This window comes from Streptomyces araujoniae, from assembly GCF_050871195.1.
GTDB lineage: Bacteria > Actinomycetota > Actinomycetes > Streptomycetales > Streptomycetaceae > Streptomyces > Streptomyces bacillaris.
Genome location: NZ_CP194070.1, coordinates 7,062,355 through 7,119,192, shown reverse-complemented (window position 1 = coordinate 7,119,192; position 56,838 = coordinate 7,062,355). Strand labels below are relative to the sequence as shown.

The window sequence follows — 56,838 nt, the reverse complement described above, 5'->3', positions numbered from 1 at the left end:
CGCCAGCAGGGCCTGCGCCTCGATCGGGTCACCCAGCCTGGTCCCCGTACCGTGCGCCTCCACCACGTCCACATCCGACGCCACCAACCCCGCGTCCGCCAACGCAGCCCGGATCACCCGCTGCTGGGAGGGGCCGCTCGGCGCCGTCAGGCCGTTGCTCGCGCCGTCCTGGTTGGTGGCCGAACCACGGATGACGGCCAGCACCGGATGCCCGTTGCGCCGCGCGTCCGACAGCCGCTCCACCAACAGCATCCCCACGCCCTCGGCCAGGCCGAAGCCGTCGGCCGCCGCCGCGAAGGCCTTGCAGCGGCCGTCCGGGGCCAGGCCGCCCTGACGGCTGAACTCCACGAGCATGCCGACCGTGGACATCACGGTCGCTCCGCCGGCCAGGGCGAGCGAGCACTCGCCCGACCGGAGCGCCCGGACCGCGAGATGCAGGGCCACCAGCGAGGACGAGCACGCCGTGTCCACCGTGACCGCCGCTCCCTCCAGCCCGAGGGTGTAGGCCAGCCGGCCCGATGCGACGCTTCCGGTGTTGCCGGTCAGCAGGTGGCCGCCCTCGTCGGCGCCCTGTTCGAGGGAGGGGCCGTAATCCATGGTCATCGCCCCGACGTAGACGCCCGTCGGGGTCCGCCGCAGAGTGACCGGGTCGATCCCGGCCCGCTCCAGCACCTCCCAGGCCGTCTCCAGCAGCAGCCGCTGCTGCGGGTCCATCGCCGCCGCCTCGCGCGGCGAGATGCCGAAGAACTCCGCGTCGAACTCGGCCGCACCGGCGAGCGAACCCGCCTCCCGCTGGTAGTAGCGGCCCGGCGTCCCCGGTGCGGGGTCGTACCGTCCGGCGGTGTCCCAGCCCCGGTCGGCGGGGAGCGCCGAGACGGCGTCGGCGCCCGAGGACACCAGCTCCCAGAGTTCGTCGGGGCTGCCGACACCTCCGGGGTAGCGGCAGCCCATGCCGACGATCACCACGGGGTCGTCGTCCACGGGACGCCGCACCGGCACGGCCGTGACCGTGTCCGTGTCCGTGGCCGCGTCCGTGCCGGACCGGTCGCCGCTGATCGCGGTGCTGAGGTACGCGGTCAGGGCCGCCGGGGTCGGGCAGTCGAAGACGACCGTCGCCGGGATGCGCAGCGCCGTCGCCGCGCCCAGCCGGTTGCGCAGCTCCACGGCGGTGACGGAGTCGAATCCCAGGTCGAGAAAGGCCAGTTCGGCGGGGACGGGATCGGACCGCCCGGTCAGCGCGGCGATCTCCTCGCCCACGAGGCGTGCCAGCGCGGCGCGCCGCTCCCGTACGTCCATGGCGGCCAGCTCCGCACGGAAGGCGGTGGCGCCGCCCTCCTCACCGTCCGTACCCTCCGTCGCGTTCACGTCCGCCGGGCCGGTGTCCGCGAGGGCGGTCAGGACCGCCGTCGGCAACTCCCGTACCCGGGCGTGCTCCACGGCGGAGGGAGCCTCCCGGTGCGCGGGCACTCCGCGTACGTACAGGTCACCGAGCGAGGTCAGGAACCGGCCCGGACCGTCCTGGTCGCGGCGCAGCGTCCCCAGGACGGCGGCCTCGGCACCCTGTTCCTCCACGCAGTCCGTGAGGGCGGAGGTCAGCACGGTGTGCGGGCTGACCTCCAGCAGGACACCGTGCCCGTCCCGCAGCAGGGACCCGGCCGCCTGATGGAACCTGACCGTGTTGCGCAGGTTGCGGCACCAGTAGTCGGCGTCCAGTACCGGCGCGTCCAGTCGTCCGCCGGTCAGGCCGGAGTAGTAGGGCAGCCGCGGTGTACGGGGGCGGATCGGGGCGAGGTCGGCGCGCATCCGGGGGATGATCGCGTCGATGTGCGGGGAATGGGCGGCCAGGCCCACGGCGATCCGCCGGGCGTGCACCGCGTCCGCGGCCAGGGCGTCGAGGAGTTCGGCCGCGGCGTCGCGGTCGCCGGAGACGATCACGGACCGGGGGCCGTTGTGCGCGGCGACGACGAGGCGGCCCTCCCAGCGGCGCAGCCTGGGCTCGACCTCGTCGGCCGGGGCCATGACGGAGACCATGTCGCCCTGACCTGCCAGGGTCGCCTGGGCCTGGCTCCACAGGGCCACCACCCGCGCGGAGTCGTCCAGGGAGAGCGCGCCGGAGACCGCGGCTGCCGTGACCTCTCCGACGCTGTGGCCGAGCACGGCGGCCGGTTCCACCCCGTGCGAGCGCCACAGCGCGGCGAGCGACACCGTCACGGCGAACAGCAGGGGCTGCACCACGTCGGCGCGGTACCCGGCGGGTGCGCCCGGCGCGTCCGGGTCGCGGAGCACGTCGAGGGGCGACCAGTCGACGAACGGTTCCAGGGCCTGCGCGCACGCGTCCATCCGGTCGCGGAACACCGGGGAGGTGTCCAGCAGGTCCACCGCCATGCGGGGCCACTGCGCGCCCTGCCCGGGAAACACGAAGGCGACCCGGCCGCCGGCCCCGGCGGGGCCCTCCAGCAGGCCGGGCGTGCTCCTGCCGTCGGCGAGCGCGTCCAGCCGCCGCAGGAACCCGTCCCGGCCGTCCGCCACCAGTGCCGCCCGCCGGCTTCCCTCCGAAGCGGTGCGCGCGAGGGTGAGCGCGATGTCCTGGGGACTCCAGTCGTCACGGCCGGCCAGGTACGTGTGCAGACCGCGCGCACCGGCCGCCAGCGCCTGCTTGCCGTTGCCGGCCAGCGTCCACAGCAGCGGTGCTTCCGTACCGTCGGGGTGCGCCATCGTGTTCTCGGACTCCTTCGCGGCGAGCAGGACCATCAGTCACCGGACCGTGGCGGGGTGCCCGCCGCCACGGGTCGTGCGTCGGCCGGGACGTCTTCGTCATGGCCGATGTGTACCGCCGCTGGTCCCGCCGACGTCGATCTTGCCGAGGGCGCATAGCGGCCCGATATCGCAGGCCGCGACAGGACGCCCCACGCTGCCGAAGCGGCACACCGGCCGCATCGGGGACGGGGAGCGGCACACCAGCCGCATCGGGGACGGGAAGCGGCACACCGGCCGCTACGCGTACGGGGAGCGGGCAGTTCGTGGAGCGGAGAAGCGGAGGAGGCACCGCCTCACGCACGGGCGGCGGAGGGGCATCTCGCCGCGCGGGAAGGGCACCTCACCGCGGGGAAAGTGCAGCGCACCGCGTGAAAGGGACAACTCACCGCGTGGGAAGGGCAGCACACCGCGTGGGAGGGTCAGCCTTCCGTTCCGGAGGACATGTGCGGGCCCTGAGCCCGCGTCACCCCCAGTTCCCGCCAGATGCCGTCCAGCGCCGTGACGAACCCCTCGATCTCCGCCGGCTCGTGGACGGCGCCGGGTGCGCTCCTGAGGATCTCCTGCCCCACGCGCACGCTCGGTGCGTTGACCGCCTGGACGTAGATGCCGTGGCGGGCCAGCAGCAGCGCGGAGATCCGCCGGGCGAGTGCGTCGTCCCCGACGAAGATCGAGACGATGTGGGACCCGTCGGAGAGGAAGGGGATGGCACGTTCCCTCAGCAGGCGGTGCGTCAGCCGCGCGTTCTCGCGGAGCCGGTCGCGTTCCTCCTCCGAGGTGCGCAGGTGCCGGACCGCGGCGAGCGCGCCCGCCGCGACCGCCGGGGGCAGGGCGGTGGTGAAGATGAAGGGGCGGGAGAGGCCGCGCACCGCGTCGACCAGCTCGGCGGGCCCGGCGATGTACCCCCCGGTGGTGCCGAATCCCTTGGCGAGCGTCCCCATGATGACGGTGAACTCGTCCGCGATGCCGAGGCCCGCGGCGATACCGGCTCCCTCCGGCCCGTACATTCCGACCGCGTGCACCTCGTCGAGGAAGGTCATCGCACCGTGCTCGCGGGCGATCCGGGCGATCTCGGCGAGCGGGGCGACATCTCCCCCCATCGAATAGACCGACTCCATGACGATCATCTTCGGCCGGTCGGGATCGGTGGCCGATATCAGCTCTTCGAGATGGGCCGTGTCGTTGTGCCGGAAAATGCGTTTCTCGGCGCCGCTGTGGCGGAGTCCGTCGATGATCGAGGCGTGGTTCATCTCGTCGGAGAAGACGACGCATTTCTCCGGCAGTCCCGCGAGGACCGTGAGGGCTCCGTCGTTGGCGGTGTAACCGGAGGTGAAGAGAAGGGCGTCCGCCTTTCCGTGCAGATCCGCGAGTTCCTTCTCCAGCAGTACGTGGTAGTGGTTGGTCCCGGCGATGTTCCGGGAGCCGCCCGAGCCCGCACCGTACTCGTCGAGGGCTTCGCGGGTCGCCGCCAGAACCAGTGGGTGCTGGCCCATTCCCAGGTAGTCGTTGCTGCACCACACGCTGATCTCGGAGGTGACCCCGTCCCGCAGGCTCCGGGCCGCCGGGAATTTTCCGGCGAGCCGGCCCAGTTCGAGGAACTCCCGTTTCGCATCCGGCGCCCCGCCTTCGCCCATGTTCCGCGAGAAGAGCTCCAGGTAATGGTTCATGACGACCCTTTTCTCCGAAGACCGAACCGATGCGGGGGCCGAATCGGTAGAGGGTATTGTCTCAGGGGCGCATATCACTTCGATGGCGCGGCCTGCGACAATTCGTTTCCGCCCGCGCACCCGCTTCTCCCCTTCGTACTCCTGGTACACCGCATTCCCTTGTTGTAGGCTCTGCGGAAATTCCTCGCCACGGCACCACTGGAGTTTCCTATGCCGTCGAACGAAACGTATGTCAGCCAGATCCTTCAGGTGATCTCCGCGGAACCGGAGAAAGTCGTCCTGTCCTGGCGCGGCAGGACGCTCACCGCGGCGGAGCTGACCACCCTGGTCCGGTCGGCCGCGCGGACCCTGCACCAGCACGCCGGCGGGACCGACGGCGGGGCGGTGGTCGCCATCCTGACCGTCACCAACACCGCCCCGACCCTGGTCCTGCGGTACGCCGCGAATCTGGCCGGGGCCACGGTGGTGCATCTGCACACCACCAACGCGGTGGACCCGGCGGACCACCTGGCCGCCGACGCCCGGCTCAAGGTCCTCCGGGAGACCGGCGCGACGTATCTGGCCGTCGACGCGGAGAACCTCGCGTCCGCGCGTGAGCTGCGCGAGCGGCTGGGCACTCCCCTCACCCTCGCCTCCCTCGACGACCTCGGCCCCGATGTCCTGGATCTGACGGCGGGGGACCCGGACGCACTGGACCTGGACACCCTCGCGATCCCGCCCGACCGGCCCGCGGTGGTGACCTACACCAGCGGGACGACCGGTGAGCCGAAGGGCATCGCCTTCGACTTCCGGGCCCGCAACGGGTTCATCTCCGCCGGATTGCAGATGGGCTGGCGGTCGGTCTACCTGGCCTGCCTCCCGCTGAGCCACTCCAGCGGCGCCACGGCGGACGACTCGCTCGCGTCCGGCGGTTCGGTGGTCCTGCGGGACGGCTTCGACCCGGGTGACGTGCTGCACCGCATCGAACGGCACGGGATCACCAGGATGCTGCTCTCCCCTCCCCAGCTGTATCTGCTCATGGACCATCCGGAGGTGGACTCGACCGACCTCTCCAGCCTCACGATGGTCACGTACGTGGGCTGCCCCGCCTCCCCCGAGCGGCTGGGCGAGGCGGTCAAGGTCTTCGGGGACGTACTGATCCAGGTGTACGCGACCAGCGAGGCGGGCTTCGTCAGCATGCTCTCGCCCGCCGAGCACCTCGATCCCCGGCTGCGGGTCACGGTCGGCCGGCCGATGCCCGGCTGGGTCCGGATCACCGACCCGGAGGACCACCGCGATCTGCCGCCCGGCGAGACCGGCGAGGTCTGCGTACGGTCGCCGTTCACGATGAGCGCGTACGTGGCCGAGCCCGAGCTCACCGCCCGGACCGTACGGGACGGCTGGGTGCACACCGGCGACCTCGGCTTCGTCGACGGCGACGGCTACCTCCATCTGCGTGGCCGGATCGGTGAGGTGGTCAAGACCAACGGCATCAAGATCCATCCGGTGACCGTGGAGAACGCGTTCCTGGCGCATCCCGATGTCGTCCAGGCCGCCGTCTTCTGCGTCCGGGACCGGGACCGGGTCGAGCACCTGCACGCCGCCGTGGTGCTGCGCGAGGCGGCCGCGGCCACCCCCGACACACTGGCGGAACACATCCGGGCCGCCATCTCGCCCAAGCACGTCCCCGCGCGGATCCACATCCGCCCCGCTCTGCCCCTCACCGGCGTCGGCAAACCGGACAAGGCGCGGCTGGCCGCGGAAGCGAGCGGGTGAGACACCCGTGATCCTCTCCCTGGCGTCCGTCCTCGCCGAGTCCGCGCTGCGGCGACCGGAGCACCCGGCGGTCGTGGCCGGTACGCGGAAGATCACCTACCGCGAACTGTGGGACGAGGCACGGAGGTACGCGGCGGCGCTGGGCGCGCGGGGCATCGGCCCCGGCGACAAGGTGGCGCTGCTGCTGCCCAGCACGCCGCACTTCCCGTCGGCGTACTTCGGTGTGCTCGCGCTCGGCGCGATCGCGGCCCCGGTCCACGCGCTGCTCCGGGCCGACGAGATCGCGTACGTCCTGAAGGACTCCGGGGCGGCGGCGCTGATCTGCGCCGCCCCGCTGCTGGCCGAGGGCGGCAGGGCGGCGGAGACGACCGGCACGCCCGTACTGACCGTCATGGCGGAAGAGGGTGGCGCGGAAGGGGAGTTCGCCCACGCCCCGAGGCTGGACGCGCTCGCGGCGCGGACCGCCCCGATCGACCGTCAGGTGGCGCGTGCGCCCGAGGACATCGCCGTGATCCTCTACACCTCCGGCACCACGGGCAGGCCCAAGGGCGCCCTGCTCACCCATCTCAACGTGGTGATGAACGTCGACACGACCATGCTGTCGCCGTTCGACTTCACCGCGGACGACGTCCTGCTCGGCTGTCTGCCCCTCTTCCACACCTTCGGTCAGATCTGCGGCATGAACACCTGCTTCCGGGCGGGGGCGACCCTGGTGCTGATGCCCCGGTTCGACGGGCCGGGCGCGCTGGACCTCATGGTGCGGGAGCGCTGCACCGTGTTCATGGGGGTGCCGACGATGTACACCGCCCTCCTCGAAGCGGCCCGCGCCGACCCGCGCCGACCCGCGCTCGACCGTGCGTTCTCCGGTGGCGCCGCGCTGCCGGTGGCGGTCCTGGACGCGTTCCGGGAGACGTTCGGCTGCCCGGTCCTCGAAGGGTACGGACTGACCGAGACCTCCCCGGTGGTGGCCTACAACCAGAAGGCGTGGCCGCTCCGACCGGGCACGGTGGGCCGGCCGATCTGGGGCGTCGAGGTCGAGATCGCCAGAGCCGAGGTGGAGGACAGGATCGAACTGCTGCCCGCAGGCGAGACCGGGGAGATCGTCATCCGGGGGCACAACGTGATGGCCGGCTACCTGAACCGGCCGGAGGCGACCGCCGAGGCCATCGTGGACGGCTGGTTCCGCTCGGGTGACCTGGGCGTCAAGGACGACGAGGGCTATCTGTCCGTCGTCGACCGCAAGAAGGACGTGGTCCTGCGCGGCGGGTACAACGTCTACCCGCGCGAGGTGGAGGACGTCCTGGCCCGCCACCCGGCGATCGCCCAGGCGGCCGTCGTCGGACTCCCCCACCCCGTCCACGGCGAGGAGGTGTGCGCGGTGGTGAGGCCCCGCCCCGGCACGGTGCCGGGCCCGGCCCTGGGCGCCGAGATCGTCGCCTGGAGCAAGGAGCGCATGGCACCGTACAAGTACCCGCGCCGCGTGGAGTTCGTGGACGCCTTCCCCCTCGGCCCCAGCGGCAAGGTGCTCAAACGGGAGCTGGTCGCCCAATTGACCGCGGGGGCCCGCCGACTCCGTACCGAGGCGCAGGAGACGACGTGATGTCCGGCGGTCCGGTCATCCGGGCCGGACCGGACCTGGACGGCCGTCGGGACCGCACCGGACTGGACGGCCGTCAAGACCGGACCGGACCTGTACGACCGTCGGGGCTTCCTGCCGCGTTCCGCCCACGGGTCCGCCGTCGCCGCGGAGGACGGCCCGTCCGCGCTGACCGCGGGTCCACTTCGATGGGCCGGGACCGTGCGCGCGCCTCCGACGCTAGGCTGGCCGAATGGGTGATGCTGCGCCGTCGTGGGACGCGCTGGTCGGGCAGGTCGCCGAGGTCTCTCGGCGGATCTCCGAGCTTGAGGAGCGAGTCCGGGGGTCCACGCCCGAGCCTGGTGCCGGCGTCGCGCCGATCGAAGCCCAGGGGGCGTTGCCGGGACTTCGGGAGCGCCTGGAGGAAGCGGCACGAAGGGGAGTGGTCTTCGCCGGGTCTGTGGTCGGTCCGGACGGTGAGCCGGTGGAGTGGGAACGGTCCGAAGCCACGGAGTCGGTGTTGGGTTCCGACTGGTCCGAGACGGCCGAGACGCTCGGAGCCCTGGGGCACCCCGTGCGGCTGCGCCTGATCCAGGCCTTGGCCGAGGGACGGACCGCGGTGACCGAGCTCATGGAGCTGGAGGGGCTCGGTACGACCGGGCAGATCTACCACCACCTGCGGCAACTCGTCTCCGCCGGCTGGCTGGAGACGGCCGGACGTGGGCGCTATCGGATCCCTCCCTCCCGGCTCGTTCCGCTGCTGGTCGTGGTCGCCGGAGCCCGCCGCTGACCGGGGCGTTCCTCCCGGCCGCCGCTCATGGGACGCTCCGTTCCGCCGCGAGTCCGTCGCCCACCCGGTCCAGGCCGTACCGGAGCCGCCGGAAGTAGGTGGCCCGGCTGATGTGGAGCTGCTGGGCGAGCCGCTGATGGGTCCGCGGCCGTCCGAGGTAGTAGTGCTGGAGGATCCACCCGGCCTCGGCCTCCTCCTGCACCTCGCTGTCCGCCAGCCGTCGGACCGCCTCCCCCAGGTCCGCGCGCAGTTCCGCCACCGTCCGGGTGCGTGGCGAGAGGAGCAGCGGGCTCTCCGCGAGCCGGGCCGGGTCGGCGATGGCGGCGAGGGCACGGGCCACCTCCTGGCCGGTCGGACGCGGGCCGCGGCGCACCCCCGAGGCGCGGGCGAGCCGCTCCGTCCAGTCGGGCAGCGCGGCGGATCCGAAGTCCTGGCTGAAGATCTCGGGCTTGCGGCCGCAGCGGTAGACGTCGTCGGTGGTGGTGCCGTGACGCTGGAAACGCAGCCCGCGCAGCAGCCGCTGGTAGTCCGGGTTCGGAGTGGACACCGTCAGCAGCAGGCCGCCCATGATGACCTGGCGCAACAGGCCGCGCAGCAGGTGTGCGTGGGCGCCCCGGTCGGGGCAGTAGGCCGCGCCGAGCAGCCATCCGCCGGTTCCGCGCGGGCGGTCGAGCAGCCGGTCCGTGTGCTGCTGGAGCAGGGGTTCCACACAGTTCACGGTGCGTTCGGTGACCTGCTGGGTGTTGGTCAGGCCGATGATCCGGTCGCCGCCGTCACGGATCAGCTGAAAGCTGGCGGGGTCATCGACGAGCCAGCGTTCCACCAGGCGGTCGGTCCACCGCGTGTCCAGGCCGCCCTGCCGGGCCCACTGGCGCATCAGGGTGCCGATGGCGTCGGCGTCGTCCGGGGTGGCGGTGTGGATCACGTCCCGGGTCACGCTGATGGGGAACATGGTCTCGCGGACCGCGTCGTCGTCGGCCAGGGCGATGATCCCCTCGGTGAGACGGCTGCGGCGGTCGGCGGAGGGTTCGTCGGCCAGCAGCTTCTTGCGGTGGGCCAGCGCGCGGGCCCACGTACCGCGGTGGGCGGCGGGCCGCCGCCAGCGATGGGCCAGTTCGATCACCCCGCGGAAGGGTTCCGTGAGGGTCAACCCGAGTTCGGTGGGGACGACCGGGCTGAGCCCGGCCAGGGTGTCGAACAACTCCGTTTCGGCGTCGAGCAGTTCCTCGTCCGCCGACCAGACGGTGGCCAGCCGGACGAGGGCCTGTTGCCACGGCCCGGTGGGCCGCTCCCGGGAGAGCCGCTCCACGATCTCCCGGGCGGCACCGTCGGCCACCGCCCCGGCGGCGGTCGGCGGCGCACCCGCGTGCACGGCCCGGCAGGCCGCGTCGGCGATCAGCGGGTTGCCCGCGGCGAGCCGGACGATGAGTTCCCGGCACCGCGCGTCGGTCACCCGCGCCTCCGTGGCCAGACGCCCGATGCGCGCGTCCGGCCATGGGCCGGTCTCCATGACCGCGACCCCCGTGTCGGCCCACCCCGGCCGGGCCAGCAGGGAGCGCCTGCTGATCACGAGGACGGGCCGGCCGCTTCCCGGCGGGCGCAGCCGCAGCGGCTCCAGCGCGGCCAGGGCGTGGTCGCCGTCGGCGCTGTCCACGACCAGCGGGGCCGAGGTGGGCTCGACGAGCGCGGCCGGCAGCCGCTCCAGGGCGCCGGGCCGGTCGAGGTCGAGGAGGGAGACGGAGCCGAGCCCGGCGACTAACCGGGACTTCCCGCTGCCGAGCGGGCCGGTGAGATTGGCCAGATCACGGCTTGCCACCACCTCCCGCAGGGAGTGCGGCGTGGCCTGTACCGGCGGGGCGGCTGCGGGTGCATCGGCCATCGAACCTCCAGGATCACTTCGGTGCACGGCCTCCTGTCATAGCGATCGGAGCCCGTTCCTTCAAGTGGTCACGCATACGGAACTTCCCTGGTGCCAGGGAGGCTTGAGACTTCGCTGAGACCTCACCTCCCGCCTCCCCGGGCAGACTTGTGATCCGTTGTCCCGCCGGACGTGTTCGAGGGAAGGGCCATGGGGACCTACACGATGTCGCCACTCGGTCTGAGCAGCACCGAGGAGAGGGTGTACCGCTTCTTCCTGCGGAATCCCGGCGCCGCCGTCGGTGACGCGCGCACCGCCGCGCCGATGGACGAGGAGGGCGTGCGGCTGGCCGCGGCGCGGCTGCGCGACCGGGGGCTGCTGCACGGGAGCGAGGCGCGGACCTGGGCCACGGACCCGGGGGTCGTCGTGGCCCGGCTGGCGGAGGAGCAGTTGGACGCCGCCTACCGGACGCTGCGCCGCCTCGCCGACCCGCGGCCGATCCTGCGCTCCCTGTGGCGGGACGTGCCCGCCCGCTCCTTCGCGGGCGGCGGGGGCGTCTACGCGGGGTCCGCGATCGCCCTGGACCGCCTGGAGGATCTGGGGCAGGCCCTCGCCCGGATCGACCGGGCGGCCTTCCACGCCGACGCCGAGATCCTGGCGGCGATCCCCAACCGGGCCCTGGTACCGCTGAACACGGCCCACACCCTCTCACTCGGACTGAACTGCCTACGGCGCGGAGTCCGGGTGCGGACCCTGCTGGAGAGCGGGGCTCCGGCACCCGGAACCGGCTCGGAACACCTCCGGCAACTGCGCTCCCACGGCGCGGAGGTCAGGGTCGTGGAGGGGCTGTCGGAGCTGGTGCTGGTCTACGACCGGCGCACCGCGCTGGTCCCCGTCGACGCGCACGACATCGACCGGGGCGTGCTCTGCATCGAGGAGAGCGGCCTGGTGGGCAGTCTCGTCACGCTCTTCGAGGGGTTGTGGGCGACAGCGACGGACCTCGTCGACCTCCCCCCGTCGAAGGCGGGCACCGGCACCCTCACCGGGGCCCAGCGCACGGTACTGCTCCTCATGTGCACCACCACCAAGGACGAGACGGGCGCCCGGGCGGCGGGCATGTCGCTGCGCACCTACCGGCGCCATGTCTCCGATCTGCTGGCCCTGCTGGGCGCGTGCAGCAGGGCCCAGGCGGCGCTGCTGGCCCGCGAGCGCGGCTGGGTGTGACCCTCCCCGGGCCCGGGTCGTCATGCGGCCGGGGTTCCCGCGCCGGAGCGGGCCGAGCACGGGCAGCGTGTCGCACACGCTGCCCGTGCGGGAGAGGGCGTACGCCCGCACCGGAGGGCACCCGGCCACCTCGCGCCCCGGGTCGGTCACACCGGGACCGGGGACCGGGGCGCGCGGTGAACCTCTAGTACGGGGCCGGTCCGGGGCCCGTGGCGCGGCCGTGGTGGGCGCGAGCCGGGGTGACCGCGGCGGCCGGCTTGTCCGGGCCGCTGCCCACGGCCGTGGTGTCCACGGTGCTCACCGGACGGCTCCCGGGCCCGGCAGGGCGGCCGGGACCGGCTCGGGCACCGGATCGGAGCCCGGCTGCGCGCTCTTGGCGATGTCCGGTACGGGGTCCGGCGCGGGGCGTCCGCCGAGGGGGCCGTCGGCGAACTGGGTGGCGGCCAGCCTCCGGTAGAGGGCGTCGTCGCGCAGGAGTTCGGTGTGCGTACCCACGGCGCGTACCCGGCCCTCGTCCAGGACCACGATCCGGTCGGCCTCGGCCACCGTGGAGATCCGGTGGGCGATGGCGACGACGGCGCACCGCTCCGCGATGCCGCGCAGGCTGTCGCGCAGCACCGCCTCGGTGTCGGAGTCCAGGTGGGCGGTGGCCTCGTCGAGCAGCATCACGTCCGGCTTCTGGAGCAACGCCCTGGCCACGCAGAGCCGTTGCCGCTGACCGCCGGAGAGCCCGGTGCCCTGGTCGCCGAGGAGGGTTTCGAGGCCGTCCGGGAGTTCCGCCACCACCTCGGTGAGACCGGCGAGTTCGACGGCCTCGGCGATCTCGGCCTCGGTGGCGTCGGGCGCCGCGTACACGATGTTCTCGCGGAGGGTTCCGCGCATCGCGGCGTTGTCCTGCTGGACGTAGCCGACGCGGCCGCGGACCTCGGCGGTCGGGAGGTGGGCGATGTCCCGGCCGGCGAGGAGGATCGCGCCGCCCCCGGGCCGGTAGAACCGCTCGATGAGCTGGAAGACCGTGGTCTTGCCCGCGCCGGAGGCGCCCACCACGGCGGTGAGCCCGTGGGCGGGGACGGTGAACGACACACCTTCCAGCACCGGCCGGTCGCCGTAGCCGAAGGAGACGTCGCGGAACTCCACTGCGGGGTGGCCGCCCTGCGGGGCCGGACGGACGGACGGCTCGTCGGCGGGGGCACCGCTCCGGCCGGCGGCCGCGTCCGCATCGCCGGAGGGGTGTTCGTCCTCCTGCGGCAGGGTGTCGAGTTCGTCCACGCGCTGGACGGCCGCCCGGCCCTGGAGGTAGGTGCCGATCGAGAGGAAGACCAGGACCAGCGGCGACACCAGGTAGAACAGGTACATCGCGAACGCCGAGAAGTCGGCCAGGCTGATGGAGCCGCTGACGACGCGGGCCATGCCGATGCCCATCACGGCGGCGAGCGACGCCTGGAGACCGACGTTCAGCGCGGGCGTGAACAGGGCGTTGAGCACGGTGACCCGGTTGCCGGAGACGCGGGCCCGGTCGGCGGACTCCGCCAGGCGGCTCTGCTCGCGGCCCTCGGCGTTGGCGGCCTTCACCGTCGTCAGGGCGGTGAGCACGCGCTGGAGGTCGGCGCCGAAGTCGCCGATGTCCTCCCGGTTGGCCAGGGCGGCCCGGCGCAGCCTGCGGGCCAGCCACACCGACCCGGTCCCGGCGACAGCGAGGCATCCGACGGCGATCAGAAGCAGCCAGATGTCGGTGAACGCCATCATCACCACGGCGCCGACCACGATCAGCCCGTTGAGGACGATCTGGGCGAGGCTCTGGGTGAGCGCGATCTTCATCAGGGAGGTGTCGGCGACCAGCCGGGTGTGCAGGTCGCCCTGGCGCCGGGTGTCGAGGTGCGCGCGGTCCGCCCGGAGCACCTTGCCCGAGAGCAGGACCCGGGCGTCACGGACGATGTTCTCCCCCGCCCGGCCGATGAGACAGCCCTGGGCGGCGGAGAGCGCGGCGTCCAGCAGGAAGAGCACCACCAGCGCCACGACGACCCCGACCACCGGGCGGTGGTCCCCGGCGGCCCTGATCAGGTCGGCCAGCAGCACCGGCTGTGCCAGGGTGCACACCACGCCCAGCAGCCCGAGGGCGGTGCCCCCGAGCAGCAGCCGCCACTGCCCGCGCGTCAGGTTCCGAACGGCGCCGCCGGACGCCGCCGCGGTGGCCGTCATGACCGCTCCTCACCGGAGGCGGGGCGGCGGTAGCGGCTGATGTGGACACCGCTCCCCTCCGGCAGGAACGGGCCGCCCGCCCAGTCGCCGTGCCGGGACACCAGGACGAGACCGGCGTCGGCCGCGTAGGAGTCGACGTCCTCGGCGGTGGTGAGCCGGGTGACCTCGGTGCCGATGCTCACCCGGCCGCCCCCGTGCACCAGGTGCGAGGCGTGCCAGAGCCCGCCGGGGATCAGGGTGGAGTAGGTCTGCACGCCGGCGCCCGGTTCGGCGTACGGAATGAAGAAGGAGGTGCGGGCGCGCCCCTCGTGCAGGGCGGTCACGAAGCCGGGGTTGTGGGTCTCCACGACGAGGGTGCCGCCGGGCGCCAGTTGCCGGGCCGCGCGGGCGACGGCCGTCCGCTGCTCCGCCGGGTCGCAGACCAGTGAGAGGGTCGCGCAGACGCAGTAGACCAGCCCGTACCGGGAGTCGTCGGCGTAGGTGCGGATGTCGCCGTGCACGGGGGTGACCGGGGCGCCGGTGGCGTCGACGGTTTCGCAGAGCCGCCGGAGCATCTCCGGCGAGGAGTCCACGCCGACGACCTCGCCGACGAGCCGGGCCAGCGGGACGGCGACGCGTCCGGTGCCCACGCCGAGTTCGAGGGTGGCGCCGCCGGGATGCCAGGAGGCGAGGACACCGGCGGTCTGTTCGGCGGAACCGTCGTGGGGCAGCAGGCGGTCGTAGAAGTCGGCGAACACCCTTCCGTAGCCGATGTCCTGGACCTCGGGAGAGGTCGCCACGGAGGTTCCGGAGGGAGTGGCGGTGCTCATACGGTCTCGCTTTCTCGCGCCGGTGCCGCGGTCTCGCGCATCGGTGTGTAGGGGGAGAGGAAGATGATCTCGGGCTCCTCGGTCTTGTCGTAGCCCGAGTCCTGGACCAGGGCGAACTGGAAGCCCTTGACGTCCGGCGTGCCGGACCGCTCGATCTCCTCGCGGAAGAAGTTGCGCAGGATACGGAAGGCGGGCAGGGTCACGGCCACCTCGAACCCGCGGTCGAGGACGCGCAGGATCTCGCTGCCGAGGTCGTACACGGCCTTCTCGGCCCGCCGTTCGGGGAACCAGACGATCTGGCGGGGGCGGCGGCCCTGGATGACCTCCAGCGCGGACCAGTCGGAGGTCTCCCCCGCCACGTCGAGGGTGCGGTAGTAGAACTGGAAGTCGTGCTGGGCCGGAGTCGGGGCGAAGAAGCGCCAGTTGGGGAAGACGCTGGAGAGCGGGTCGAGCCGCTGGACCCGGTCGAAGGACGGGTGCGGGTGCTGGCAGCAGATGGCGCCGAGGAAGACGACGCCGGCGGCGAGGCGGACCTTGCCGTCCGCGCCGCCGAAGGCGCGGGTCAGCAGCGAGCCGGTGGCGGACGGGAGACGGGGAGTGCTCATCGGTTCTCCTCGGACGCGGCGGTCAGGCCGGACGGCTCCGTCCCGGCCGGGAGTCCGGGCCGTGCCTCCGGTTCCCGCGCGGCGGTGTCGGCCAGGAAGGCCAGCAGGTGGCGGAGTGTCGCGGCGGCGTACTGGGGGTCGGTGAGGATGCCGTCGTGGTCGGCGCCCTCGATGACGGCGCTTCGGACGGTCCGGTCCCCGTGGTGGGCGTCGGCGAGGTCCTTGTGCATCAGCAGGTGGTCGGGGTCGCGGTCCACGGTCCGCTGGGCGGAGAGCACCAGAGCGTGGGTGTCCAGGGCGTCGAGCGGCCCGGTGAAGGAGGGGAAGTCCTGCTCGACGGCCTTCCACTCACGCACCGCGGCGGTCCACACGCGGGAGTCCGCGAACTCCATCCTGACCTTGTCCCGCACCTGTTCGGGGAGGTTGGCGACCGGATCGGGCGTCCGCATCAGCGACCCGAACCCCAGCCGCAGACTGATGGCCATGGTGCGCAGGCCCTCTCCGATCCGCGGCGCGGTCGCGCCCTGCTGCGCCGACCGGGTGAGCTGTCCGGGGTGCGAACTGTCCACGTAGACGACGGAGTTCACCCGGGATCCCAGCCTGACCGCAGCGCGGCGGGAGATCTCGCCGCCCAGGGAGTGGCCCATCAGCGCCACCTGGCGCCCCTCGGGGACCGCCGCTTCGACCAGGTCGACCAGGTCGTCGACCGACTCCTCCAGCGTGAACTCCCCGTCCGCGCGGCGTCGGCTGGGGCCGTAGCCGGCCCTGTTGTACATCAGCCACGGCCGGTCCGCGCCGAAGGCGCGGGCGATCCAGGCGAAGTACGCGGGACAGGCGCCCAGCCCGTGGACGAAGACCACCACCGGGTCCGTACTCCGGCCGTCGAGGGTGCCCTGCACGCTCAGTTCGTTGCCGTGCCGGGTGGTGACGGCAGTGCCGCCGTGCGGGGTGTCGGTGACGCGCAGCCGCCGGGCCGCCGCGACCGTCCCCAGCACGGCCGCGCCGCCCGCAGCCAGCAGGGCCACCGCGGCCGGCATGGTGTCGTCGCGGCCCGCCACCGCGGGGTGGCTGCGCGGCGTGCTGGTGTAGGCGACCATCGGGTGCATCGCGGCGAAGGCCGGGAGGAACCTGCCGAGGCCCATGACGTAGCCGTTGGCCAGGTGGAAGAGGACGGCACCGCCCAGCACCGGGCGGGTCAGCCGGCCGCCCCTCAGATAGAGGACCGGGAACAGGCACTCCAGGCCGAGCACGCCGTAGACGAGGGCGCGGGTCGTGCGCGGGTGGCGGTGGGCCAGCTTCCATACCCCCTCGTGCCCGTACGTCCTGGTCCGCATCACCCCCGCCAGCGCGGCCCCCGACCGCCAGTCGGGACCGAGCAGCTTGACCCAGCCGGAGATCAGGTAGGACAGGTTCCCCTGGAGCGCGACGTACCAGATCAAGGCGTCCTGGGTGCGGGACGAGGGGGCGAGTCTGGCCAGCCCGGTGACGGTCTGCACCATGGTGGACGCCTGGTCGGAGCCGTCGGTGCCGTAGCGCTCGCCCGGGTAGAGCAACGCTCCGCTGACGCCGAGGTAGAGGGTGGCGGCCCCGCGCCACCGCCCGTTGCCGGGCAGCATGAGGGCCGCGCTCGCGGCCACCCGCCCGGCGTGCAGCGCCCGGTGGGTCCGCTCGTCGGAGGCCAGGTCGAGCAGTTTGCGGAAGGGCCTGTTGTAACGGGCGTACGCGTCGCGGGAGATGGCCCATTCGTTCATCCGGCTCGACCGGTGCTCCCGGCGGCGCGCGAGGTGCTCGACGCTGGACAGCAGGGACGTCGTGGCCGCCAGCCGCTCGGTGGCGCCCATGGCTTGCTCGCGGGAGAGCGGGACGGGGCCTTGCAGGGCGGACAGGACCGCGCGCAGCGTCGGCCGCAGCCTGCTGGATCCACTCGGTCTGGTGGGGCGTGAGGGCATGGACAGGCCTTCCGTGCTGGGGACGAAGGAGGCGGGGGGCGTCTGGGTGACGGGGCGGAGGGTGGCGGGCAGCTCTGGAGCCGGTACCGGGTCCTACGGGCCGGGCGGAACGCTGTCCGGGGGATCGGGTCGTACGGGACGCTGTCCCCGGGGGGATCGGATCGTGCGGAACGCTGTCCGGGGGGTATCGGATCGTGCGGGACGTTCCTGCCGGGCCGGGGACCCGGGCCGGGCGGAGTCCGTTCGTGCCGGGGCCGGGCCGTGAGTGCGGGCGTGGTGGTGGCACGGGCGGGCGACCGCCCTGGAGGCGCTCGTCCTCCCGTCACCGACGCACCGTCGCTCCCGGCCGGCCCCGGCACGGTGGCCGCGGCTCCCCGTGCCGGGGCCGGGGGCGACGGGCCTACCGCTCGGCGCCCGTGCCGCCGGGGCGGCCCACCGTCCCCCGGTACGTCGCCGTGTTCACTGCGTTCCCCCACCGGGGGCGGCGACGGGGACGGTGTGATGGGCTCACATCGGCAGCTCGACGTTGCCGCCGCAGTGGTTGTAACCGGCGACGAAGGCGTTCACCAGGGCGACGCCGACGGCCACGCCGGCCACGACCGCGGGGGTCGCGGCGACCGGCGCGAGGGTCGGCAGCGCCCGGCCGGGGTCGGACTCGGACAGACCACCGGCGCCGCGCAGGGCGGCCGGTGTCGGAGACATGTTCACGGGGTTCTCCTCACTGGAGTGATGGAACGGAACGGTCCGGTGTCGCGGGAAGTGCGACTACATGGGGAGTTCGACGTTGCCGGCCGCGCGGCCGGCCGCGTAGCCGGCGACGAACCCGGCTCCCAGGGCGGCGACGATGACCACCGGAGTCGCGGTGACCGGCGCGATGGCCGGCAGCGTCGCACCGGGATCGGACTCGGTCAGGGCACCGGTCGCGGTCAGGACGGCCGGAGTCGAGGACGTGTTCATGGGACTCTCCTACTGGTGAGGTGTGGGTAGGGCTGAGGAGCAGGGGCCACCCGCCACGGGCGGCCCGTCGGGCCTACTGCGGGAGTTCGATGGTGCTGCCGGTGAGGCAGACCGAGATGCCGACGCAGGCCGTCATGGTGACCGTGACGGAGGTGACCGGAACGGTGTCGAGCGGCGCCCGGCCGCGGTCGGACTCGGTCAGGGCACCGGTCCCGGACAGGACGGCCGGTATCGAAGCAGTGCTCAAGGACTTCTCCTCGCTGGTGGGTGGCAGGGTGGATGTCACGGGCGGGTGGCAACGGAAGAACAGACCCACAGGTCGCGGTGCCGAGTGCCGTCGACCGTGTGCCCGGCCGATGGACGGACTTCGCGTCGGGTAGCCGTCATGGGTGCGGCGACCGACACGGGCGGCCCCTGACGGGACACGGTTCCGACGGGAAGGGGTCGGGACGGGCCGCCCCGGTGGGAGCGGCGGGTGTCCGGGCCGTGCGCCGGGCGTCTTCCCCGGCGGATACGGGTGGCGGGGTGCCGCCACCTACATCGGCAGCTCGACGTTGCCGCCGTTGGCGAGATGGCGTGCGGCCACGCCGGCCGCGAAGGCGACGACCACGGCACCCGCGGTGGCCACGACGGCCGGGGTCGCGGCGACCGGCGACGCGCCCCCGAACACCTGACCGCCGGCGCCTTCGTCGAGCGGGGCGATGCCCCGGGTCCAACCGGGTTGTCTGAATTCGGGCATGTCTCTCCTTCATGGGTGGGCCGTCACCGGGGCCCGTCCAGGCGCGCGCAAGCGCACCCGGGAGCCGGCCCCCGCGTGAACAGACGTTCTGTGATGCGCTCCACACGATGCCGAGAGCCCGACGGAAAGGGAAGACAACTCCGCTGGCATGAGGATGCGGACTCCGCAGCAGCATCCTGCGGGTTCGGACGCGGGGGTATACGGCGCGTACTCTCTCCGTCAATCCGGCCTGGAACGCGAGACGTTGAGAGCGGGCGACCGGCTCTGCGGGCTCCGTCCGTCCCGACGCGCGACGGCGTCACCGGCGCAAGGGCGCGAGCACCCCGCACTCTCCGAGATCGCCGCCGGGCCATGGACCGGCGAGTCCGCCGCCCGTGCCGGCGCCGTCGTCGGCCTCTCCGCCGAACGCGCACCGGGTCTGACCAAGGCGCTGCGCACTCCGGCGCGACCGGCACCACGGCCTGCGGGGGCCCGAGGAGGTCCGACGGATGTCTCCCCGCCCGATCAACGAGGCGTTCGCGACGGCACACCCGGACGCCGGGAGCTCCGGCTGGTCCCGACCGGTTCCGGCCTGGTCCCCAAATGGCCCCCAGAAATGATCAAGGGCCGGTCTCGGATTGCTCCGAAACCGGCCCTGATCTGCGACTGTCTCCAGTCGGGACGACAGGATTTGAACCTGCGACCCCTTGACCCCCAGGAGTGAGGGTCAAGGATATTTTCTGCATATAGCAGACTTAATCCGGGCACAAGCTGTGCATGGAAGCATGCATCGTGCACCACCGCGCGTACCGTGTGGTCCCCAACTGGTCCCCAGGATCGCAGTCCTGGCGGTGAGGATCGCTCTGGCATCTCTGGTCACCGCGAGGTGGAGAGGGCAGACTGACCGACGGACTGTCAGTGCCCGCGCATAGCCTCCCGGCATGTCCTCGACTCGCGATGAGCTTCACCATGTCATGCAGTGCCCAGAATCCGGATGCCCCACGGATCCTGACCACGCTGGCGGCCGGCGCTGGCGGGAGCCACGGCCAGATCGACTGCCGGGCCCACGCCGTCATCCGAGCCGCGCAGGACGCCGTCGACACCTCCGACCCCGGGGCTGAGGGCCGGGCCGACCTCGGAGAGGCCCTTGGCCAAAACGCCAACGACGTTGAACGTGCCACAGCCTGGTAGCGACCACCACCTGCGGCGGGCAGCGGTCAGCAGCCCGCCGCGGGGTACCAGGCATCGCAGCCATGCGCTGGGGGCGATGCCGCACCTGGGTCCGCTCGCTCGTCCCGCATCGCGGCATGAAACACCCCCGTACACCTCAGTGAGCCTCAGCAGCATGGTGGTGGCGGGCGCAGTCGCAGTCCTCGGCCAGCACGGTGACGCGGGGGCTACTCAGGGGGGCTGTCGAACTGGTGGCCGCCGGTCGTGAGGTTGGCCTCGGCGAGGAACCTGGCAGCTAGAGGATGCTCCATCGAAGTTGCTCGTCACGCCTCCTCAGCCCGTCAACCCGGCGCTGGATCTCACTTAGAGATTCCGGGGCATACCGAACCTTCCGGGTATTTGTCGTAACCATGCGCAGTTCACGGATGCCGCGCAGAACCGAGTAGCCAGCGCTTTCCCTGATGTCCAACCCGTAGGCATCCACGAACGCTTGGTAGTGTGCTTCGCCGTACCCGAACCGTCGGCAGTGGACTTCGATGGTTACGAGGTCCCACTCCGGCTGGCCTTGGGCGATCGTGTCCCAGTCGCACAGCACCGCAGTTCCATCGGCAGTGTGCAGCGCGTTTCGGTGTTGCGGGTCACCCTGAATCAGTCCTGGATCCAGGGCAAACGGGACTCCCTCCAGCGCCTCTTCGAGCCGGTCTGCCTCATGTTCCAGATAGCGGACTTGAGCAACAGGGAGGCAGGTGATCGCGCTCAGCGAGCGGCGGATCGCGCGGATGTTGTTGTGCTCGGCTAGGGCGATCGGGTCATCGCCCACTCCTCCACATCCGTCGGACCCCGGGCAGAGCCAGGAGCCCGAGTACCGAGGTGATGCCCAGCGGCCCCGGACCACACGCTCCCTCAGTACCGCGCGTGAAGGCACGGTGCATCGACCGCGTGCACCCGATGCACCCGGAACTCCGGGAAGGCCGGGAACTGCAGGGCGGTGCCGTACGACCGTTCAGTTGTCGGCGAGGCGGCTCTCGGGCGGCAGCGCAGAGCACGGAACGCGCCAAAGTGGCCCCGGTATAGAGGTGTGGGCGGGGCAGTGCCAGGATCGGGAACCATGTCGGTGGGATGGCGGTTTCGCGCCACACGGTCCGCGCTCTTCGCGATCGTGTGCGTATCGCTGGCTGCCCTGGGCCACGCCCTCATGTCCGACGCCCCGCTCCCTTGGTGGTCTCTGGGGCTGAGCCTCACCGGCGTGGGCACGCTGACCTGGCTCGTCGCGGGAGAGGAAAGAGGCCAGGCCGGCGTCATCACGTTTACCGTCGCCATGCAGGTGGCCCTGCACGCAGCCTTCACGCTCGCCCAGACCGCCCAGTGGACAGCTGTGGGGGCCGACGGCGAGTCCGCCCTCGCAGCCAGATGGGCGGACGCCCTGCTGTGCGGCCTCCACAGCGACACCGCCGCAGCAGCCCGCGCCTACGAGGTGGCCGCACAGGCCGGGCTGACCGACAGTATGCCGCTGCCCAGTCTGAAAGGCGGCTCCTCCGCCATAGCGGATCTGGGTCACGCCCACGGAGCTCACACTGCAGGAGCTCAAGCGGCTCAGTCCGGACACGACATGGCGGCGATGACCGGCACCGCGTCCTGGGGCATGCTCGCCGCGCACGTGGTGGCGGCACTGCTCTGCGGTCTATGGCTGGCGCGCGGCGAGCGTGCCGCCTTCCAGATCCTCCGCGCCCTCGCGGAACGCGTCGCCCTTCCCTTCTTCCTGCTCGACGCGCTCCGCCCCCTGCCGTCCGCGCCCCCGACCTCCGCCGACGACCGCTCCGCCTCACGCCCGCAGTCGCGTCTGCTCGTCCACACCCGCGTCACCCGGGGACCGCCCAGGGAGATCGCTGTCCGCTGACAGCCGGATCACGTCGGCCGCTCGACCGCCGCCGACGTGCACCCGTGCGCCCACGCACCGGTGCGATCTCCCCCTCTCCGGACCGGGTACGCCCATGGGCTGCGCCCCGTCCGGACACCCGGAAGGAACCGCAGTCCATGCTTCCTGCCCAGAACCGGACCGGGGCGACGGAGGACGAAGTGACCGCCTGGGCTCTCGGCGCCGCAGCAGGCGACGCCGACGCCTTCGAGCACGTCTTCCGAGCCCTCCACCGCGACGTACGCCGCTATGTCACCGCCCTGGCCGACGACTCCCAGATCGCCGAGGACCTGGTCCAGGAGACGTTCCTGCGCGCCGTCTCCACCGTGCACCTCTTCCAGGGGCGCGGCTCGGCCCGCTCCTGGCTGCTGACGATCGCCCGCCGCACGGTGGTCGACAATCTGCGGCGCGCCGCCTCCCGGCCCCGCCTGGCCGACACCCCGGACTGGCAGTTCGTCGCGGAGTGCAGCCAGCCGCGGGACCTGCCCGGCTTCGACGAGGGCATCGCCCTGATGGCCCTGGTCGAGGCGCTGCCCGACGAACGCCGCGAGGCGTTCGTCCTGACCCAGCTCCTGGACATGCCCTACGACGACGCCGCCCGGACCAGCGCGTGCCCCGTGGGCACCATCAGATCCCGGGTCTCCCGAGCCCGTACGGCGCTCTGCGCGATGCTCGACGACAGGACTCCGGCTCTGGCCGGCTGACCCACGGCCGGATCACGTCATCCCGGCCGTCCGGGGCGCCCTCGCCTCGGACGGCCGGGATGTTCGGAATCCCTTCACTACAGCGATGGCCTCGCCGCGGAGGCAGTACGGGGTCTCTTCTCTCCAAGGCCCGATGGCCAGGTACTCAGCGGTCCGCACGATCCGCGATCGGCGAAGGAGGCCATGGCGTCGTGTCCAGCGCCGCTGTCGCCGTCGCGGTTGATGGCTCCAAGGGTGCTTCGGACGGACGTGATCACGGCACGCCGGAGGTCGGGGGAACGATGAGTTCGGCCCCGCAGCCCGCAGTAAGCACTCGACTTCTGCCACCCCGGCCCGGGGCCTGCGGCCCGGACACCCATCGTGGGCTTGACAAGGCGTTCTCCGGGGGTCTGTCCGCCCAAGACGCACGAGCAACCAGAACGACTCAGCTCTGGCCGGCTGCGGCAGCACACCGAAGAACGTGCCACCGCAGCGGGCAACCCAGAGAGGTGTCGCGCCGGTGCGCTGCGGTCGTCCGGACGGTGCCCCAGGTCGGATCCACACCCTGGGCAGAAGCAGCCCGCGCACATGAGCAGAGCCCCGTCCGCAGTTTCTCCGCGGCAGCGGCGACTGTATTCGTTCGTCGGCGGTGTCAGCGGGCGTCGGTGGGCTGGTCCTCGCCATCCACTGGTCCGGTCCGGTCGGCGCCCTTCGACAAGGACCACGCGATCGCGAAGCCGAGGGTCGCCACGAAGGCGTAGGAGAGGGACGCGCCCCAAGCGCTCATCATGCCGTCCGAGCCCTTGGTGGGGAACCAGAACTCGGCCGTCGGGCCGTCGGCGACGAACGCCACCAGCGCCGCGACCGCGAGCCCCGCAACCCCGAGCGCGGGGACGCTGAGGACCAGCATCCATATCCATCGTCGCTTCACGACACCCCCCTGTTGGATAGGGCTGTATGGTACGGGCCAGGATAGGTCGGCCGGACTGCCGGAGGAACTCCCGGATACCTGGCCCGCGACCGGGACTTGGTGGCACAGCCTTCCGAGCAACTCGGAGCCCCGCGCGCCGAACTGCCCGACCGCATCGCCGCCCTTTCTCAACCACCTCAAGGCCCCTGACCGGGGCGACGACCGCATCAGGCCACTTCCCCATCCTGCAGTCAAGCCGATCGGGCAGTGCTCGTGTCCAAGAGGCGTGCGTCTCGTTGCCCGGGCATGACCAAGATCTTCAATCGAGCGTTCGGTGTCGCTGCCGTTACCGCAATCGCCTCCCTCACGGCGGCCAGCCCTGCCGTTGCCGACCCCACGCCTGGTGGCCTCATCGGGAGCCAACTCGGAGTGATTGACCTTGCCAGTCAGAACAGCGCCGTGAACAACGGGAACACGGGAGAGGCTGTCAGTCACTCGGAGAACACCCAAAACTCCGCGCAACAGGTTGTCACCGATGCCCAGTCCATCGACCTCCTCAAAGACGTGGACGTGCTGGAGAAGCCGCTCATCCTGGTCTGAGGCGAGGGGCGAGGTCACCAACTCCTCAAGGGGCTCGGCCGAGGGCTGGGGCTGCTTGGAAGGGGGTCTGGTCGCGGACCACGGCCCAGAGGACGTTGACGCGTCGGCGGGCGAGGGCGATGACGACTCCAAGAAGCACCGCAGCGGCGTTCCCTCCGCCGGAAGTCGTAGTGCCACGAGCCCGGGTCCGCCTTTCGGCAGATCCGCGGCAGTCCCCGGCCCCGAAAGGATCGACTCACAACGATCCGCCCGTGCCCCGCCGGGGCACCGAGCCGCAGGCCCCCTCATGGACTTCCAGACCAAGATCCCCACCCTCGCCGTCCTCGGACCGGCGCTCATCGCCTTCGCCGTGGTGGCCCTGGTACGCCACCGCCGCGGCACCCCGGGCTGGAGCGGCGGCCCGCTCGCGGTACGGGCCGCCACCGCGCTCTACGCGACGGCCGCCGCCTCGATCACCCTGTTCCCTCTATGGATCGTCGGCGGCGCCTACCGCAACCAGGCCGAGTGGTACACGCAGGGCCTGTCGGCCCCTGATCATTGCCGACATCACCATGATCCCCAACATCATCATGTTCCTGCCGCTCGGCTGCCTGCTACCGCTGCTGCGCCCGCGCATCAGCCCGCGCCCCACCGTGCTGGCCTCAGCGATCGCCAGCCTCAGCATCGAATCCCTCCAGATGCTCCAGTACGTCGCCTTCGGCAACGGCCGTGCCGTAGACATCAACGACGTCATCGCCAACACCCTCGGCGGCTTCCTCGGATACGCGCCCCTGCGCACCGCCAAGCGCGCCACCTCCACCCGCGCGCTGGACCGGCTCACCACGCCGACGCGCACCACCGCGTGAACAATCAAGCCCAGGGCCCACGTTCGCCCGCTCCCGATTGAACACGCTGCTGCCTCGCCAAGCCCAGGGTGACGGCATGTCAGCTTGGGGGAGCCCTCGTCCTTCGTGCTGGACCTGCCGGTCCGAACCGGTCAGTCCCCGAGATGGGCCGGAGCGAGGTGCGGGGTGTTCAGAGTATTGCGGAGGCCGACAACACCCGAGGTGGCGAAGCGGGAATTCCCAGACTTGCCCTCGATGAGGACCGGCGTGAGCACCGGAGCGGTACTTGCGCAGTTCGCGTGGCCGAGGCGGCGCTGGGAGGGGTGCCCCTCAGGCGGCATCCCGGTGCCGGCGACCTGCCCTCCTGCTGATCGAAGCCCGCCCCGGCCGCTCTCCTCCGGTGGCCATCGGCCTGGACCGCTCGGCGCAGCGAACTCATCGAGGGACCGCAGGTCAAGCCGCTCTCCAGACGTTCTCCGAACGGAAGACGCAGGTGAGCGAGACGGCAGGGAGAACGGGAAGAGGGCCGGGCGCCGGTAGTCCTGGTCGGTGCGGCTCGCACAGCCGGAATCGCTGCCGGCGGCTGCTTCGGCACGGATCTTCGCGAGGGCCTGCCGGCCGTCGGCAGCTCAGTGCCAGGTGTTGTCGTTTCCGGAGGTCTGGGTCGGGAGTCGGTAGCCGAATTCCTCACGGAGCTTCGGGGCGGCCACGTCCGAGCGCATCGACAGAGCGAGGAGTGCGACCAAGCCGAACACCCATATGCCCGCGACGATGCTCACCGGCGCCACAGCAGCGGTCCGCGGGACCATGGTGCCGAGTGCTCCCGCGCCGAGCAGCGCCCAGAGCGCCGCAGCCGCGTGCAGCTCGGATGCCTGAGTCGTGGTCACGGTGATCGCGTGCGCGCGGTCAATGACGGTCACATCCGCGCCGCCGCGGCGTACCCGCACAAGGCTGCGTCGGAGTTGCCACGCCCGGAGCACCGCGACGCAAGGGACGAGGAACAGCCACAGCACAGCGAGTCCGGCGCCAACCAGCTGCACCTGCTTCCAAAGGACGGTGGTGGGCGAGAGGGAAGGGCTCATCATGGCGAGCACGGCGATGACGAAGGTCGCGAGCACCGGGATGTTCGCGCGGTCGAGGCGGGTGGCCTCGGCGCGGTTGCGGGCCTTGACCTGTTGCCGCAGCTTCGTGTCCGCGTCTCCGATGAGGAGCCGCGCGGGCCCCTGTTCACCGAGGGCCTGCGCGGGAAGGCGCTCGCCCGCCGAGCGGACCCACCGCCGCCCGGCGGCGATCAGAGCGAGGACCAACGCGACGCACAGCACCCCCAGGACGAGCAAAGTCGCCGCGATCGCCGGCCAGGCGGACGCGGCGAGCAGGACGCCGGCCGTGGCGAGGAGAAGGGAGCCGATGACGGCGCTGGTCACGACCGCCGGGAAGAACGGCGTGCGGCTGACGGGGCCACGGACCTCGACCGCGTTCCTCAGCGACGGCGCGTCCGCTGCCTCGGCGTACATGTCCGCGAGCGCGAGTTGGTGGAAGGTAAGAGCGTAACCGAGCACCATCAGGAAGACGGCGATACCAAGGCTCGCAGCGAGGAGAGGACCTCCGAACACCGGCACGAAGGCCGGTGGGTCGTCGGGCAAGCCGAATCTGCCGATCAGCGCGAGGACGGGGAGCAGGCCGAACAGCGCCCCGCAGCCCGCGGCGGCCGCGCCCGACACACGTACCAGACCGCCGGTGATCAGGACGCCGCGGGTAGGTGGGAGTTCGAGGCCGCGGTCGCGTCGCTCATCGCCCAGCAGCCCGCGGTTCGCTTTCATGGCGCCAGGCTCTCATGCCCTCCGATCCGGCCGGGCCCTGCCGGATCCTGCCCCCGACAGCACCGTCACGTCGGCGGGTCCTGGGGCCCTTGGACGTGGCGCCGCCTGCCTACGACGACCGGTATCTCACCCGATGCCCGCCTAGCCTCCATCCGCCCGGTCCTGCACCACGACACGAAGGCGGCGCTGCGCTTTCCGGTCGGCGTCCCGGAGTTGAGCAGGCAGTTGCTTCGCAGGACGAGCACGGCTGGATCGGCCACACGGAGCTGCGGCGGCCCGGCCGTAGTGCGCTCGTGTTCGGCCCGACGTGGCACACGAATCGCGCGCACGGGCGGGTACCAGCGCGGTCCATGTGGTGAGCGCCGAGGTGGACGCGGTGCACCGGGAAACGATAGACGCCACCGGCGAGGTCCTCGAAGGACCGTACGAAGCGGGTCTGGGCTGCGGGTGCGTGTACGCGATGCGGGCCCCAGAGGGAGACCTGTGGGCCTTCGACACCTATCGGGGCCCTGCCTCCGGAGTGGGGCGCCGGGAAGAGACGAGCGGACTCCGGCTCGTGGGGCCCGTGCTGTGAGTCTGCGGCCGGGGGTCAGTGGCCGCCGGTGAGTTCGCCGGTGAGCTTGCCGTGGAGGTCGGCGCTCAGGTCGTTCAGCCCGGTGATGTCCACGGTCTTGCCGCGCTGGGCGTACTTGCTCTCGATCGCGTCCAGGGCGGCGACGGAGGAGGCGTCCCAGACGTGGGCCTCGGAGAGGTCGATGACGATCTTGTCGGGGTCGCCGGCGTAGTCGAACTGGCCGACGAGGTCGTTGGAGGAGGCGAAGAACAGCTCGCCGGTGACCCGGTAGACGACCCTGGTGCCGTCCGGGTCGAGGATGCTGCGTACGCGGGCGAGGTGGGCGACCCGCTTGGCGAAGATGACCATCGCGGTGACGGAGCCGACGACGACGCCGATGGCGAGGTTGTCGGTGGCGACCACCACGATCACCGTGATGGCCATGACGGCGATCTCACCGGCCGGCATCCGCTTGAGGGTGTTGGGCGCGATGGAGTGCCAGTCGAATGTCGCGAACGACACCATCACCATCACCGCGACGAGGGCGGCCATGGGGATGTCGGAGACGACCGGGCCGAACACGATGCACAGCACCATCAGGAACGCGCCCGCCAGGAACGTGGAGAGACGGGTGCGGGCGCCGGAGACCTTCACGTTGATCATTGTCTGGCCGATCATGGCGCAGCCGCCCATGCCGCCGAAGAAGCCGGTGACGATGTTGGCGATGCCCTGGCCGATGGACTCGCGGGTCTTGGAGGAGTGGCTGTCGGTGATGTCGTCGACCAGCTTCGCTGTCATCAGCGACTCCATCAGGCCGACCAATGCCATCGCGAAGGCGTACGGGGTGATCGTGGTCAGGGTGTCCATGGTGAAGGGCACGTCGGGCAGGCCCGGCACCGGCAGCGAGGAGGGCAGTTCGCCCTTGTCACCGACGGTGGGCACCGCGAGGCCGGCCGCAACCGTGATGACGGTCAGGATGACGATCGCCACCAGCGGGGCCGGGATCACCTTGGTGACCTTCGGGAAGAACGCCATGAGCGCGAGCCCGCCGATGATCAGTGGGTACACCGCCCAGGGCACGTCGTGCATCTCGGGCACCTGGGCCATGAAGATCAGGATGGCGAGGGCGTTGACGAAGCCGACCATCACCGAGCGCGGCACGAACCGCATCAGCTTCGCCACCCCGAGCGCGCCCAGGGCAACCTGGATGACACCGGCCAGGATGACGGCGGCGATCAGGTAGCCCAGACCATGCTCACGGTTGAGCGGGGCGATGACCAGGGCGACGGCTCCGGTGGCGGCGGAGATCATCGCGCGGCGGCCGCCGACGATCGAGATGACCACGGCCATGGTGAAAGAGGCGAACAGGCCGACCGCCGGATCGACCCCGGCGATGATCGAGAACGAGATCGCCTCGGGGACCAGGGCCAGGGCGACGACCAGGCCGGCCAGAACCTCGGTGCGCCAGACCTTGGGGCTGTGCAGCCAGTCGGGCTTGAGGCTGCGCAGCCGCGCGGCGGGAGTCACAGCAGCAGAAGACAAGGAGATGCGTACCTGTCGTGCTCGGACACACGGCCGGATGGGCCGGGGTGTGCGGGAAGGGGCGCGGGAGACCGGCCGGCATCCCGCGGGCGGCCCGAGAAGGGGCCGGGAAGTCGTGGAGGACGCGAGCCGGGGCCTGGGCGGTGCCCGGCCGGGTGGGTCACGTCCGAGGGCGAACGATCACGGCGGGCAGGCGGCGGCAGTCGGCGTGATGGGCTCGCGCACGCTCTCTCCTGCAAGAATCGGATCTTCGCCGGGGCCACCATCGGCCCCGGAACGGCAGAAGCGGGGCAGCCTGGCCGCCCTCGCCATCATCTACTCTACCCTAACGTTAGAGTAGAGGGCGGTGGGGTCGCACGGGACGCGGCCCGCCACGACGGGAAGGGCCAGGGACACAGGTTGTGGACGACCAGCACATGCAGATCGGCGAAGTCGCCGCACGGACGGAGCTGTCCCTGCGCACCATCCGTCACTACGAGGAGACCGGCCTGGTCACCCCCTCCGCCCGCTCCCAGGGCGGCTTCCGCCTCTACACCGAGACCGACGTCGCCCGGCTCATGGTCATCCGCCGCATGAAGCCGCTCGGCTTCACCCTGGACCAGATGCGCGACCTCCTGAACGCCACCGACCGCCTCGACGGCGACGACGCTCTCGACGACGGCGAGCGCGAGGCGCTGCTGGAGCGCGTGCGGACCTACCGGCAGGCCGCCGCCGAGCAAGTGGAGAAGCTGCGCATCCAGCTGGAACGTGCCGAGGACTTCGCCGACACGCTGGGCACCCGCCTGGAGCAGAACGCTCCTGCCGCCCGCGGCGTCTAGAACCGCACCGCAGCCTCTCCTCCAGTCGGCACCACCTCCCTCTGCGGGCTGCGCGGGCCGGGCACGGCCCGGGCTTGTCCGCCCTGGCCAGATCCCCGTCCATGCCCTGGAAGAGGTCCTTGTTCGCGCTGTTCCAGTCCTCCACGACTTGCAAGCCCTCATGGATCTCCTGCCGAAGTTCGACATCGGCGAGGTAGTCGCAGACGAACGCCGTGCGCACCGCCCGCCCGAGTTCCTCGATCGCCTGATCGGTGGGGTGCATGGGTCCGCCGCGGGTGAAACGTGTTAGCTCCCGCCCGGGCCGATCCGGGTGGGCAGGACCAGTCGGCTGAATGCACCCGAGTCGCCGCGGCCCCGAACAGCAGTGGCAGAGCCCGCCCACCCCGGGGGCTCGCCCCCGGCTGGCAGATGTGAAGAACGAAAAGGGACATGGTTATGACTACCCATGTGGCGGAGACCGGTGGACGGCATCGTCTGGATCGTCAGCAAATCAACCACCGCACCGGGCGCTCCGGCAAGTCCAGGAGATCCGATACCGCCACGTCACCGGACCGCGGACCCACAGCACCGAGGGAGGCGGCAGCAACGCCTGATCGCCCGCAGTTCCTCGAATCCGGCCCTACCTACCGCACGCTGGACAGGCCCTGCCGGATGCCCACCGGACAGGCCCTACGGGGTGAGGCCAGCGGCCAGGTTGGGAAGGAGGGTGAAGAGGGTGGCGGCACCGGTGACGTGGAAGCGGCGCTGGACGGGGCCGGCGAGAGGGCCGACGAGCTGGAGGCCGGAGGTCTGGTGGGCGTGGAGGAGGTGGCTGAGGAGTTCCTCGTCGGCGAAGTCGAGCGCGGCGAGGTCGACGATCAGGGGCAGTCCTGATGCGGCTGCGCGGCGGAAAGCGGCATCCAGCTGGTGGCCCGCGGCGGGTCCGGTAGCTCCCCGCAGCACTATGACGTGCGCCGTCGGGTATTGCGTGTGCTGGATCAGCAGCCCGGTCTCGTCCTTGTCCGGTTTCCTGTACACGGGTCTCTTTCACCGTTCGGCCGGGCAGGCAGGAGGCGAGCCTGCCGGACTGGGATCTCCTCAACGCTCCGAACGCCGGGCGGGTGTGGGGTTGCAGGCGGGTTCTAGAGTAGCGACGAAGTACTGGGCGCGGGCCGGCCGCACGTTGGCTTCGCCGCCTACTCGGCGGCGGCCTGCCGGCAGCTCCGTACGCGCTCCAGGAGGGCTTCGCTCTCTTCGGCATCAAGGCCCACCCGGTGGGAAGCCGGTGCAAGGACTCCTCGGAATCCGGCCGACACCCGAGGCGCTTGAGGACAGCCTGGAGAAAATGCGCGACGGCCCGGGTTCACGCGGTCTGCCCCCTGCCGCCGGAAGCGGGAGCCGGGGTCCCTACCGCGTGGTGAGGATTCCGGCCGCAGGGGCGCCGAGCATCGCGGATGCCTGCTGCAACGGGGTGAGAACCTGGGTGGGTGCCGGGGCCGGAGTCGGGTTGCGGCAGGTGAAACCGAGCTGGGTCATGGCCCGCAGGATTTCGCCGGCGCTGAAGTCGCGGCGGTCCTGGCGGGTGATGACCTGTCCGACCTGCTTGAGGGGGTAGGTGCGTCGGCCGATGATCACCGATTGTCCGGAGGCGTGCTCGGGTTTGATGCCCTTCATCGATTCCAGGACGCTGCTCCTGGTCAGGTCGAAGGGGAAGCGGGCGATGACGAAGCGCATGATGCCTCACAGGGAGAGAAGCGACGATGGAGTGGTCCTGCCGCGGACGGGGCGGCTCAGCGGGCGAGGGCGAGTACGCCCAGGGCGCTGCCGTGTTCGTCGACCACGGGCAGGGCATTGATGTCGCTGTGGCGCATCATGTGCCCGGCTTCGGCCATGGTGGCCCATGGTGAGGTGAACGGTCCTCGGTCGCCGAGGATGTCCCGCAGCTGGACCCTGTCCGAGTACGCCGCGCTCTTACGGACTGCTGCGAGCCGGGCGTGGGTGACCAGGCCGATACACAGACTGCTGTCGTCGCAGACCAGCAGATGCCCGGTACGGGCACTGGCCATGACGGACAGGGCCACCTCGACGGTCATGTCGCCGTACACCTGTGGTCCGGCGGTGTCCATGGCGTCGGCCACCGTCCTGCCCACGGCTTTGGCCTCGGTCGAGCGGGGCTGCATCTGAACCAGCGTCAAAAGGTGCCTCCTGCACAAGTGAGTCAGCTTCCGGATCACGAAGTCTCAGGCCGCCGGGTTGACGGCGGACTGACGGGCGCTCGCACGCCGGGTCGCGGAGGCGGGACTGCGCCGGCCGCGTGAGGATGTGCTGCGCTGACGCCGCTCGGCCACCGGTGCGGTGATCGTCACGGGAATACCGGAGGGGGTCTGGGCGCCGGTGATGCGGCCGAGTGCCTCTTCGCCGGAGCGGATCTGAGTGGTCTGGGGCACGATCCCGGCGGCGGTCATGAGGCGGGTCATATCGCGGCGCTGGTTGGGGGTGACCAGGGTGACGACGCTGCCGGACTCCCCTGCCCGGGCGGTCCTGCCGCCGCGGTGGAGGTAGTCCTTGTGGTCGGTCGGCGGGTCGACGTTGACGACGAGGTCGAGGTTGTCGACGTGGATGCCGCGGGCGGCGACGTTCGTGGCCACGAGCACGGTGACGTGCCCGGTCTTGAACTGGGTCAGGGTCCGGGTGCGCTGCGACTGCGCCTTCCCGCCGTGCAGGGCGGCGGCCCGCACCCCGCTGGCCAGCAGGTGGTCGGTGAGCTTGTCCACGGCCCGCTTGGTGTCCAGGAACATGATGACCCGGCCGTCGCGGGCCGCGATCTCGGTCGTCGTACGGTGCTTGTCGGTGCCGTGGACGTGCAGCACGTGGTGCTCCATCGTCGTGACCGCACCGGCGGAGGGGTCGACGGAGTGGACGACCGGGTCGCTGAGGTAGCGGCGGACCAGGCGGTCGACGTTGCGGTCCAAAGTGGCGGAGAACAGCATCCGCTGCCCCTCGGGGCGGACCTGGTCCAGAAGTTCGGTGACCTGCGGCATGAACCCCATGTCAGCCATCTGGTCCGCCTCGTCGAGGACGGTGATCGCGACCTGGCCGAGCCGGCAGTCGCCGCGGTCGATGAGATCCTTGAGCCGGCCCGGCGTCGCGACGACGACCTCGGCACCGCCGCGCAGCGCACTCGCCTGCCGGCCGATCGACATACCGCCGACCACGGTGGCCATGCGCAGCTTGACCGAGCGGGCGTAGGGGGCCAGGGCATCGGTCACCTGCTGGGCCAGCTCGCGCGTCGGCACGAGGACCAGGGCGAGCGGCTGGCGCGGCTCGGCACGCTGACCGGCGGTACGGGCCAGCAGAGCCAGACCGAAGGCGAGGGTCTTGCCGGATCCGGTACGCCCCCGGCCCAGGGCATCACGGCCTGCCAGGGTGTTGGGCAGGGTCGCCCCCTGGATCGGGAACGGAACGCTCACGCCCTGGGCGGTCAGCGCCGCCAGCAGCTGTCCCGGCATGCCGAGTTCGGCGAACGCCTCGACGGGGGGCAGCGCGGGAGTGAGCGTGACCGGCAGAGCGAACTCGCCCTGGACCGCGGCGGGAACCCGCCGCCGGCCACCCGAGCGGCCCGAACCGCCGGAGCGGGCCGGGGCGGTCGAGTTGAAGCGGCTGCCGCCACGACCGGAGTCGGCGGTACGGCTGCGTGCGCGGGAGATGCGGCTGTTCGTACGGGTGGGGTTCATTCAGAACCTTCCTTGATACGGCACGTACCAAGGAATTCCCGCAGCGGAAGAACAGCGCAAGGAATCACAAGAACGGGCCGAGCGAAACGCGGAAATTAAATGCGGCCGGCGGTTTATCCCGGACCGGGATGCAGGCAATGAAACGAGTGAAGCCATAGGGGCGAGGAATCCAGACCACCGGCGAGCGGAACCCCGAAGGGGCGGGCAGCGATCTGCGGGCGAAGGTTCTTCCGCCCGGCACCACGGAGGCGGGAGGATGTCCGCAGCTGGGTCCCGCACCCCGAAGGATGGGGGGCCCAGCTACGAAGTGTGCGTCAGCGTCGGGCGAGAACGATGTTCTCGGCGGTCGGGCCCTTCGGGCTCGGTGCGATGTCGAAGGTGACCTTCTGGCCTTCGATCAGCTCACGAAGGCCCTCGGCAGCGATGTTCGAGAAGTGGGCGAACACGTCAGTACCGCCGCCGTCCTGCTCGATGAAGCCGAAACCCTTGGCCGCGTTGAACCACTTCACAGTGCCTGACGCCATGCCACATCTCCTTCGGGTGCAGGTACTCCGGGACCCGTGAGGCACGGGTCCCGTATCGCCGCGATGATGCCCCGACCGGAGAAACCGGAAATATAATGAAGCTTCCGCGGGCCGAAAATACCCAAGCAGAAGCCTGAAGCTCTGGGAACCACAACTGCAACCAAGACAGACAGTAGCACGCGCGGACGGCGAACACCCGATTACGGAAAGCGACCTGCTCGCGGCAGGAGAAACACTCTCCACCCAGCACGCCAAAAACTCGTTCGGCCGCGACAGGTACCTTAAATTTCCGGGCGCGTTTTTCGCAGATTTCGGCAAGCATGGCGGTCGCCGGGAAGACTGCTACGTAGTGCGCGGCGAACCCGGCGATGCTGAGCGCCGGGAAGACCTCGTGGAACCCGAACCAGCCAGGCCAGGGGCCCGGGTGCTTGAGGCCATAAACGGCAGCTCCCGGAGTGCAGAGGAGGCCGCAGGCGACAACGAGCACGGCCACCGGTGTCTGCGAAGGCGGGCAGGAGGAAGACCCAGGCCACACCGTTGATCCTGAGCCGGCACGGATACAGACCCCCGCCGCTTCGTACGGCCGATGGCGGTGGGTGGCCGTACCGGCACTCTGGCGTGCGGACCTGGCCCGGCAGGTGGCCGAGACCGCCGCCCTGGGCGTCGAGGCCGTTCGGCTGCGTAGCCCCCGCGAGGTCCGGCGCTGGAGGCGGCGGACAGCGAGAGGGCCGACGGTGAGCGGCTGACCGTACCGTACCGCCGACCCGAATTGCGGGCTCGGCGGTACGGGGCAACGGTGGATGAGGACCACATACCGACACCGTCGACCCCAAAAGGGAAAGCCATGGTCGTCAAGCTGCTGCACGAAAAGGGCCTGAAGGCCGAGCACGCCTACACGGCGGCGTTCGCCTCGATCGGTCTGTCCGTCGTCTCCTGGTACGGGTCGCTCAAGGGGGAGCCCGCCGGTACGGCGCGGGCCGACCGGTGGGGCATCTTCGTCGGTGAATGGGCACCGACCTTCTTCGCGCTCGGCCTGGCCCTGGCCAACTACGAACGCGACCATGACCGCCACCACTCCACCGCCCACTGACGGGTCAGGGCTGAGCCGTCCACGAGGTGACCGCCTCGAAGACGGCGTCTCCGCCGCCCCACGGCGTCGGAGCGCCCGCCGGGCCCAGCTCGGGCTCGGTGCCGTACCGGAGTTCATGAGCGCAGATCGGCGCGACCTCCCGGGTGGGCATAGCCACCGGCATCCCTGCCCAGAGGGGACTCGTCAGCCAGGCCACCGTCGCCCGGCTCGTACAGGGCCCAGCCGCGATCCTGGTCCCAGCCCCAGATACACGCCCCCCGGCCAGGCGTCCCCGCTCACGGAGTCCCGGGCGAACGCGAACACAGCCTCCAGCACGTCCTCTCCGACCTCCGTCCACCACTGCCGGGGCGCCACACCGGCGTTCTCCAGCTCGTCCCGGACCAGGATCGCCGCGCTGGAAGCGAGGTCGTTCGACGCACCCGTGCTGTACAGAGCCGAAAGACACCCGTCAGCGGTGGGAATGCCCTGGGACTTTTCTGGGACCTCCGGCCCCATCAAGCCGTACGAACGTGACATATCCGAAAGGTCATTCGCGCAGGTCAGCGACCATTGACCGCTCATCACGGCAGGTCACCGCACTCGCTGGTCTCTTCCGGGACATCTGATCTGCACGATCCGGCGGGCCCGCATTGAGCGTCACCAGCCCTGGGCGTCACATCGCCGCTCGCAGCTTTGACGCCACCTGACCTGCCCAACGCTCATCTGACACCCCATCAGAACGAGCGTCAGATGAGCGTCAAGATATCGCCCGTAACGCCCACACCGCACATAACGCGCATGCGCAATGCCGCAGGTCAGGCGCCCTTCGCCGCCGGTTCAAGGATCGCCACGCACTCCACATGATGCGTCATCGAGAAGCATTCAATCGGCACAGCACCTGACACTCGCCGCGTCGCGAGCGAGGGCAATGTAGCCGCCCATCGCCGGTTAGCCAAACCGGCGTATCTGCGGACGATTGTTGTCCATCGTTTGCCCCGAGCACCACTGCGGATCAGTCCACCAGAAGGGATTCACCGCTTCTGGCGCACGCAGAATCCCCCGACTTTCGACCTGCGGGCTGCGTCGCCCGTCGCCGACCGCTTTCCGCTGTATCCCTCCGGTGCTCTCCATACCCCCGGAGATCCACCACCCTTGCCCATCGGACCGATAGCAGCCTCCACAGACCGTCAGACGCACATAAAGAATGAGAAAGATGCCCAATTCATCCGAGATGACAGCCGGTCGTCTCTCCTGGCCAACGCCTGGTATTCGACACGCGACCTCGCCGCCTGCCTGCGCGTAGACACCTCGACGCTGCGCCGTTGGCGCACCGCCCGGCCGCCCCAGGGCCCGCCGTTCGTCGCCGTTTCGGAACGCGTCGTCATGTACAGCGCGGTCGACGTTGAGGAATGGCTACGTGGCCGCCGGACCGTCCCGAGCCGAGACGCATGATGGGCGAGAAGGCCGTTGTGCCGGTCGGTGTCCGGCTCACGACCGACATCGAGTACCGGCCTGATCGCCCCAACCCTTACCGAGCGCGGGTCCGCTGGTTCGACCCGGCTACGAAGCGGCGTCTGTCCCTGTCGGAGGGGAAGGCGGACGAGGACGAAGCGCAGGAGTGGCTCCAGTCGATCATCGAAGCGGCTGAGGCAGGGCTGTCCCCGTCGCTGGCCACCATGAAGCTCGCCGAGTACGGCAATGCGAACATGGACCTAGCGTTGCGAGGGCTGGAGTTGAAGACTCTCGACCCCTATCTCGCCGGCTGGCGGATGCGCGTCGTACCCGCCCTGGGCCACCTCGCAGTCCGGATGATCACCAACGGTGCCGTCGACCGCACCGTGCAGAACTGGATCGCCGACGAGCTCAGCCGCTCAACGGTCAAGAACACCATCGCCGTCCTGGTCCGCGTCATGGAGCAGGCAGTGCGCGACGGCATCATCAAGGTAAACCCCGCCCGAGTGACCGGCTGGCAGAAGCTCTACAAGCAGACCGAGGACGAACTCCTCGACCCACGCGCGCTCGCCCTGCCCGACTGGGAAACACTCCTCGCACTGGCCGACGCACTCGTGGCCGCCTCCCACGACGAGTACCGCGGCTGGGGAGACGTGGTCATCTTCGCCGCGTGCACCGCCGCACGAATCGGGGAGATCTCCGGCTGCCGCATCGGAGACATCGACACCACCCAGTGGATCTGGACCGTGCGCCGTCAGACCACACCCGCCCCCGGCGGACTGACCGACAAAGGCACCAAGGGCAAGCGGGCCCGCAAGGTTCCCATCGTCGAGGAGATCCGCCCCCTCGTCGCCCAGCGCATCCTGTCCGCCGGCCCCAACCCGGACGCCCGCCTGTTCACCGGCCCGCGAGGCGGACGCATCTCCACAGCCGTCCTGCGCGACGCCACGCACTGGGACGACGTGGTCACCAAGCTCGGCTATGAACATCTGCGCCGCCACGACCTCCGGCACACCGCGCTCACCTGGTTCGCCGACGCCGGGGTCCCAGTACACGTGCTCCGCAGGATCGCCGGCCACGGTTCCCTGACCACCACCCAGCGCTACCTGCACCCGGACGTCCGCAAGATCACGGCAGCCGGAGCGGCGCTCTCCGCCCACTTCAGCGCGCTGCGCGCACCACGCTCGCTACCGGGCCCCGTCGTCATGACCCGCTGACCCGGTCAAGGACGCCGGACCCCCGCCTGGTCCCCAACTGGTCCCCAAAAGTGATCAAGGGCCGGTCTCGGATTGCTCCGAAACCGGCCCTGATCTGCGACTGTCTCCAGTCGGGACGACAGGATTTGAACCTGCGACCCCTTGACCCCCAGTCAAGTGCGCTACCAAGCTGCGCCACGTCCCGCTGCGGTTCCTCCCGGTGGTCCGGGTGGCCGCGCAGGACAAACATTACCTCACTCCGAGGACCGGATCGACGTCCGTGCGTGCTGGGCGCGGGCCGCCAGTCCCTCGGCGCCGCAGGCCATGGCCTGCTTCTGGGCCCGGGCCAGTTCCCGGTGGGAGCCGATCGCGATGCCGTAGTCGACACGCGCCAGTGCGTGTTCGTAGGCGGAGGAGGACCTCTCCAGGTGGCGGACGGCCTCCGCGAGGAGTCGCTCGGCCTCCTCCGGCGGTGCGAAGAGGGCCATGCAGCGCAGGGATTCGCCGATGGCGGTGTCCGTACCGAACCGTTCGGCGTGCACCCGGGCCCGGGCCGCGAGGTGGGCGGCGCGCCCGGGGTCGTCGTCGGCCAGGGCGCGGGCGAGGTCGCCGGCCCAGGGTGCCCAGATGCCGTTGAACCGCTCGCGCGGCTCCAGGGCGGCACCGGCCGCCTCCAATTCCGCGATCGCCTCCTCCTTGCGGCCCTCGGCAAGCAGCAGGCGGCCCAGGATGCAGGGGCCGTCCGGCAGCACCATGGCGCTGGGGTAGGGCGGGCCGAAGCGGTAGCGATCGGCGATCTTGCGGGCCTCCGCCGTACGGCCCCGGGCCAGCAGTGTGTCGATGAGCAGGCATGCCGCGTCCCAGTGGACGGGCAGGCCGGAGCCGACGCGGTCGGCCAGGCGGAGCCCCTCGCGCAAGAAGCCCTCGGCCTCCGCGAGGCGGCCGCGACGGCGGTGCACCATGCCGAGCAGGGTGTGCGCGAAGGCCAGGTGGGCCCCGCTCCAGCCGGAGATCTCAAAGGCCCGCACGGCTTCGCCGAAGAGGCTGTCGGCCCGGTCGAGCTGGTCGGTGAAGGCGTAGGTGATCCCGACCATGGTGGGGAGTTCGAAGCCCCACTCGGAGTCGGTCCAGCCGAGGCCGCGGGCCGGGCTGCCGTCGACCAGGGCGCGTTCGCAGAGGTCGACGATGAGCTGGGCGTTCTCGCCGCGCAGCATGGCGTCGAAGGCGCGCAGGGTGAGCAGCGCCCGCTCGGCGTTGTCGCGGCCCTTGAGGTGGTCGGCGTTGCGGGTGAGGCGGCGGGAGCGGGCCGGACCGTCGTCCTCGGTGGCCTGCATGCCCTCCCACATGAAGTGCGCGGCCTGCAGTCGCATCAGGCCGGGGCCCGGTGCCGTACGGGCCGCTTCGGCGGCCAGGGCGAGCGCGGCGGCGAGCCGGAACGTCGCGTCGACCCGCAGGCCGTCGTCGAGGCCGGGCATGTCCAGGGCGGCGCGCAGGTGCTGCACGGTGGTGGGCGGGGAGCTGAGCAGGGTGGCGCAGCCCAGTTCGTACAGCAGCACCGCGCGGTCCTTCGGGCGGGGCGGCTCCTCCAGGGCCCGTTCCAGACAGCGCCTGGCCGCCTCCGGGGCGCCGACGGCGAGGTGCTGGCCGGCGGCTTCGCGGAGCTGGGCGACCAGTTCCTGGTCGTCGTCGGGGTGGACCTCCAGCAGGTGCCGGGAGGCCGCCGCGGCGCCGAGGCCGGCCCGGGTGATGGCCCAGGCGGCGCGGCCGTGCATCGCGGTGCGGGTGGCGGGCGGGATGGAGCGGTAGACGGCGGTCGCGATCAGCGGGTGGACGAACTCCAGCGGGTCGAAGCCGCTGACGATACGGGCGTCGCGCAGCCGGGCCGTGCAGTCGGCGGCCTCCGCCGAACTCATCCCGGCGAGGGTGGCGGCCAGTTCCTGGGAGATGTCGGTGCCGAGCACGGCGGCGGCCCAGGCGAACCGGTTGGCGTTGGTGCCGAGCCGCTCCAGTCGGGCGACGAGCCCGCTGCCCCGGGCGGAGGCGCCCAGCTCCCGCAGCTGCCCGGCCGACTCCTCGACCGGTGCCAGCTCCTGGTCCTGCACCTTGGCGACCAGCTCAACCGCCTCGTACGGGTTGCCGCCGGTGACCGCCCACACCTCGCGGCAGAACGGGTCGTCGGCGTGTTCGCCCAGGGCGGCGCGGGCCAGCTCGGCGGTGGCGTCCGGGGTCAGCGCCCGCAGGGCGACCCGGGTGACGTTGCTGTCCCCCTCCGCGTCGCGCTCGGCCGCGCGGTCGGCGACGTAACTGGCGTTGCGCTCGGCCATCTCCTGCGGCCGGTACGACTGGACGACGAGCAGCGGGAGTTCACCGAGCCGGGCCGTGAACGAGGAGAGCCAGGTGAGGGATTCGCCGTCCGCCCAGTGGGCGTCGTCCACCAGAAGCAGTAACGGCCGGTGGCTGAGGCGCGAGGCGAGCCGGGCGACGACGAAGTCGAGGCCGTCACGGACACCCTGCGGGTCGGGCTGCGGGCCGCTGGGCTCGGCCAGCCCGAGAGCGGGTGCGGTGGTGTCGTACCAGTCACCGAAGAGCGCCCGGGTCTCGTCGGGCGGGAACTGGTCGAGTGCGGGCTGCAGCAACTGCCGTACGACGTGGAACGGCACGGACGTGACGGTCTCGCCGCCCCGGGCGGACCAGATCGTGCAGCGGTCGGCGGCCATCGCCCGGATCTCCGCCAGCAGGGCGGTCTTGCCGAGCCCCGCCTCCCCGCTGAAGACCAGGAGCCCGCCGACGGCCTGCGCTCCGCACAGATCGTCCACCGCCCTCGCGGCAGCGGCGAGTTCCGGTTCACGTTCGTACAACGGCCGGGACGGCTTCATGCCCACCCTTCCCACATGGCATGCAGTGACGACGGTCGAGCCTAGTCGTGCGCGGGTGCCCATCGACAGGGTTCGGCCGATTCCCTGCAGGTACGAGGCACAATCGGGTAGTGGACGAGACGAGCAGGGACCGTGACACCGAGGGCCGGGCGCGCAACGCGCGCCCCCGGGACGGACTGGGGCGCCCCCTGCCGTACGGGAGCCCCGGGGTCGAGCGGCAGCCCGAGGGCGTCGTCCGTACGCCGGACGAGACGCTCCGGGAGGCGCAGCGGCTGCTGGACGCGGGGATGCCGTTCCATGCCCACGAGGTGTTCGAGGACGCCTGGAAGTCGGGGCCGCGGGCCGAACGCGAGCTGTGGCGGGGGCTCGCACAGCTGGCCGTGGGACTGACGCACGGAGCGCGTGGCAACCGGGCGGGAGGCGCGCGGCTGCTGCGCCGGGGCGCCGGGGCGCTCTCCTCGTACGGTGAGGCGTGGCCGTACGGGATCCGGGGCGGCGGACTGGTGGACTGGGCGCACGAGTTGGCCGACCGGGTGGAGGCGGGGCGTCCGGTCGATGCGGAGGCCGAGGCTCCGCGATTGCTGGGGTAGGCGGCCCGCAGGCTCGGAGCGGGCGGCGGCAGAACCCGGCGGTCCGGGAACGGGGCCGCCGCGCAGCCGTTACGATCCGGCCCCATGAGCACTTCTGACCAGGACCGGGTCCGGACCCAGCGCGAGGGGCGGGACCGGGGCACCGACACCCCGATAGCCGAGGGCACGACGGCGCGGGCTCCCGAGGACACCGCGGGCGACACCCGTACCGAAGCCGCCGGCACGGGGGCGGACGCGCCCGACAGCGCGGATTCCGCCGACGGCACAGAGACCGAAGGCGACGACCGGGACGGCACGGAGATCGCAGGCGACGACCGGGACGGCGAGGGTGACGGCGAGCGGAGGCTGACCCCGCGTCAGGCGCGGCGGCTGCGGATCGTCCTCTCCTCCGTGGGCATGATCGCCATGGGCGTGGTCCTCGCCCTGCGGATCGCGAGCCGGTCGTCGGTGCTGGTCGTCGGGGTGTACGGGCTCGCGCTGATCCTGTGCGGTGTGGTCATCGAGCTCAGCCGGAACGGCCGTACCCGGCTGGGCAGCTGGCTGCTCGGGGCCGGTCTGGTGGCGGCGGTCGGGGCGGACTGGCTGCTGCTTCCCTGAGGGGCGGGCTCTGGCGGGGAGGCACCGGGCTCCTTCTGGGCGATGTGATCGTTTGATCATTTCTGGTGGATTCCGTTGAATCTCTTGACCGTTTCCGATCACTCGATCAGGCTTCCCTGTGCCGACCGTGACCCGCGTCCATCGCCAGGCCGGCTTCCGTGTCCACCGGTCCACCGGTCACCACGAAGGGCCCGGCCTTCCCCCATGACGACCTTCCGCTCCCGCCCGCTCCCTTTCGGACTTCCCCCGGAGGACCGGGCGTCGAGCCCGTACACCGGGTACACCCGAGCGCACTGGGAGGCCGCCGCCGACGGGCTGGTGCACGCCGCCTGGCGGTGGGCCACCCCCGGCGGGGCACTGCTCGACCTGCCGGGGCCTCCGTCCCGTTCCGGGGTGCGCTCCGACGGGCTCGAAGGGTATGCGCGGACCTTCCTCGCGGCCGCCTTCCGGGTCGCCGGGGCCGGGGGGAGGGACCCGCACGATTGGCTGGATCGGTACGCGCGGGGCCTGGCGGCAGGCACCCGTACGCCGGGGCGGGAGGACGCGGAGTCCTGGCCCGTCGTCCTGGACCACCATGTGCAGGGGCAGCCCATGGTGGAATCGGCCTCCGTCGCGCTCGGGCTGCGGCTGACCCGGCCCTGGCTCTGGGACCGGCTGAAGCCCGGGGTCCGGGACCGGGCCGAGCAGTGGCTGCGGGGCGCGCTGCGGCACCTCCCGGCAGGCAACAACTGGTACCTCTTCCCGTACACGGTCGCCGGCTTCCTGGAGTCGGTGGGGCGGGGCGACGCGGAGACGGCCCGCGCGCGGGAGCGGGCGCTGGAGCTGCTGGAGGGCTGGTACCGGGGCGACGGCTGGTACGCCGACGGGGACGGGCGCGCCTTCGACCACTACAACGGCTGGGCCCTGCACCTGTATCCGGTGCTCGACGGCCTGCTGGCGGGCGACGGGCAGGCCCCGACGTCCCACGGGGCGCGGCTGCGTGAGCATCTGGAGAGCTTCTCGCTGATGTTCGGCGGCGACGGGGCCCCGCTGCACTTCGGGCGCTCCCTGACCTACCGGTTCGCCGCGGCCGCGGCGGTGGGGCTGGGCGCCGTGACCGGGCACACCCCGCTCGCCCCCGGGGTCTCGCGCAGGCTGGTCAACGGATCGCTGCGGTACTTCCTGGAGCGCGGGGCGGCCTCGGAGGACGGGCTGCTGAGCCTCGGCTGGCACGGCCCCCATCCGGCGACCCTGCAGTCCTATTCGGGTCCCGCGTCGCCCTACTGGGCGTCGAAGGCGTTCGTCGCGCTGCTGGCCCCCGCCGGGCATCCCCTGTGGGCGTCGGTCGAGGAGGCGGCGCCGAGCGAGGGACCGGACCGGGTGCTCTCCGTCCGGGCACCGGGGTTCCTCGTGCAGTCGACGCGCGCCGACGGGGTCGTGCGGCTGCACAACCACGGCAGCGACCACGTCCGCCCCGACGAGGGCGAGTCGGCGGCCGGCACGGACCCGCACTACGCCCGGCTCGCCTACTCCACCGTGACCGGGCCGACCGCGGCGGCGAACCCGGCGGACAACCACCTGTCGGTGGTGGTCGAGGGGGTACGCAGCACCCGGCGCCGTATCCGTCCGCTCGGGGCCGGACACGGCGAGGGCTGGGGCTGGGCCGGGTCCTGGCACGTCCCCGTGTTCCCGTCCGGCCCCTCCACCGTCCCCGGCCTCCGGGTGGAGAGCGTGACGGTGGCCCGGGGCCGCCACGAACTGCGGGTCCACCGGGTGCTGGGGGCGCCCGACGGCGCACGGGCCGAGCTGACCGGCTGGGCGGCGGAGCCGGGCGGCCCGCTCCGCTCGCGGTTGTACGGGCTCCACGGCTGGGCGGCGGCGGAGCCGGAGGACGTACGGGCCCCGCAGGGCACGGCGTACACCCGCTGGGCGGTGCTCCCCCGGCTGACCGCCGACGCCTCCGGGGCGGTGGTCCTGGTGGCCCTCGCGTCACTCACGGCGGACCCGGAGGCCGGACCGATGGAGCCGGTCGTGGAGGCGGTGGACGTGCGGCCCGGCCCGGACGGCGGCACGGTCGAGGTCCGGGCCGACTGGGCGGAGGACGGTACGAGGACGCGGATCCTCCTGGGGCGGGACGCGGTGGCCGTGGACCACGCGTAGCCGGGGCGCGGCCCGCCCTGGCCGGGGCGCGGCCCGCCCTGGCCGGAGCGCGGCCCGCCCTGGCCGGAGCGCGGCCCGCCCTGGCCGGAGCGCGGCCCGCCCTGGCCGGAGCGCGACCCGCAATCGACCCGGGCTCGGTCGCGGTGGGCCACGCGGGGTCAGGACCTCGGCCCGGTCATCTGTCGGTGCGGATCACCACCACCAGCCTCCGGGGGCCGTGCACGCCCTCCACCCGTTCCAGTTCGATGTCGGAGGTGGCCGACGGCCCGCTGATCAGCGTCGTCGGCCGCTCGGGCACCAGCCGGGCCACCGCCTCCGGCACCCCGGCCGCGACGGCGGAGAGGTCGACGACGCAGAGGTGCAGATCGGGGACGAGGGAGAGCGCCCGGCGCCCCTGGCCGGGGGAACCGTCCAGGAAGATCGTGCCCGTCTCGGCGCAGGCCGCGGCGGAGGCGGTCACCACGGCGTCCAGGGCGTCCAGTTGCGGCGCGGGGATGTCCGCCGTGTCCGGGCGGACCTCGCCGTCGTACGCGTCGAGCCAGCGCGGATCCAGTCCGGCGGGCACACCGGTCCGGCGGGCGCCGTGGTCGCGCAGTACGCGGGCGACGACCTCCCCGGTGCGGTCGGCGGTGCAGGGATGGACCTCGGCCCGGTAGTCGACGAGCCGGTCGGTGAAGAGGGCGAGGCGTTCGGCGTCGGGGAGGGTCCGGCCGGTGCGGTAGCCGCGCGGTACGGCGGTGGCGGGCGTCGGGGCCAGGGCCAGGGCGTCCCGCACCCGCCCGAGCACGGTGTCGCGTGCGCTGGTCACTCCGTACCGCCCTCTCCCCCGTCCGGGGTGTGTTCACCGGCGGCCGCCCGGAGCGTGGCACGGCCCTCGGCCGAGGCGTACCAGGCGCGGAAGGTCTGTCGGGGCGGGGCGGCGGTGTCGCGGCTGTCGCTCCAGCCGCCGAAGGGCGGGGGCAGCCGGGAGATCGTCCCGTCGCGGCCGGCGAGGGCGCGGCCGAGTCCGGCTGTCCTCTGCGCGCCCGTGTACAGCGTGGGCCGCTTCATCACGGCGGCGGCCGCCCTCATCGCGAGCTTCTCGGCGGTGGTGCCGGTCTGCTCGGTGTGCTGATGGCGCAGCTCGACCAGCAGCGAGGGGATGTCGATCTTCACCGGGCAGGCGTCGTAGCAGGCTCCGCAGAGGGTGGAGGCGTACGGCAGCGAGCTGTTGGGGTCGTCGGCGGTGGCGTCCATCCCGGCGAGCTGCGGGGTGAGGACGGCGCCGATCGGGCCGGGGTAGGTCGAACCGTAGGCGTGGCCGCCGGTCCGTTCGTAGACCGGGCAGACGTTGAGACAGGCCGAGCACCGGATGCAGGTGAGCGCCGCGCGTCCGACGGCGTCCGCGAGGGCCGCCGTACGGCCGTTGTCGAGCAGCACCAGATGGACGTCCTGCGGCCCGTCGCCGGGGGTCACCCCGGTCCACAACGAGGTGTAGGGGTTCATGCGCTCCCCCGTGGCGGAGCGCGGCAGCAGTTGCAGGAAGACCTCCAGGTCCCGGTAGCGCGGCAGGACCTTCTCGATGCCCATCACGGTGATCAGCGTCTCGGGGAGGGTGAGGCACATGCGGCCGTTGCCCTCGGACTCGACGACGGCGAGGGTGCCGGTCTCCGCGACACCGAAGTTGGCGCCGGAGACGGCGACCTTCGCCGTCATGAACTTCTCGCGCAGATAGGCGCGGGCGGCTGCCGCGAGATGGGCGGGGACGCTGTCCAGCTCCGGGTCGACGCCGGGGATGTGGTCCAGGAAGATCTGCCGGATCTCGTCCCGGTTGCGGTGGATGGCGGGGACGAGGATGTGCGACGGCCTGTCGTGGGCGAGCTGCACGATGAGTTCGGCGAGGTCGGTCTCGTACGGGGTGATGCCGGCCGCCTCCAGATGCTCGTTGAGGCCGGTCTCCTGGGTGGCCATCGACTTGACCTTGATGACCTCGCCGCTGCCGGCGGCCCTGACCAGCCGGGTGACGATCTCGTTCGCCTCGGCGCCGTCCCGCGCCCAGTGGACGGTGCCGCCGTGCTCGGTCACCTTGCGCTCCAGCTCTTCGAGGAGTTCGGGCAGCCGGTTCAGCGCGTCGGTCTTGATGGCGGCTCCGGCCTCGCGCAGGGCCTCCCAGTCGGGGAGTTCGCCGGTGACGTTCAGGCGTTTGGCGCGGATCGTGGTGGTGGCCTTGTGGAGGTTGCGGCGCAGCTGTCCGTTGCCGAGCTCCTGGTGCGCGGCGCGGGGGAAGGGTTCGTCTCCGCGCAGGTTGCCGGTGCCGTACGGGGAGCGGGGCGGCCGGGCGGGCATGCCGAGGAACGTGCTCATACGGCGGTGGCCTCCGTGAGGGGGTCGGGCGTCGCGCGGGTGGCGGCGAGGATCCGGGCGAGGTGCAGGGTGCGGGTCCTGGAGCGGGCGCGGGAGAGTCCGCCGCCGATGTGCATCAGGCAGGAGGAGTCACCGGCGGTGCAGACCTCGGCCCCGGTGGTGGCGATGCCAGCCAGCTTGTCGTGGAGCATCGCGGTGGAGGTCTCGGCGTTCTTCAGCGCGAACGTGCCGCCGAACCCGCAGCAGGAGTCGGCGCCGGGCAGCTCGACGAGGTCGATGGAGTCCACGGCCCGCAGCAGCCGGAGCGGGCGGTCCCCGACGCGGAGCATCCGCAGGGAGTGGCAGGTCGGGTGGTACGTCACCCGGTGCGGGAAGTAGGCGCCGACGCCGGTCACCCCGAGGACGTCGACGAGGAGTCCGGAGAGTTCGTACGTCTTCGCCGCGACGGTGGCCACTGCGGCGCGCAGGGCGGCGTCCCCGTAGCGGTCCGCGACGATCGCGTGCTGGTGGCGGACCGAACCGGCGCACGAGCCGGACGGCATGACGACCGCCTCGATGGAGGCGTCACCGAACTGTTCGGCGAAGTCACGGACCAGGGGGACGGGCTCGCGCTGGTAGCCGGTGTTGATGTGCATCTGCCCGCAGCAGGTCTGCCCGGGCGGGAACACCACCTCGTGCCCCAGGCGGGCCAGCAGGACGGCGGTGGCGCGCACCGCGTCGGGGAAGAGCGTGTCGCCCAGGCAGGTGGCGAAGAGTCCGATGCGCATGGGGCCTTTCCCGGTGACCGGTGAGGGGTTCTCGCCGGGGGTGTCTCGCTGGGGTTGCTCGTTGGGCTTCACGCTAGGGGGATTCAGGGCCGCGCGATGGCCGATGGGGCGTTCTCGCCCGCACGTTTCGTCGGCGGCGGGGCCGCCGAGGGCGGGTTCTCACCGGCCGGACGGCGACCGGCGGGACGACCGGCGGGACGACCGACGGCCGGACGGTGGCCGACGGGACGACCGGCGGCGGGTGCCCGCCTCCCGCCGGGGGCGCCCCGGGCACGCGAAAGCCCCGACCGGTTCGGCGGTCGGGGCTTCGGCCGGCCCTTGCGGAGGGGCCGGGGGTGCGGCGGTGCGGTCGCCGCGTGTCAGTCGGTCCGTGGGTTCCCGGGGGCGTTCGGGATGTCCTTGCCGTGCCGGCGGCCGCGCTGCGGGTCGAAGAGGTGGGCGGCCGCTCCCGACACCACCAGCCCGGTGGCGATCAGGAGGCCGTGGCCGATGCCGATCCCCATGCCCAGGGCGGTGAGGCCGAAGGCCATGCAGAGCCAGGCGTTGCGGCGGCGGTACTCACGGGGGCTGCGCGGAGTCCCGTCGGCCATGGCGGCGGCGAAACCGGGGTCGTCGCGATGGAACTGCTCCTCGAGGGCTCGCAGCTTCTCGTCGTACGTCGGCATCGTGGCTCCCTCCCGGTACGGAGGCCTCTCGGCCCCTCCAGCAGGGCCGGCCCCGCACTGCGGCACGGGCAGGGCCCCCGGGCCCTGAGTTCATGATCGGAGGAGAGGTACGGGAGGGCCATCGGGGGCAGCACCCATATCCGGGGGTGTGCACCATGCAGATGCGGCACCGCCCGTCCGCCGTGGCGCCGCCGGATCGGCGGCCACCCGGGTGACGGCGGTTTCCCGCGCGCAGCGACGATAGTGGAGGCTGTCGACACCCTCGTCAACGCCCGCCGCCACCCGCCCCGCCCTCGCAACGCCCGATGGAGGCCGTGCTCCCTTGTCCCTGTTCTGGAGGATCTTCCTGCTCAACGCCGCGGTGCTCGTCGCGGCGGGGGCCCTGCTGCTGCTCGGCCCGATCACCATCTCGACGCCGGTCCTGCTCACCGAGGCGATGATCCTGACCGGCGGGATCGCCTTCATGCTCGCCGCCAACGCGGCCCTGCTCCGGCTGGGCCTCTTCCCCCTCCAGCGGGTCACCCGGGCGATGACCACGACGGACCTGCTGCGCCCGAGCCCGCGCCCCGAGGTGGCCGGGCACGGCGAGATCGCCGCCCTGATCGAGACGTTCAACACGATGCTCGACCGGCTGGAGGCGGAACGCGCCACGAGCAGCGCCCGTGCTCTCTCCGCGCAGGAGGCCGAGCGGCGCCGGGTGGCCCAGGAGCTGCACGACGAGGTCGGCCAGACCCTCACCGCGGTGCTGCTGGAGCTGAAGCGGGTGGCCGACCAGGCTCCCGAGCCGCTCCGCGAGGAGCTGCGGCAGGTCCAGGAGATCACCCGCGGCTCCCTGGACGAGATCCGCCGGATCGCCCGCAGGCTGCGCCCCGGGGTGCTGGAGGAACTGGGCCTGGTCAGCGCGCTCACGGCGCTCTCCACCGAGACACCGACGCCCGACGGGCTGACGGTCCGCCGGCAGATGGGCAAGGACCTGCCGGAGCTGGACGCCGAGGCCGAGCTGGTCATCTACCGGATCGCGCAGGAGGCCCTCACCAACACCGTCCGCCACGCCGGTGCGTCACGGCTCGAACTCTCGCTGCGCCGCAGCCCCTGCGGGGTGGAGCTGCTCATCCGCGACGACGGCCGGGGGCTCGGGGACGCCCCCGAGGGCGCGGGGCTGCGCGGGATGCGCGAGCGCGCCCTGCTGGTCGGGGCCGAGCTGTTCCTCGGCCCGGGGCCGCGGGGCGGTACCGAAGTACGTCTCGATGTGCCCGTACGGAACGGAAGCCGCTGACCATGTCCCTCTCCTCCCCGTCCCCTCTCCCCTCCCCGTCCGCCTCCGCCCGCCCCGCGGCGCCGACCCGGATCCTGCTGGCGGACGATCACGCCCTGGTACGCCGGGGAGTGCGGCTGATCCTCGACGGCGAGCCGGACCTCACGGTCGTGGCCGAGGCGGGCGACGGCGCCGAGGCCATCGAGATGGCCCGTGCCGAACGGCCGGATCTGGCCATCCTGGACATCGCGATGCCCCGGCTGACGGGGCTGCAGGCGGCCCGCGAGCTGTCCCGCGTCCTGCCCGGCCTGCGCATCCTGATGCTGACCATGTACGACAACGAGCAGTACTTCTTCGAGGCGTTGAAGGCGGGAGCGGCCGGGTACGTCCTCAAGTCGGTCGCGGACCGTGATCTGGTGGAGGCCTGCCGGGCGGCGATGCGCGACGAGCCGTTCCTCTACCCGGGCGCGGTCACGGCGCTCATCCGCAACTTCCTCGACCGGGCCAAGGAGGGCGAGGGGCTTCCGGCGCGGGCGATCACCGAACGCGAGGAGGAGATCCTCAAGCTGGTCGCGGAGGGGCACTCCTCGAAGGAGATCGCCGAGCTGTTGGTCATCAGCGTCAAGACCGTGGAGCGGCACCGCGCCAACCTGCTCCAGAAGCTCGGGCTGCGCGACCGCCTGGAACTCACCCGGTACGCGATCCGCGCGGGCCTGATCGAACCGTGAGGGCCGCCGGGCCGCCGGCCGCCCGGACACACGGCCGCAGGACACACGGATCCACAGACACCCGGACGCACAGGCCCGCAGACGCGCGGACACCCAGGCGCGCGGACCGCCGTGCCGCGGCCGCCCCGGTCACACCGTGGTCGGTTCATACGATTCTCACCCGACCCGCATAAAGTGCACCCGTGACCCAGATGACCCCGCCCGGCTGGCACCCAGACCCCGGGCATTCAGGCAAAGGCCCCGACCAGGAACGCTGGTGGGACGGGGTGCAGTGGACCGGCCATGTCCGCCCGTCGCCCGCCGCGGCCCGCCGCCGCGGCCTCCGTATCGGCGTCGGCGTGACCGTCGGCGCGGTGGTGCTCGCCGCGATCGGGGGCGGGGTGTACCTGCTGGGCGAGCGCGACGGCGACCGGCAGGGGGTCGCGGCCGCCACACCGTCCGCCACCCCCTCCGCCCCGGGCGGCCCCGGCGCACCCGACGGCGGCGGCGACGGCGGGAACAAGGACGGCGGTGAGGACGGCGGTGAGGACGGCGACGGGGGCCCGGACGGGCAACTCCCGCCGACGGAGCCGGGTTACGCCACGGACCTGGCCGCCGGAATCAGCATGCCGGTGCCCCAGGGGTGGAAGGGCAGGTCGGCCGCGGTCGGCGCCGGGCTGACGACGGGCGAGCACCCCTGCCCCGGCGGCTCGGCCAAGACGTGCGTGCGCGGCGGGATCTTCTCGGCCCCCGCGGCGGCCTACAAGCTCACGGCCGGTTCCCCGGAGGAGGCGGCCAAGAAGGACATCGCCGCCAACGCCGAGGAGTCCTACGGCGGGGACGCCTACGGGACGATCACCTCGCACGAGGAGATCAAGTCCGCCGAGGTCACCGTGGCGGGCCAGAAGGGGTACGCGGTGCGCTGGAAGGTGGTGACGGAGAAGGGCGACGACGGCTACGTGGAATCCCTGGTCTTCCCCTCCCCCGCCTCCAAGGACATGCTCGTCGTGGTCCGCTCCGGCTTCGACATCAACAAGGACGCGCCGAAGCTGTCCGTCCTGGACGAGATCACCAAGGGCATCAAGAAGGCGGCACCGGCCGCGGGCGCGACCAACGGCGGAGCCGCCTGACCCGCGCACGCCCGTCAGGGGCCGGGCATGACCGTCAGGGGACAGGCGCGTCCGGGCATCACCGCCAGGGGTCGGGCAGGGACCGCGCACTCGCGCCGCCCACGCCCGGCCCCGCCAGGCCGCCCCTTCCCGCAGGTCAGCCCGTGACGATCGCGGGGTCGCTGACCCCGGTGGCCCCCGTCTCCACATGGCCCGCGAACCGCCGCAGGAAGCCCGGCTCCCCGTCGAGGGTCACCGACACGTCGTACCAGCGCCTGCCCGCCCGCAGGTCCACCGTGCGCGAGACCGTGGCCCCGGGCCGCACGGTGAGGGTCTGCTCCGCTCCCCCGTAGGCGTCGGTGATGGTCAGTACGGCGTCGGCGGCGCCCGGGTTGGTGAGCGTGAGGTCCAGGTTGCCGCTGGTGGCGTTGTGGCGCGCGGTGGCCTCGGGCCCGGCGGTGGCGCCCGGACTCCGGAACGTACGCAGGAAGCCGTTGGGGCCGTGCACGGTGAGGTCGTGGCTGCCACCGGAGTAGGCGGAGTTCCAGCGGTCGGTGAGGGTGCGGCCCGCGCCCGTGGTGTAGGTCCACGGGGCGTCGGTGCGGTTGCCTGAGGTGACGTAGAACTGCGCCCCGGCCGTCGTGCCCGGGCTGAACGTGAGCGCGATCCGCCCGCTCTCCGGTTCCACCGCCGCGTCCGCGTACGGCTCGTACGGCAGCGGCCGGGTCGGACGGCTCCCGGGCTCCTGGACGGGCATGGCGCCGACGGCCGGCGGGGTGGGCCGGTAGTCGGGGTGCCGCTCGCGGTCCGGGGGCTCGTACCCGGAGGTGTCCGGCAGGTCGTCGGGGGCGGGCGCGGACCGGCCGAAGTCGAAGGCGGAGGTGAGGTCGCCGCAGACCGCCCGCCGCCAGGGCGAGATGTTCGGCTCGTGGACGCCGAAGCGCTGCTCCATGAACTGCAGCACGGAGGTGTGGTCGAAGACCTGGGAGCAGACGTAACCGCCGGTGCTCCAGGGCGAGATGACGAACATCGGCACGCGCGGGCCCAGCCCGTAGGGGCCGGGTCCGTAGGAGGGTCCGCCCGGGTAGGTCTCGGTGGTGGTGTCGGCCGTGGAGAGGCCCTGGGCGGCGGAGGACGGCGGGTAGGGCGGGACGACGTGGTCGAAGAAGCCGTCGTTCTCGTCGTACGTGATGAACAGGGCGGTACGGCTCCACACCTCGGGGTCGGAGGTGAGGGCGTCGAGCAGCCCCGCGATGTACCAGGCGCCGTAGTTGGAGGGGAAGTTGGAGTGCTCGCTGAAGGCCTCGGGGGCGGCGACCCAGGAGATCTGCGGCAGCTTCCCGGACTGCACGTCGGCGGCGATGGCGTCGAAGTAGCCGCCGCCGGCCTTCACGTCGGTGCCGGTGCGCGCCTTCTCGTACAGCGGGTCACCGGGCCGGGCGTTGCGGTAGTTGTGGAAGTAGAGCAGCGAGTTGCAGCCGTAGTTGCCCCGGTAGGCGTCGTCGATCCACCCCCAGCGCCCGGCCGCGTCCAGTCCGTCCCCGATGTCCTGGTAGATCTTCCAGGAGACCCCGGCCTCCTCCAGCCGCTCGGGGTACGTGGCCCAGCCGTACCCCTGCTCCTCGTTGCCGAGCACGGGTCCGCCGCCCGCCCCGTCGTTGCCGGTGTATCCGGACCAGAGGTAGTAGCGGTTGGGGTCGGTGGCCCCGATGAAGGAGCAGTGGTAGGCGTCGCAGATGGTGAAGCGGTCGGCGAGCGCGTAGTGGAACGGGATGTCCTCGCGGGTCAGATAGGCCATGGTCGTCGGCGTCTTGGCCGGCACCCACCGGTCGTACCGCCCCCCGTTGTACGCCCGGTGGCCGCCCGGCCAGTCGTGGTTGAGCCCCTGGAGGAACTGCATCCCGAGGTCGTCGGCGGTCGGGTGGAACGGCAGCGTCACCTTCCCCGCCGCATCCGCCTGGTGCCAGACGGACTGCCCGCTCGGCAGCGTCACGGGCCGCGGGTCACCGAACCCGCGGACGCCCTTCATCGCTCCGAAGTAGTGGTCGAAGGAACGGTTCTCCTGCATCAGGACCACGATGTGCTCGACATCCCGGATCGTCCCGCTGGCCCGGTGCGCGGGGATCGCGGCAGCCCGGTCGATGCTGCCCGCCAGGGCGCTGAATCCCGCGGTCGCACCGGCTATCTGGAGAAACCGGCGCCGATTCATCTCAGTCATGCGTGGGGGCCTCTTGGAGTGGGGGAACAGAAGCGAACAGAATGCTCCAAGAGAAGCCAACAGAAGGGAAGAGGCCGTGGCCTGCCGATGAATACCCGAGGTACGACCCGCCACGGGCGGGGGCACGTCACCGGCCGTGGGCGGCGCCTCTCCGGCCGGCCGCCGAGGCGGAGCAAGGAGGCCGAGGGGCGAGGGCCTGTCGTCAGACTGCCGCCTGCCGTGCGACGCCCGGCACGCACGGCCGCCCTCCGGGCGACGACGGCAGTTCGACGACAGGCCGTAGGGCGAGGAGGCGCCGAGCGCTTCCCGCACCCCGCCCCTCCCCCGGCCCGCCCCCGCGACCGCCGCTCAGCGCAGCGTCTTCAGCATCTCCGCGCCGAACGGCGTGATGTCCCCGGTCCGGCCGCGCAGGGTCTTGGCCGCCCACTCGGGGTCGGCGATCAGGGCGCGGCCGACGGCGACCAGGTCGAACTCGTCGCGCTCCAGCCGGTCCAGGAGCTGGTCGATGCCGGTGACGCCGGAGTCGTTGCCCGCGAAGGCGCTGAAGAAGTCGCCGTCCAGGCCGATGGAGCCGACCGTGACCGTGGGCCTGCCGCTGATCTTCTTCACCCAGCCGGCGAGGTTCAGGTCGGATCCGTCGAACTCCGGGAGCCAGTAGCGGCGGGTGGAGGCGTGGAAGACGTCCACGCCCGCCTCGGCCAACGGGGTGAGCAGGGCGCCCAGTTCGGCGGGGGTCCGGGCGAGCCTGGCCTCGTAGGCGTTCATCTTCCACTGGGACATGCGGAAGAAGAGCGGGAAGGAGTCGGAGACGGCGGCCCGGCAGGCCGCGACGATCTCGGCGGCGAACCGGGTACGGGCGACGAGGTCGCCGCCGTAGGCGTCGGTACGGCGGTTGCTGCCGGCCCACAGGAACTGGTCGATCAAGTACCCGTGGGCGCCGTGGAGTTCGACGCCGTCGAAGCCGAGGCGCTCGGCGGCGGCCGCCGCGCCCGCGAAGGCGGCGATGACGTCGTCGAGGTCCTTCCGCGTCATCGCGCGCCCCTTGGGCTCACCGGTCAGGGAGATCCCCGAGGGGCCCACCGGTTCGGCGTCCGCCACCGGAGGCGCGCCCTCGGCGCGGGTGACGCCCACGTGCCAGAGCTGCGGGACGATCGTGCCGCCCGCCCCGTGCACGGCGTCCGCGACCCCGGCCCAGCCCGCGAGCGCGTCCTCGCCGTGGAAGCGGGGGACCCGGTCGCTGGTTCCGGCGGAGTCGTGATCGACGTAGGTGCCCTCGGTGATGATCAGCCCGACACCGCCCGCGGCACGCCGGGTGTAGTAGTCCGCCACGTCACGGCCGGGCACGCCCCCGGGGGAGAACTGCCGGGTCATGGGGGCCATGGCGATCCGGTTGCGCGAGGTGAGTCCGCGGACCGAGAAGGGCCGGGAGAGGGCGGCGGCCGCGCGGCCGGTTGCGAGGTCGGTCACATCAGGTCCTGTTCATCGGCTTCGAGAGTTTCGACAGCCTCGAAGACTGCGTCGGCGCGATCCACGCGCCACCGGGGTCAACGACGGAGTCGGACGGAGGCATGCCCGCCGGGTCCGGATGTGGCCGAGGTCTCCCCCGCGTACGTACGCCGTCCGGGGCGCCTCCGGGGCTGCCTGGCGGGCGGTCGGTCCTCGCCGGTCAGGGCGTGCTGTCGTGCCGGATGCGGGAGATGATCGGGGCATGAGCGGCGAGGAACCCCTGGTGTGCCGTACGGCGCCGAACCGGCACCGCTCCATGGGGGTGGCGGCGGGCGCGGGCGCGGCCCCGGGCCGTCGTGCCCGCGCCGGGGACCGTGCCCCGGCCGCGAGCCCGTGCGGCGCGCCCGCCCCGCCGACCGCCGGGGCCGTGCCGTCCTCGGGCAGGGCCGTACCGTCGCCAGGGGGACTCCGGGGGCGGGGCCGGTGAACCAGGAACGTCTCCTCCGGCACTACGCGGCGCTCATGGAGGCGGTGCCGCAGTCGGTCTGGGTGCTGTCGGCCGACGGGGTCGTCACTCTTCTGGCGGGCAGCGGGATCAGGGAGCGGCTCTGGCACCCCGAGGGCGGGACCTCGTGGATGGAGGCCCTGCATCCCAAGGACCGGGACTGGTTCGGGCGGGCCTGGCGGCGGGCGGCCCAGGAGCGGACTCCGCTCGACACGGTGGTGCGGGTGCGGCTCAGGAGCGACCCCGACCGCTTCCGCCACATCAAGATCATCGCAGCGCCCGTGCCGGACGAGGACGGTGCCGTGGAGTGGGTCGGCACGGCCAGCGACGCCGAGGAGCACTGGCGGCTGCGGATGCGGGAGAAGCTGCTGGCCCGGATGGCGGCGGTACCGGCCGCGCACAATCTGTCCGAGGCCTTTCTGACGACCGCGGCGGCCGTCGTCCCCGAACTGGCGGACGCCGTCGCCATCTTCCACGTACGGGGCGAAGCCGGGCCGGGCACCGGGCTGCCCGGAGGCGCGGCGCTCCCGGCACCGACGGGGAGCGTGGGGCTGGCCCCCGGACTGCCCTCGCTGCATCCCCTGGACGGGGACATCCTGTGGGGGGAGGCGTCCCGGCGGGTCATCAGGAGCCAGGAGGCCCGGTTGCTGACCTTCCCGGCCGGCGAACCGCCCGAGGACGGCCTCTCGGACGCGGCCGTCCGGTGGCTGCGCAAGGCCCGTGCCACCAGCGTCGCACTGCTTCCCGTCGTGGTGGACGGCCGGACCGTCGCACTGGCGACCACGACGACCTGCCGGGGGAACCCGCCCCCGGACGAGGCCGATCTGCATCTGCTGCGGGACGTCTTCCAGCAGATGAGCGGGCCGCTGCGCCGCACCATGGAACTGCAGAGCATCCGCGACCGGGCCCTCGCCCTCCAGCAGTCCTTCCTCACACCCCCGCAGACCCTCGACGGCCTCACGATCACCGCGCTCTACCACCCGGCGGACTCCGCCGCCGAGATCGGCGGCGACTGGTACGACGCCGTCCGCCTCTCGGACGACGCCCTCGCCCTGTCCATCGGCGACATCGCCGGACACGACCTGGACGCCGCCACCGCCATGGGCCGCGTCAACAGCCTCCTGCGCGGACTCGCCTACGACAGCGGCCCCACCGCGAACCCCGCCACCACCCTCAGCCGCCTCGACCGCATCGTCCAGGCCCTCGACGGCCCCTCCATGATCACCGTCATCCACGCCCTCATCCGCCCACAGGCCCCCCACATCTGGCGCGTCACCCTCTCCAACGCCGGCCACCCCCCACCCCTCCTCATCCCCCACGACGCACCACCCCGCTACCTCCACGACCTCACAGCCCCCGACCCACCCCTCTGCGTCACCGACACCCTCACCCGCACCGATCTCCACACCGTCATCAGGGAGGGCGACACCCTGGTCTTCTACACCGACGGACTCGTGGAGACCCCCGGGGCGGACATCGGCGACAGCCTGGAAAGGCTCCGGGAGCGCACCGAAGCGCTGGTAAGGGCCGGGGTGCCCCTGGCGACGCTGATCCGCAAGCTCCTGCCGCCCGTCCGCGACCGGCGGGACGACATCGCCGTCATCGCCCTGCAGGCCCGCTCGGGGCCGTAGCCGCTCGTTCGGGACCACGCCCCGGACCGGAAGAACGGGTGAGGTCCCGTCGGGCCGTCTCGCTTGCGGACCCGGCACCGCGTTCATACCGTCGAACAAGCCGTACCTGACCGAAAGAGGCCCCGCATGAGCACCTCCCCCGACCGGCAGAGCGGTCTCGCCACCTCCCGGGCGCACTCCGCCCGCGTCTACGACTACATCCTGGGCGGCAAGGACCACTACCCCGTGGACGCCGAGGCGGGCGACGCGATGTGCCGCCACTGGCCCGCCCTGCCCGTCCACATGATGGAGAACCGCCGCTTCATGCACCGCGCCGGGCGCTTCCTCGCCGAGGAGTGCG

At 72.1% G+C, this 56,838-nt stretch carries 49 protein-coding genes, 1 tRNA gene and 1 pseudogene (2 of these 51 cut by a window edge); 20 read left to right on the top strand and 31 right to left on the bottom strand.

Features of this window, described 5'->3' with window-relative positions:
- Positions 1 to 2,751, bottom strand: the 5' end (the start) of a protein-coding gene (locus tag ACQ9ZG_RS30370; RefSeq protein WP_499281427.1) for a type I polyketide synthase. 12,213 nt of this gene lie to the left of the window's left edge; 2,751 of the gene's 14,964 nt are visible here — the first part of the coding sequence; its start codon is at positions 2,749 to 2,751; its stop codon lies beyond the left edge, outside the window.
- Between the two features lie 425 nt (positions 2,752 to 3,176).
- Complete coding sequence (gene hemA / locus ACQ9ZG_RS30365) at positions 3,177 to 4,421, bottom strand: 5-aminolevulinate synthase (protein ID WP_109915679.1); 1,245 nt, start codon at positions 4,419 to 4,421, stop codon at positions 3,177 to 3,179.
- Positions 4,422 to 4,631: 210 nt separating this feature from the next.
- Here hemA and ACQ9ZG_RS30360 point away from each other — a divergent pair, with 210 nt between their 5' ends.
- From ACQ9ZG_RS30360 to ACQ9ZG_RS30350, 3 genes are all read left to right on the top strand, one after another.
- The gene (locus tag ACQ9ZG_RS30360) at positions 4,632 to 6,176 is read left to right on the top strand and encodes a class I adenylate-forming enzyme family protein (RefSeq protein ID WP_109915678.1); all 1,545 of its coding nucleotides are present in this window, start codon (positions 4,632 to 4,634) and stop codon (positions 6,174 to 6,176) included.
- Between the two features lie 7 nt (positions 6,177 to 6,183).
- Complete coding sequence (locus ACQ9ZG_RS30355; RefSeq protein ID WP_109915677.1) at positions 6,184 to 7,776, top strand: long-chain-fatty-acid--CoA ligase; 1,593 nt, start codon at positions 6,184 to 6,186, stop codon at positions 7,774 to 7,776.
- Between the two features lie 229 nt (positions 7,777 to 8,005).
- A complete protein-coding gene (locus ACQ9ZG_RS30350) occupies positions 8,006 to 8,542 on the top strand; it encodes an ArsR/SmtB family transcription factor (protein ID WP_109915676.1) in 537 nt (178 codons plus the stop codon).
- 25 nt (positions 8,543 to 8,567) lie between these two features.
- Here ACQ9ZG_RS30350 and ACQ9ZG_RS30345 read toward each other — a convergent pair whose 3' ends face one another.
- A complete protein-coding gene (locus tag ACQ9ZG_RS30345) occupies positions 8,568 to 10,421 on the bottom strand; it encodes a hypothetical protein (protein ID WP_499281426.1) in 1,854 nt (617 codons plus the stop codon).
- 189 nt (positions 10,422 to 10,610) lie between these two features.
- Between ACQ9ZG_RS30345 and ACQ9ZG_RS30340 the strand changes: the two genes are divergently transcribed.
- On the top strand, positions 10,611 to 11,624 hold the full coding sequence (locus ACQ9ZG_RS30340) for a LuxR family transcriptional regulator (protein ID WP_028419792.1): 1,014 nt from the start codon (positions 10,611 to 10,613) through the stop codon (positions 11,622 to 11,624).
- 297 nt (positions 11,625 to 11,921) lie between these two features.
- Here ACQ9ZG_RS30340 and ACQ9ZG_RS30335 read toward each other — a convergent pair whose 3' ends face one another.
- From ACQ9ZG_RS30335 to ACQ9ZG_RS30295, 9 genes are all read right to left on the bottom strand, one after another.
- A complete protein-coding gene (locus ACQ9ZG_RS30335; RefSeq protein ID WP_028419791.1) occupies positions 11,922 to 13,823 on the bottom strand; it encodes an ABC transporter ATP-binding protein in 1,902 nt (633 codons plus the stop codon).
- Complete coding sequence (locus ACQ9ZG_RS30330; protein WP_032756681.1) at positions 13,820 to 14,632, bottom strand: class I SAM-dependent methyltransferase; 813 nt, start codon at positions 14,630 to 14,632, stop codon at positions 13,820 to 13,822. The genes ACQ9ZG_RS30335 and ACQ9ZG_RS30330 overlap by 4 nt, the downstream gene beginning before the upstream one ends.
- Entirely contained in the window at positions 14,629 to 15,237 is a 609-nt protein-coding gene (locus tag ACQ9ZG_RS30325; protein ID WP_109916656.1) for a hypothetical protein, read from the bottom strand. Before ACQ9ZG_RS30325 ends, ACQ9ZG_RS30330 begins: the two co-directional genes overlap by 4 nt.
- The gene (locus ACQ9ZG_RS30320) at positions 15,234 to 17,078 is read right to left on the bottom strand and encodes an alpha/beta fold hydrolase (protein ID WP_499281649.1); all 1,845 of its coding nucleotides are present in this window, start codon (positions 17,076 to 17,078) and stop codon (positions 15,234 to 15,236) included. Before ACQ9ZG_RS30320 ends, ACQ9ZG_RS30325 begins: the two co-directional genes overlap by 4 nt.
- A gap of 615 nt (positions 17,079 to 17,693) precedes the next feature.
- Entirely contained in the window at positions 17,694 to 17,888 is a 195-nt protein-coding gene (locus tag ACQ9ZG_RS30315) for a hypothetical protein (RefSeq protein ID WP_202484414.1), read from the bottom strand.
- A 63-nt stretch (positions 17,889 to 17,951) separates the two neighbouring features.
- Complete coding sequence (locus ACQ9ZG_RS30310) at positions 17,952 to 18,143, bottom strand: hypothetical protein (protein WP_028419786.1); 192 nt, start codon at positions 18,141 to 18,143, stop codon at positions 17,952 to 17,954.
- A gap of 73 nt (positions 18,144 to 18,216) precedes the next feature.
- A complete protein-coding gene (locus ACQ9ZG_RS30305; RefSeq protein ID WP_181398133.1) occupies positions 18,217 to 18,390 on the bottom strand; it encodes a hypothetical protein in 174 nt (57 codons plus the stop codon).
- Between the two features lie 288 nt (positions 18,391 to 18,678).
- On the bottom strand, positions 18,679 to 18,882 hold the full coding sequence (locus ACQ9ZG_RS30300; RefSeq protein WP_018487268.1) for a hypothetical protein: 204 nt from the start codon (positions 18,880 to 18,882) through the stop codon (positions 18,679 to 18,681).
- A gap of 1,444 nt (positions 18,883 to 20,326) precedes the next feature.
- On the bottom strand, positions 20,327 to 20,851 hold the full coding sequence (locus ACQ9ZG_RS30295; RefSeq protein WP_109914748.1) for a phosphotransferase family protein: 525 nt from the start codon (positions 20,849 to 20,851) through the stop codon (positions 20,327 to 20,329).
- A 426-nt stretch (positions 20,852 to 21,277) separates the two neighbouring features.
- Here ACQ9ZG_RS30295 and ACQ9ZG_RS30290 point away from each other — a divergent pair, with 426 nt between their 5' ends.
- Positions 21,278 to 21,928: a hypothetical protein gene (locus ACQ9ZG_RS30290; RefSeq protein WP_258312035.1), complete on the top strand. Its 651-nt coding sequence runs from the start codon at positions 21,278 to 21,280 to the stop codon at positions 21,926 to 21,928.
- A 137-nt stretch (positions 21,929 to 22,065) separates the two neighbouring features.
- Complete coding sequence (locus ACQ9ZG_RS30285; RefSeq protein WP_109914746.1) at positions 22,066 to 22,650, top strand: sigma-70 family RNA polymerase sigma factor; 585 nt, start codon at positions 22,066 to 22,068, stop codon at positions 22,648 to 22,650.
- Positions 22,651 to 23,281: 631 nt separating this feature from the next.
- Here the strand turns inward: ACQ9ZG_RS30285 and ACQ9ZG_RS30280 are convergent.
- Positions 23,282 to 23,539, bottom strand: a complete 258-nt coding sequence (locus tag ACQ9ZG_RS30280) for a hypothetical protein (protein WP_109914745.1) — start codon at positions 23,537 to 23,539, stop codon at positions 23,282 to 23,284.
- Between the two features lie 306 nt (positions 23,540 to 23,845).
- Here ACQ9ZG_RS30280 and ACQ9ZG_RS30275 point away from each other — a divergent pair, with 306 nt between their 5' ends.
- Positions 23,846 to 24,139, top strand: coding sequence for a hypothetical protein (locus ACQ9ZG_RS30275; protein ID WP_109914744.1), 294 nt, complete (start codon positions 23,846 to 23,848; stop codon positions 24,137 to 24,139).
- A 551-nt stretch (positions 24,140 to 24,690) separates the two neighbouring features.
- Positions 24,691 to 24,984, top strand: a complete 294-nt coding sequence (locus ACQ9ZG_RS30270) for a VanZ family protein (RefSeq protein WP_258312034.1) — start codon at positions 24,691 to 24,693, stop codon at positions 24,982 to 24,984.
- Positions 24,985 to 25,592: 608 nt separating this feature from the next.
- On the opposite strand, the gene ACQ9ZG_RS30265 is transcribed toward ACQ9ZG_RS30270, so the two are convergent.
- Positions 25,593 to 26,783, bottom strand: coding sequence for a hypothetical protein (locus tag ACQ9ZG_RS30265; protein ID WP_109914743.1), 1,191 nt, complete (start codon positions 26,781 to 26,783; stop codon positions 25,593 to 25,595).
- A gap of 589 nt (positions 26,784 to 27,372) precedes the next feature.
- Entirely contained in the window at positions 27,373 to 28,863 is a 1,491-nt protein-coding gene (locus tag ACQ9ZG_RS30260) for a SulP family inorganic anion transporter (protein WP_499281425.1), read from the bottom strand.
- Positions 28,864 to 29,279: 416 nt separating this feature from the next.
- Here ACQ9ZG_RS30260 and ACQ9ZG_RS30255 point away from each other — a divergent pair, with 416 nt between their 5' ends.
- Positions 29,280 to 29,696, top strand: a complete 417-nt coding sequence (locus ACQ9ZG_RS30255) for a MerR family transcriptional regulator (protein ID WP_499281424.1) — start codon at positions 29,280 to 29,282, stop codon at positions 29,694 to 29,696.
- Positions 29,697 to 29,781: 85 nt separating this feature from the next.
- On the opposite strand, the pseudogene ACQ9ZG_RS30250 reads toward ACQ9ZG_RS30255, so the two are convergent.
- From ACQ9ZG_RS30250 to ACQ9ZG_RS30220, 7 genes and pseudogenes are all read right to left on the bottom strand, one after another.
- Positions 29,782 to 29,985, bottom strand: a pseudogene (locus ACQ9ZG_RS30250) (Tn3 family transposase); the annotation flags it as partial.
- Between the two features lie 380 nt (positions 29,986 to 30,365).
- A complete protein-coding gene (locus tag ACQ9ZG_RS30245; RefSeq protein ID WP_109914361.1) occupies positions 30,366 to 30,713 on the bottom strand; it encodes an STAS domain-containing protein in 348 nt (115 codons plus the stop codon).
- A 369-nt stretch (positions 30,714 to 31,082) separates the two neighbouring features.
- Entirely contained in the window at positions 31,083 to 31,409 is a 327-nt protein-coding gene (locus ACQ9ZG_RS30240; RefSeq protein WP_109914360.1) for an SCO5918 family protein, read from the bottom strand.
- 56 nt (positions 31,410 to 31,465) lie between these two features.
- Positions 31,466 to 31,870, bottom strand: a complete 405-nt coding sequence (locus tag ACQ9ZG_RS30235; RefSeq protein WP_109914359.1) for a CBS domain-containing protein — start codon at positions 31,868 to 31,870, stop codon at positions 31,466 to 31,468.
- A 45-nt stretch (positions 31,871 to 31,915) separates the two neighbouring features.
- Positions 31,916 to 33,409: a DEAD/DEAH box helicase gene (locus ACQ9ZG_RS30230; RefSeq protein WP_109914358.1), complete on the bottom strand. Its 1,494-nt coding sequence runs from the start codon at positions 33,407 to 33,409 to the stop codon at positions 31,916 to 31,918.
- A 314-nt stretch (positions 33,410 to 33,723) separates the two neighbouring features.
- Positions 33,724 to 33,933, bottom strand: coding sequence for a cold-shock protein (locus ACQ9ZG_RS30225; protein ID WP_109914357.1), 210 nt, complete (start codon positions 33,931 to 33,933; stop codon positions 33,724 to 33,726).
- Positions 33,857 to 34,420 (bottom strand): AdipoR/hemolysin III family protein, encoded by a 564-nt coding sequence (locus tag ACQ9ZG_RS30220; protein ID WP_375138256.1) that lies wholly within the window; start codon positions 34,418 to 34,420, stop codon positions 33,857 to 33,859. The genes ACQ9ZG_RS30225 and ACQ9ZG_RS30220 overlap by 77 nt, the downstream gene beginning before the upstream one ends.
- 357 nt (positions 34,421 to 34,777) lie before the next feature.
- On the opposite strand from ACQ9ZG_RS30220, the gene ACQ9ZG_RS30215 reads away from it, so the two are divergent.
- Positions 34,778 to 35,023: a hypothetical protein gene (locus ACQ9ZG_RS30215; protein ID WP_109914356.1), complete on the top strand. Its 246-nt coding sequence runs from the start codon at positions 34,778 to 34,780 to the stop codon at positions 35,021 to 35,023.
- A gap of 4 nt (positions 35,024 to 35,027) precedes the next feature.
- On the opposite strand, the gene ACQ9ZG_RS30210 is transcribed toward ACQ9ZG_RS30215, so the two are convergent.
- Positions 35,028 to 35,174, bottom strand: coding sequence for a hypothetical protein (locus ACQ9ZG_RS30210; RefSeq protein WP_181398074.1), 147 nt, complete (start codon positions 35,172 to 35,174; stop codon positions 35,028 to 35,030).
- Between the two features lie 818 nt (positions 35,175 to 35,992).
- On the opposite strand from ACQ9ZG_RS30210, the gene ACQ9ZG_RS30205 reads away from it, so the two are divergent.
- Together ACQ9ZG_RS30205 and ACQ9ZG_RS30200 are read left to right on the top strand one after the other, a co-directional pair.
- A complete protein-coding gene (locus ACQ9ZG_RS30205) occupies positions 35,993 to 36,454 on the top strand; it encodes a helix-turn-helix transcriptional regulator (protein ID WP_375138255.1) in 462 nt (153 codons plus the stop codon).
- Complete coding sequence (locus tag ACQ9ZG_RS30200; protein WP_109914354.1) at positions 36,454 to 37,671, top strand: tyrosine-type recombinase/integrase; 1,218 nt, start codon at positions 36,454 to 36,456, stop codon at positions 37,669 to 37,671. Before ACQ9ZG_RS30205 ends, ACQ9ZG_RS30200 begins: the two co-directional genes overlap by 1 nt.
- Before the next feature lie 110 nt (positions 37,672 to 37,781).
- Here ACQ9ZG_RS30200 and ACQ9ZG_RS30195 read toward each other — a convergent pair.
- Both ACQ9ZG_RS30195 and ACQ9ZG_RS30190 read right to left on the bottom strand, forming a co-directional pair.
- Positions 37,782 to 37,855, bottom strand: a tRNA-Pro gene (locus ACQ9ZG_RS30195).
- A gap of 49 nt (positions 37,856 to 37,904) precedes the next feature.
- Positions 37,905 to 40,526 (bottom strand): ATP-binding protein, encoded by a 2,622-nt coding sequence (locus ACQ9ZG_RS30190; RefSeq protein ID WP_499281423.1) that lies wholly within the window; start codon positions 40,524 to 40,526, stop codon positions 37,905 to 37,907.
- A gap of 110 nt (positions 40,527 to 40,636) precedes the next feature.
- Between ACQ9ZG_RS30190 and ACQ9ZG_RS30185 the strand changes: the two genes are divergently transcribed.
- From ACQ9ZG_RS30185 to ACQ9ZG_RS30175, 3 genes are all read left to right on the top strand, one after another.
- Entirely contained in the window at positions 40,637 to 41,116 is a 480-nt protein-coding gene (locus tag ACQ9ZG_RS30185) for a DUF309 domain-containing protein (protein WP_084990728.1), read from the top strand.
- 84 nt (positions 41,117 to 41,200) lie between these two features.
- Positions 41,201 to 41,713, top strand: a complete 513-nt coding sequence (locus tag ACQ9ZG_RS30180) for a hypothetical protein (RefSeq protein ID WP_109916164.1) — start codon at positions 41,201 to 41,203, stop codon at positions 41,711 to 41,713.
- 204 nt (positions 41,714 to 41,917) lie between these two features.
- Entirely contained in the window at positions 41,918 to 43,852 is a 1,935-nt protein-coding gene (locus ACQ9ZG_RS30175) for a DUF2264 domain-containing protein (protein WP_499281422.1), read from the top strand.
- Between the two features lie 175 nt (positions 43,853 to 44,027).
- On the opposite strand, the gene ACQ9ZG_RS30170 is transcribed toward ACQ9ZG_RS30175, so the two are convergent.
- The 4 genes from ACQ9ZG_RS30170 to ACQ9ZG_RS30155 all read right to left on the bottom strand — a co-directional run bounded on the left by ACQ9ZG_RS30170 (position 44,028) and on the right by ACQ9ZG_RS30155 (position 47,627).
- Complete coding sequence (locus ACQ9ZG_RS30170) at positions 44,028 to 44,660, bottom strand: LutC/YkgG family protein (protein ID WP_109914843.1); 633 nt, start codon at positions 44,658 to 44,660, stop codon at positions 44,028 to 44,030.
- On the bottom strand, positions 44,657 to 46,195 hold the full coding sequence (locus ACQ9ZG_RS30165) for a lactate utilization protein B (RefSeq protein ID WP_499281421.1): 1,539 nt from the start codon (positions 46,193 to 46,195) through the stop codon (positions 44,657 to 44,659). Before ACQ9ZG_RS30165 ends, ACQ9ZG_RS30170 begins: the two co-directional genes overlap by 4 nt.
- A complete protein-coding gene (locus ACQ9ZG_RS30160; RefSeq protein WP_109917618.1) occupies positions 46,192 to 46,962 on the bottom strand; it encodes a (Fe-S)-binding protein in 771 nt (256 codons plus the stop codon). The genes ACQ9ZG_RS30165 and ACQ9ZG_RS30160 overlap by 4 nt, the downstream gene beginning before the upstream one ends.
- 359 nt (positions 46,963 to 47,321) lie before the next feature.
- Positions 47,322 to 47,627: a DUF3040 domain-containing protein gene (locus tag ACQ9ZG_RS30155; protein WP_109917363.1), complete on the bottom strand. Its 306-nt coding sequence runs from the start codon at positions 47,625 to 47,627 to the stop codon at positions 47,322 to 47,324.
- Between the two features lie 322 nt (positions 47,628 to 47,949).
- Here ACQ9ZG_RS30155 and ACQ9ZG_RS30150 point away from each other — a divergent pair, with 322 nt between their 5' ends.
- From ACQ9ZG_RS30150 to ACQ9ZG_RS30140, 3 genes are all read left to right on the top strand, one after another.
- Positions 47,950 to 48,903 (top strand): HAMP domain-containing sensor histidine kinase, encoded by a 954-nt coding sequence (locus ACQ9ZG_RS30150; protein WP_028419777.1) that lies wholly within the window; start codon positions 47,950 to 47,952, stop codon positions 48,901 to 48,903.
- 2 nt (positions 48,904 to 48,905) lie between these two features.
- Complete coding sequence (locus ACQ9ZG_RS30145; protein WP_181398401.1) at positions 48,906 to 49,610, top strand: response regulator; 705 nt, start codon at positions 48,906 to 48,908, stop codon at positions 49,608 to 49,610.
- Between the two features lie 191 nt (positions 49,611 to 49,801).
- The gene (locus tag ACQ9ZG_RS30140; protein ID WP_499281648.1) at positions 49,802 to 50,719 is read left to right on the top strand and encodes a DUF2510 domain-containing protein; all 918 of its coding nucleotides are present in this window, start codon (positions 49,802 to 49,804) and stop codon (positions 50,717 to 50,719) included.
- A 136-nt stretch (positions 50,720 to 50,855) separates the two neighbouring features.
- On the opposite strand, the gene ACQ9ZG_RS30135 is transcribed toward ACQ9ZG_RS30140, so the two are convergent.
- Complete coding sequence (locus ACQ9ZG_RS30135; protein ID WP_109916520.1) at positions 50,856 to 52,916, bottom strand: phosphocholine-specific phospholipase C; 2,061 nt, start codon at positions 52,914 to 52,916, stop codon at positions 50,856 to 50,858.
- Positions 52,917 to 53,264: 348 nt separating this feature from the next.
- Entirely contained in the window at positions 53,265 to 54,383 is a 1,119-nt protein-coding gene (locus ACQ9ZG_RS30130; RefSeq protein ID WP_109916519.1) for an NADH:flavin oxidoreductase, read from the bottom strand.
- A gap of 462 nt (positions 54,384 to 54,845) precedes the next feature.
- On the opposite strand from ACQ9ZG_RS30130, the gene ACQ9ZG_RS30125 reads away from it, so the two are divergent.
- Together ACQ9ZG_RS30125 and ACQ9ZG_RS30120 are read left to right on the top strand one after the other, a co-directional pair.
- Entirely contained in the window at positions 54,846 to 56,498 is a 1,653-nt protein-coding gene (locus ACQ9ZG_RS30125; RefSeq protein ID WP_499281420.1) for a PP2C family protein-serine/threonine phosphatase, read from the top strand.
- Between the two features lie 126 nt (positions 56,499 to 56,624).
- Positions 56,625 to 56,838: the start of an SAM-dependent methyltransferase gene (locus ACQ9ZG_RS30120; protein ID WP_028417226.1), read on the top strand. It continues 596 nt past the right edge of the window; only the first 214 of its 810 coding nucleotides appear in the window; its start codon is at positions 56,625 to 56,627; the stop codon falls past the right edge of the window.

Coding starts and splice junctions, on each gene's coding strand:
- ACQ9ZG_RS30215 (WP_109914356.1), top strand. CDS start 34,778: ATGGTCGTCAAGCTGCTGCACGAAAAGGGCCTGAAGGCCGAGCACGCC.
- ACQ9ZG_RS30275 (WP_109914744.1), top strand. CDS start 23,846: ATGACCAAGATCTTCAATCGAGCGTTCGGTGTCGCTGCCGTTACCGCA.
- ACQ9ZG_RS30320 (WP_499281649.1), bottom strand. CDS start 17,078: ATGGGCGCCACCGAGCGGCTGGCGGCCACGACGTCCCTGCTGTCCAGC.
- ACQ9ZG_RS30230 (WP_109914358.1), bottom strand. CDS start 33,409: ATGAACCCCACCCGTACGAACAGCCGCATCTCCCGCGCACGCAGCCGT.
- ACQ9ZG_RS30145 (WP_181398401.1), top strand. CDS start 48,906: ATGTCCCTCTCCTCCCCGTCCCCTCTCCCCTCCCCGTCCGCCTCCGCC.
- ACQ9ZG_RS30210 (WP_181398074.1), bottom strand. CDS start 35,174: ATGCCCACCCGGGAGGTCGCGCCGATCTGCGCTCATGAACTCCGGTAC.
- ACQ9ZG_RS30300 (WP_018487268.1), bottom strand. CDS start 18,882: ATGCCCGAATTCAGACAACCCGGTTGGACCCGGGGCATCGCCCCGCTC.
- ACQ9ZG_RS30265 (WP_109914743.1), bottom strand. CDS start 26,783: ATGAAAGCGAACCGCGGGCTGCTGGGCGATGAGCGACGCGACCGCGGC.
- ACQ9ZG_RS30165 (WP_499281421.1), bottom strand. CDS start 46,195: ATGAGCACGTTCCTCGGCATGCCCGCCCGGCCGCCCCGCTCCCCGTAC.
- ACQ9ZG_RS30270 (WP_258312034.1), top strand. CDS start 24,691: ATGATCCCCAACATCATCATGTTCCTGCCGCTCGGCTGCCTGCTACCG.
- ACQ9ZG_RS30225 (WP_109914357.1), bottom strand. CDS start 33,933: ATGGCGTCAGGCACTGTGAAGTGGTTCAACGCGGCCAAGGGTTTCGGC.
- ACQ9ZG_RS30340 (WP_028419792.1), top strand. CDS start 10,611: ATGGGGACCTACACGATGTCGCCACTCGGTCTGAGCAGCACCGAGGAG.
- hemA (WP_109915679.1), bottom strand. CDS start 4,421: ATGAACCATTACCTGGAGCTCTTCTCGCGGAACATGGGCGAAGGCGGG.
- ACQ9ZG_RS30140 (WP_499281648.1), top strand. CDS start 49,802: ATGACCCCGCCCGGCTGGCACCCAGACCCCGGGCATTCAGGCAAAGGC.
- ACQ9ZG_RS30180 (WP_109916164.1), top strand. CDS start 41,201: ATGAGCACTTCTGACCAGGACCGGGTCCGGACCCAGCGCGAGGGGCGG.
- ACQ9ZG_RS30310 (WP_028419786.1), bottom strand. CDS start 18,143: ATGAACACGTCCTCGACTCCGGCCGTCCTGACCGCGACCGGTGCCCTG.
- ACQ9ZG_RS30350 (WP_109915676.1), top strand. CDS start 8,006: ATGGGTGATGCTGCGCCGTCGTGGGACGCGCTGGTCGGGCAGGTCGCC.
- ACQ9ZG_RS30335 (WP_028419791.1), bottom strand. CDS start 13,823: ATGACGGCCACCGCGGCGGCGTCCGGCGGCGCCGTTCGGAACCTGACG.
- ACQ9ZG_RS30240 (WP_109914360.1), bottom strand. CDS start 31,409: ATGCGCTTCGTCATCGCCCGCTTCCCCTTCGACCTGACCAGGAGCAGC.
- ACQ9ZG_RS30280 (WP_109914745.1), bottom strand. CDS start 23,539: ATGCTGGTCCTCAGCGTCCCCGCGCTCGGGGTTGCGGGGCTCGCGGTC.
- ACQ9ZG_RS30175 (WP_499281422.1), top strand. CDS start 41,918: ATGACGACCTTCCGCTCCCGCCCGCTCCCTTTCGGACTTCCCCCGGAG.
- ACQ9ZG_RS30330 (WP_032756681.1), bottom strand. CDS start 14,632: ATGAGCACCGCCACTCCCTCCGGAACCTCCGTGGCGACCTCTCCCGAG.
- ACQ9ZG_RS30345 (WP_499281426.1), bottom strand. CDS start 10,421: ATGGCCGATGCACCCGCAGCCGCCCCGCCGGTACAGGCCACGCCGCAC.
- ACQ9ZG_RS30200 (WP_109914354.1), top strand. CDS start 36,454: ATGGGCGAGAAGGCCGTTGTGCCGGTCGGTGTCCGGCTCACGACCGAC.
- ACQ9ZG_RS30315 (WP_202484414.1), bottom strand. CDS start 17,888: ATGTCTCCGACACCGGCCGCCCTGCGCGGCGCCGGTGGTCTGTCCGAG.
- ACQ9ZG_RS30190 (WP_499281423.1), bottom strand. CDS start 40,526: ATGAAGCCGTCCCGGCCGTTGTACGAACGTGAACCGGAACTCGCCGCT.
- ACQ9ZG_RS30155 (WP_109917363.1), bottom strand. CDS start 47,627: ATGCCGACGTACGACGAGAAGCTGCGAGCCCTCGAGGAGCAGTTCCAT.
- ACQ9ZG_RS30160 (WP_109917618.1), bottom strand. CDS start 46,962: ATGCGCATCGGACTCTTCGCCACCTGCCTGGGCGACACGCTCTTCCCC.
- ACQ9ZG_RS30325 (WP_109916656.1), bottom strand. CDS start 15,237: ATGAGCACTCCCCGTCTCCCGTCCGCCACCGGCTCGCTGCTGACCCGC.
- ACQ9ZG_RS30360 (WP_109915678.1), top strand. CDS start 4,632: ATGCCGTCGAACGAAACGTATGTCAGCCAGATCCTTCAGGTGATCTCC.
- ACQ9ZG_RS30135 (WP_109916520.1), bottom strand. CDS start 52,916: ATGACTGAGATGAATCGGCGCCGGTTTCTCCAGATAGCCGGTGCGACC.
- ACQ9ZG_RS30285 (WP_109914746.1), top strand. CDS start 22,066: ATGCTTCCTGCCCAGAACCGGACCGGGGCGACGGAGGACGAAGTGACC.